Source organism: Phenylobacterium zucineum HLK1, from assembly GCF_000017265.1.
Lineage (GTDB): Bacteria > Pseudomonadota > Alphaproteobacteria > Caulobacterales > Caulobacteraceae > Phenylobacterium > Phenylobacterium zucineum.
Window position 1 is genome coordinate 1,206,251 of record NC_011144.1, and the last position, 56,516, is coordinate 1,262,766.

General features: G+C 71.9%; 44 protein-coding genes (1 of these 44 cut by a window edge). 24 read left to right on the forward strand and 20 right to left on the reverse strand.

The window, feature by feature from the left end; all coding sequences use genetic code 11:
- The 3 genes from PHZ_RS05865 to map form a co-directional block, all read right to left on the reverse strand.
- Positions 1-390, reverse strand: the beginning of a protein-coding gene (locus PHZ_RS05865; RefSeq protein WP_012521628.1) for an ABC transporter ATP-binding protein. 489 nt of this gene lie to the left of the window's left edge; the window shows 390 of its 879 coding nt (coding positions 1-390); it begins with the start codon at positions 388-390; its stop codon lies off the left edge, out of view.
- 89 nt (positions 391-479) lie between these two features.
- On the reverse strand, positions 480-803 hold the full coding sequence (locus PHZ_RS05870; RefSeq protein WP_012521629.1) for a hypothetical protein: 324 nt from the start codon (positions 801-803) through the stop codon (positions 480-482).
- A gap of 6 nt (positions 804-809) precedes the next feature.
- Positions 810-1,628, reverse strand: a complete 819-nt coding sequence (map, locus tag PHZ_RS05875; RefSeq protein ID WP_012521630.1) for a type I methionyl aminopeptidase — start codon at positions 1,626-1,628, stop codon at positions 810-812.
- A gap of 123 nt (positions 1,629-1,751) precedes the next feature.
- On the opposite strand from map, the gene PHZ_RS05880 reads away from it, so the two are divergent.
- A complete protein-coding gene (locus PHZ_RS05880; RefSeq protein ID WP_012521631.1) occupies positions 1,752-3,875 on the forward strand; it encodes a S9 family peptidase in 2,124 nt (707 codons plus the stop codon).
- A 4-nt stretch (positions 3,876-3,879) separates the two neighbouring features.
- Here the strand turns inward: PHZ_RS05880 and sfsA are convergent, their stop codons facing one another.
- Positions 3,880-4,602, reverse strand: coding sequence for a DNA/RNA nuclease SfsA (sfsA, locus tag PHZ_RS05885; RefSeq protein WP_012521632.1), 723 nt, complete (start codon positions 4,600-4,602; stop codon positions 3,880-3,882).
- 49 nt (positions 4,603-4,651) lie between these two features.
- Here sfsA and PHZ_RS05890 point away from each other — a divergent pair, with 49 nt between their 5' ends.
- From PHZ_RS05890 to PHZ_RS05900, 3 genes are all read left to right on the forward strand, one after another.
- Positions 4,652-5,413, forward strand: coding sequence for a competence/damage-inducible protein A (locus tag PHZ_RS05890; RefSeq protein WP_012521633.1), 762 nt, complete (start codon positions 4,652-4,654; stop codon positions 5,411-5,413).
- Positions 5,414-5,510: 97 nt separating this feature from the next.
- A complete protein-coding gene (locus tag PHZ_RS05895; protein ID WP_041373276.1) occupies positions 5,511-5,762 on the forward strand; it encodes a hypothetical protein in 252 nt (83 codons plus the stop codon).
- 131 nt (positions 5,763-5,893) lie between these two features.
- Complete coding sequence (locus PHZ_RS05900) at positions 5,894-6,625, forward strand: ParA family protein (RefSeq protein WP_012521634.1); 732 nt, start codon at positions 5,894-5,896, stop codon at positions 6,623-6,625.
- Positions 6,626-6,650: 25 nt separating this feature from the next.
- Here the strand turns inward: PHZ_RS05900 and PHZ_RS05905 are convergent, their stop codons facing one another.
- A complete protein-coding gene (locus PHZ_RS05905) occupies positions 6,651-7,685 on the reverse strand; it encodes a methyltransferase (RefSeq protein ID WP_012521635.1) in 1,035 nt (344 codons plus the stop codon).
- A 134-nt stretch (positions 7,686-7,819) separates the two neighbouring features.
- Between PHZ_RS05905 and PHZ_RS05910 the strand changes: the two genes are divergently transcribed.
- The 5 genes from PHZ_RS05910 to PHZ_RS05930 all read left to right on the forward strand — a co-directional run bounded on the left by PHZ_RS05910 (position 7,820) and on the right by PHZ_RS05930 (position 15,571).
- Positions 7,820-9,400, forward strand: coding sequence for an alpha/beta fold hydrolase (locus PHZ_RS05910; RefSeq protein WP_012521636.1), 1,581 nt, complete (start codon positions 7,820-7,822; stop codon positions 9,398-9,400).
- Positions 9,401-9,625: 225 nt separating this feature from the next.
- Positions 9,626-10,756: an efflux RND transporter periplasmic adaptor subunit gene (locus PHZ_RS05915; RefSeq protein WP_201765269.1), complete on the forward strand. Its 1,131-nt coding sequence runs from the start codon at positions 9,626-9,628 to the stop codon at positions 10,754-10,756.
- 4 nt (positions 10,757-10,760) lie between these two features.
- Positions 10,761-13,943, forward strand: coding sequence for an efflux RND transporter permease subunit (locus PHZ_RS05920; RefSeq protein ID WP_012521638.1), 3,183 nt, complete (start codon positions 10,761-10,763; stop codon positions 13,941-13,943).
- 64 nt (positions 13,944-14,007) lie between these two features.
- Complete coding sequence (locus PHZ_RS05925) at positions 14,008-14,787, forward strand: SDR family NAD(P)-dependent oxidoreductase (RefSeq protein ID WP_012521639.1); 780 nt, start codon at positions 14,008-14,010, stop codon at positions 14,785-14,787.
- 31 nt (positions 14,788-14,818) lie between these two features.
- Positions 14,819-15,571 (forward strand): sulfite exporter TauE/SafE family protein, encoded by a 753-nt coding sequence (locus PHZ_RS05930; protein ID WP_012521640.1) that lies wholly within the window; start codon positions 14,819-14,821, stop codon positions 15,569-15,571.
- A 55-nt stretch (positions 15,572-15,626) separates the two neighbouring features.
- On the opposite strand, the gene purU is transcribed toward PHZ_RS05930, so the two are convergent.
- Positions 15,627-16,469 carry a formyltetrahydrofolate deformylase gene (gene purU / locus PHZ_RS05935; RefSeq protein ID WP_012521641.1) on the reverse strand — a complete coding sequence of 281 codons (843 nt, stop codon included), beginning with the start codon at positions 16,467-16,469 and terminating at the stop codon, positions 15,627-15,629.
- Positions 16,470-16,566: 97 nt separating this feature from the next.
- Between purU and PHZ_RS22605 the strand changes: the two genes are divergently transcribed.
- Positions 16,567-17,031, forward strand: a complete 465-nt coding sequence (locus PHZ_RS22605; RefSeq protein ID WP_049758153.1) for a hypothetical protein — start codon at positions 16,567-16,569, stop codon at positions 17,029-17,031.
- A gap of 411 nt (positions 17,032-17,442) precedes the next feature.
- Here PHZ_RS22605 and PHZ_RS21540 read toward each other — a convergent pair whose 3' ends face one another.
- The 4 genes from PHZ_RS21540 to PHZ_RS05960 are packed head-to-tail and all read right to left on the reverse strand — an operon-like array spanning position 17,443 to position 23,099.
- A complete protein-coding gene (locus tag PHZ_RS21540) occupies positions 17,443-18,096 on the reverse strand; it encodes a DUF1353 domain-containing protein (protein ID WP_049758154.1) in 654 nt (217 codons plus the stop codon).
- A complete protein-coding gene (locus tag PHZ_RS05950; protein ID WP_012521644.1) occupies positions 18,086-20,188 on the reverse strand; it encodes a S8 family serine peptidase in 2,103 nt (700 codons plus the stop codon). The genes PHZ_RS21540 and PHZ_RS05950 overlap by 11 nt, the downstream gene beginning before the upstream one ends.
- The gene (locus PHZ_RS05955) at positions 20,176-21,207 is read right to left on the reverse strand and encodes a trypsin-like serine protease (RefSeq protein WP_012521645.1); all 1,032 of its coding nucleotides are present in this window, start codon (positions 21,205-21,207) and stop codon (positions 20,176-20,178) included. The genes PHZ_RS05950 and PHZ_RS05955 overlap by 13 nt, the downstream gene beginning before the upstream one ends.
- Entirely contained in the window at positions 21,204-23,099 is a 1,896-nt protein-coding gene (locus PHZ_RS05960; RefSeq protein ID WP_148216805.1) for a hypothetical protein, read from the reverse strand. Before PHZ_RS05960 ends, PHZ_RS05955 begins: the two co-directional genes overlap by 4 nt.
- A gap of 184 nt (positions 23,100-23,283) precedes the next feature.
- Here PHZ_RS05960 and PHZ_RS05970 point away from each other — a divergent pair, with 184 nt between their 5' ends.
- Entirely contained in the window at positions 23,284-24,396 is a 1,113-nt protein-coding gene (locus tag PHZ_RS05970) for a S1C family serine protease (RefSeq protein ID WP_012521647.1), read from the forward strand.
- 85 nt (positions 24,397-24,481) lie between these two features.
- Here PHZ_RS05970 and PHZ_RS05975 read toward each other — a convergent pair whose 3' ends face one another.
- The gene (locus PHZ_RS05975; protein WP_012521648.1) at positions 24,482-25,003 is read right to left on the reverse strand and encodes an FKBP-type peptidyl-prolyl cis-trans isomerase; all 522 of its coding nucleotides are present in this window, start codon (positions 25,001-25,003) and stop codon (positions 24,482-24,484) included.
- Positions 25,004-25,107: 104 nt separating this feature from the next.
- Here PHZ_RS05975 and PHZ_RS05980 point away from each other — a divergent pair, with 104 nt between their 5' ends.
- Complete coding sequence (locus tag PHZ_RS05980) at positions 25,108-28,431, forward strand: amidohydrolase family protein (RefSeq protein WP_012521649.1); 3,324 nt, start codon at positions 25,108-25,110, stop codon at positions 28,429-28,431.
- A 3-nt stretch (positions 28,432-28,434) separates the two neighbouring features.
- Here PHZ_RS05980 and PHZ_RS05985 read toward each other — a convergent pair whose 3' ends face one another.
- Entirely contained in the window at positions 28,435-30,333 is a 1,899-nt protein-coding gene (locus PHZ_RS05985; protein WP_012521650.1) for a TonB-dependent receptor domain-containing protein, read from the reverse strand.
- Between the two features lie 104 nt (positions 30,334-30,437).
- Between PHZ_RS05985 and PHZ_RS05990 the strand changes: the two genes are divergently transcribed.
- The gene (locus PHZ_RS05990; RefSeq protein ID WP_012521651.1) at positions 30,438-32,531 is read left to right on the forward strand and encodes a winged helix-turn-helix domain-containing protein; all 2,094 of its coding nucleotides are present in this window, start codon (positions 30,438-30,440) and stop codon (positions 32,529-32,531) included.
- On the opposite strand, the gene PHZ_RS05995 is transcribed toward PHZ_RS05990, so the two are convergent.
- Positions 32,528-33,160 (reverse strand): superoxide dismutase, encoded by a 633-nt coding sequence (locus tag PHZ_RS05995; protein ID WP_012521652.1) that lies wholly within the window; start codon positions 33,158-33,160, stop codon positions 32,528-32,530. The genes PHZ_RS05990 and PHZ_RS05995 overlap by 4 nt on opposite strands.
- A 168-nt stretch (positions 33,161-33,328) precedes the next feature.
- On the opposite strand from PHZ_RS05995, the gene PHZ_RS06000 reads away from it, so the two are divergent.
- Positions 33,329-35,458, forward strand: a complete 2,130-nt coding sequence (locus tag PHZ_RS06000; RefSeq protein WP_012521653.1) for a TonB-dependent receptor — start codon at positions 33,329-33,331, stop codon at positions 35,456-35,458.
- The gene (locus PHZ_RS06005; RefSeq protein ID WP_012521654.1) at positions 35,458-36,534 is read left to right on the forward strand and encodes a PepSY-associated TM helix domain-containing protein; all 1,077 of its coding nucleotides are present in this window, start codon (positions 35,458-35,460) and stop codon (positions 36,532-36,534) included. The genes PHZ_RS06000 and PHZ_RS06005 overlap by 1 nt, the downstream gene beginning before the upstream one ends.
- A gap of 4 nt (positions 36,535-36,538) precedes the next feature.
- On the opposite strand, the gene scpA is transcribed toward PHZ_RS06005, so the two are convergent.
- Both scpA and PHZ_RS06015 read right to left on the reverse strand, forming a co-directional pair.
- Positions 36,539-38,695, reverse strand: coding sequence for a methylmalonyl-CoA mutase (gene scpA / locus PHZ_RS06010; protein WP_012521655.1), 2,157 nt, complete (start codon positions 38,693-38,695; stop codon positions 36,539-36,541).
- A gap of 127 nt (positions 38,696-38,822) precedes the next feature.
- Entirely contained in the window at positions 38,823-40,244 is a 1,422-nt protein-coding gene (locus tag PHZ_RS06015; protein WP_012521656.1) for a methylmalonyl-CoA mutase family protein, read from the reverse strand.
- A gap of 104 nt (positions 40,245-40,348) precedes the next feature.
- On the opposite strand from PHZ_RS06015, the gene PHZ_RS06020 reads away from it, so the two are divergent.
- Entirely contained in the window at positions 40,349-41,575 is a 1,227-nt protein-coding gene (locus PHZ_RS06020; RefSeq protein WP_012521657.1) for a mechanosensitive ion channel, read from the forward strand.
- A 35-nt stretch (positions 41,576-41,610) separates the two neighbouring features.
- Here PHZ_RS06020 and PHZ_RS06025 read toward each other — a convergent pair whose 3' ends face one another.
- Positions 41,611-42,861, reverse strand: a complete 1,251-nt coding sequence (locus tag PHZ_RS06025; RefSeq protein WP_012521658.1) for an acetyl-CoA C-acetyltransferase — start codon at positions 42,859-42,861, stop codon at positions 41,611-41,613.
- Positions 42,862-42,997: 136 nt separating this feature from the next.
- Here PHZ_RS06025 and PHZ_RS06030 point away from each other — a divergent pair, with 136 nt between their 5' ends.
- The 6 genes from PHZ_RS06030 to PHZ_RS06055 all read left to right on the forward strand — a co-directional run bounded on the left by PHZ_RS06030 (position 42,998) and on the right by PHZ_RS06055 (position 49,546).
- The gene (locus tag PHZ_RS06030) at positions 42,998-44,002 is read left to right on the forward strand and encodes an NAD(P)H-dependent flavin oxidoreductase (RefSeq protein WP_012521659.1); all 1,005 of its coding nucleotides are present in this window, start codon (positions 42,998-43,000) and stop codon (positions 44,000-44,002) included.
- Positions 44,003-44,113: 111 nt separating this feature from the next.
- Entirely contained in the window at positions 44,114-45,694 is a 1,581-nt protein-coding gene (locus tag PHZ_RS06035) for a porin (protein WP_012521660.1), read from the forward strand.
- 41 nt (positions 45,695-45,735) lie between these two features.
- A complete protein-coding gene (locus PHZ_RS06040; RefSeq protein ID WP_012521661.1) occupies positions 45,736-46,800 on the forward strand; it encodes a sulfate ABC transporter substrate-binding protein in 1,065 nt (354 codons plus the stop codon).
- 1 nt (position 46,801) lies between these two features.
- The gene (gene cysT / locus PHZ_RS06045) at positions 46,802-47,668 is read left to right on the forward strand and encodes a sulfate ABC transporter permease subunit CysT (protein ID WP_012521662.1); all 867 of its coding nucleotides are present in this window, start codon (positions 46,802-46,804) and stop codon (positions 47,666-47,668) included.
- Positions 47,665-48,504, forward strand: coding sequence for a sulfate ABC transporter permease subunit CysW (gene cysW, locus PHZ_RS06050; RefSeq protein WP_012521663.1), 840 nt, complete (start codon positions 47,665-47,667; stop codon positions 48,502-48,504). The genes cysT and cysW overlap by 4 nt, the downstream gene beginning before the upstream one ends.
- Positions 48,470-49,546: a sulfate/molybdate ABC transporter ATP-binding protein gene (locus tag PHZ_RS06055; RefSeq protein WP_049758156.1), complete on the forward strand. Its 1,077-nt coding sequence runs from the start codon at positions 48,470-48,472 to the stop codon at positions 49,544-49,546. Before cysW ends, PHZ_RS06055 begins: the two co-directional genes overlap by 35 nt.
- Here PHZ_RS06055 and PHZ_RS21545 read toward each other — a convergent pair whose 3' ends face one another.
- From PHZ_RS21545 to PHZ_RS06070, 3 genes are all read right to left on the reverse strand, one after another.
- Positions 49,547-53,713, reverse strand: coding sequence for a type I secretion C-terminal target domain-containing protein (locus tag PHZ_RS21545; protein WP_012521665.1), 4,167 nt, complete (start codon positions 53,711-53,713; stop codon positions 49,547-49,549). It abuts the gene before it with no gap.
- Between the two features lie 185 nt (positions 53,714-53,898).
- Positions 53,899-54,084: a hypothetical protein gene (locus PHZ_RS06065; RefSeq protein ID WP_041373279.1), complete on the reverse strand. Its 186-nt coding sequence runs from the start codon at positions 54,082-54,084 to the stop codon at positions 53,899-53,901.
- A gap of 101 nt (positions 54,085-54,185) precedes the next feature.
- On the reverse strand, positions 54,186-54,401 hold the full coding sequence (locus PHZ_RS06070; protein ID WP_041373280.1) for a hypothetical protein: 216 nt from the start codon (positions 54,399-54,401) through the stop codon (positions 54,186-54,188).
- A gap of 204 nt (positions 54,402-54,605) precedes the next feature.
- Here PHZ_RS06070 and PHZ_RS06075 point away from each other — a divergent pair, with 204 nt between their 5' ends.
- The gene (locus PHZ_RS06075) at positions 54,606-54,851 is read left to right on the forward strand and encodes a DUF5961 family protein (RefSeq protein WP_049758157.1); all 246 of its coding nucleotides are present in this window, start codon (positions 54,606-54,608) and stop codon (positions 54,849-54,851) included.
- A 31-nt stretch (positions 54,852-54,882) separates the two neighbouring features.
- On the opposite strand, the gene PHZ_RS06080 is transcribed toward PHZ_RS06075, so the two are convergent.
- Positions 54,883-55,647 carry a PhoH family protein gene (locus PHZ_RS06080; RefSeq protein WP_012521666.1) on the reverse strand — a complete coding sequence of 255 codons (765 nt, stop codon included), beginning with the start codon at positions 55,645-55,647 and terminating at the stop codon, positions 54,883-54,885.
- 314 nt (positions 55,648-55,961) lie between these two features.
- On the opposite strand from PHZ_RS06080, the gene PHZ_RS06085 reads away from it, so the two are divergent.
- On the forward strand, positions 55,962-56,492 hold the full coding sequence (locus PHZ_RS06085) for a gamma carbonic anhydrase family protein (protein WP_012521667.1): 531 nt from the start codon (positions 55,962-55,964) through the stop codon (positions 56,490-56,492).
- Positions 56,493-56,516: the final 24 nt, after the last annotated feature.

Consider the following 56,516-nt stretch of genomic DNA (forward strand, 5'->3'; position numbering starts at 1 on the left):
GGCCTTCTTGCGCACGTCCCAGAGGTTCACCTGGTGCAGCAGGGCCTCGACGGTCTGCTTGCGTTCGCCCTTGCCGGCGATCCCCTTCAGCACGGCCATGTGGTCGAGGAGGTCGTAGGCCGAGACCCGCGGATAGACGCCGAAGTCCTGCGGCAGGTAGCCCAGGGTGCGGCGCAGCTGCTCGGGCTGGCGGATGACGTCGATGTCGCCGAACCGGATCTCGCCCGAGGTGGGGGTCTGGAGCGTCGCGATCGAGCGCATCAGGGTGGATTTGCCGGCCCCGTTCGGGCCCAGCAGGCCGAACATCCCCTTGCCGATCTCGAGATCGACGCCGTCCAAGGCGCGCGTCCCGTTGGCGTAGACGTGCGCGAGATTCCTGATCGAAAGCATGTTCTTGCCACTCCCCGTCGGAGGGCGAAGCTGCCTTGTTCCCCGCCGGAGTGGCAAGTGAGGAGGTTGTAACTTTTGCGACCGGCCCCTCAGCCGCCCGTCGGCAGGGCGCCGGCGACGACCCGGTGGTGGCGGACCTGCGGGGGCCGGTCCAGCAGGAATCGGTCGTCCTCGGGATAGTAGACGGCGCGCTCGGGCTCCGGCCCGGCGAATCCGTGGATGGCGTCCATGCCGGTCCACCAGGAGAGGGTGGAGACCTCGGAGGTCCCGTCGCCCAGGTCGCGGAAGATCATCTGCCAGCCGAGGCAGCCGGGGGTGGCCAGGTACTCGCGCCCGCCGGTCGCCTCGATGTAGGCGGCGTACTCCGCCTCGTCCGCGGTCCGGATCCGGCCGGTCCACGCCCTGAGGATCATGGGGCCCTAGGCGCCCTGGATCGGCGGCTTGAAGATGCCCGCCGGCGAGAGGGTGAAGATCTCGACGCCGTCCTCGGTGACGCCCACCGAATGCTCGCACTGGGCCGACAGCGACTTGTCGCGGGTGACCGCGGTCCAGCCGTCGGAGAGCAGCTTCACCGGATGCTTGCCGAGGTTCACCATCGGCTCGATCGTGAAGAACATGCCGGGCTTCAGCACCGCGCCTTCGCCCGGGCGGCCGAAGTGCAGGATGTTGGGCGCGTCGTGGAACACGCGGCCCAGGCCGTGGCCGCAGAAGTCGCGCACGACCGAGCAGCGCATGCTCTCGACGTAGGACTGGATGGCGTGGCCGATGTCGCCGGTCGTGGCGCCGGGCTTCACGGCCGCCAGGCCGCGCTCGAGCGCCTCGTAGGTGACGTCCACCAGCCGCTTGGCCCGCGGGGCCACCTCGCCGACGCCGTACATGCGCGAGGTGTCGCCGTGCCAGCCGTCCACAATGACGGTGACGTCGATGTTGGCGATGTCGCCCTCGCGCAGCACCCGCTCGCCCGGGATGCCGTGGCAGACGATGTGGTTGGGGCTGATGCAGGTGGTCCGCGTGTAGCCGCGGTAGCCGAGGCAGGCCGGGATCGCGCCGTGGTCGAGGATGAACTCGCGGGCCAGGTCGTCCAGCGTCTCGGTGAGCACGCCGGGGACCACGTGGGGCGTCAGCATGTCGAGGCACTCGGCGGCCAGCCGGCCGGCCTTGCGCATGCCCTCGAAGTCTTCGGGCTTGTGCAGCTTGATCTGGCCGGTGCGGTGCTCGGCGTCGAGGATGTCGGTCATCATGAACTCCGCGGCCTATGTCGCAATCGTAGCACGGGAATTCAACCGGCGCGGCGGCTTGCGGGACGAAGGAACGCATGCCAGCGTCCGCCGCCTCTCGGTCGTGGGGAATTTCGGAACACCATGCGCATCGCAACCTTCGCCGCCGCGGCGGCCGTCCTGCTGGCCGGCGCGGCCCAGGCCCAGGCCCAGACTCAGCCCACGACGCCGGAGCCGCCGCGGGCGGCCAAGCGCCCCCACGAGGTGAAGGCGCCGGGCGGGACCCGGACGGACGAATACTACTGGCTGCGCGACGACACCCGGAAGAACCCGGAGATGCTGGCCCACCTGGCCGCCGAGAACGCCTACGCCGACGCGGTGCTGGCGGCGAACAAGCCGCTGAAGGAAGCGCTCTACAAGGAGATCGTCGGGCGGGTGAAGCAGGACGATGCGTCCGTGCCGTACCGCGAGCGGGGCTACTGGTACTACACGCGCTTCGAGGCCGGGAAGGACTACCCGATCCTCGCGCGCCGGAAGGGCGAGATGACCGCGCCCGAGGAAATCCTCCTCGAGCAGAACGCAATGGCGCAGGGCAAGGGCTACTTCAACGTCGGCGAGGCGGTGGTGAGCCAGGACAACCGCCTGCTGGCCTGGGCCGAGGACACGGTGGGCCGGCGCCAGTACGTGCTGAAGGTGAAGGACCTCGCCACCGGCCAGGTGCTGAGCGACACGGTGGAGAACATCGAGCCCAACATCGTCTGGGCCGACGACAACCGGACGATCTTCTACATCGAGAAGGACCCGGTGACCCTGCTGTCGAAGCGGGTGAAGGCGCACGTGCTGGGCACGCCGGCCAGCGCCGACAGGCTGGTCTACGAGGAGGCGGACGACAGCTTCTACATGGGGCTCGGCCGCACGCGGTCGGACAAGTACCTGTGCGTCCTGCTGCAGAGCACCACGGCCACCGAGCAGCGCTGCACCCCGGCCGCCGCGCCCGGCGCGCTGCAGGTGGTGGCGCCGCGCGAGCGGGACCACCTCTACCAGGCCGACCACCTGGCCGGGCGCTGGGTGATCCGCACGAACTGGGACGCGCCGAACTACCGGCTGATGCAGGCGCCCGACGGCGCCTGGGGCGAGAAGGCGCGCTGGACCGACTTCGTGCCGCACCGGGCCGACGTGTTCATCCAGGACTTCCGGCTGTTCGACACCTTCACCGCGATCGAGGAGCGTTCGGGCGGACTGAAGCGGCTGCGGCTGCTGAAGCCCGATGGGGGCTCGGAGTTCGTGGCGGCGGACGAGCCGGCCTACACCATGGGCTTCGGGACCAACGCCGAGGCCGACTCCACGGCGCTGCGCTACACCTACACCTCGCTGACCACGCCGCTGTCGACCTATGACCTGGACCTGGCCACCGGCAAGCGCACCCTGCTGAAGCAGACCCCGGTGATCGGCTACGATCCCTCGCAGTACGTGACCGAGCGCGTCTGGGCCCCGGCCCGCGACGGGACGAAGATCCCGGTCTCGCTGGTCTACCGGAAGGGCTTCAAGCGCGACGGGACCGCGCCGCTGTTCCAGTACGCCTACGGCAGCTACGGCATCTCGATGGACCCGGCGTTCAACCTGCCGGCGGTGAGCCTGCTGGACCGCGGGGTCGTCTACGCCATCGCCCACATCCGCGGCGGCCAGGAGATGGGCCGCAAGTGGTACGACGACGGCAAGCTGCTGAAGAAGCAGAACACCTTCAACGACTTCGTGGACGTCACCCGCCACCTCGTCGCCAAGAAGTACGCGGCCAGGGAGCGGGTGGGCGCCATGGGCGGCTCGGCCGGCGGCCTGCTGATGGGGGCGGTGGCCAACCAGGCGCCGCAGGACTACCGGGTGATCGTCACCCAGGTGCCGTTCGTGGACGTGGTCACGACCATGCTCGACGAGTCGATCCCGCTGACCACCAACGAGTTCGACGAGTGGGGCAACCCGAAGGACCCGGCCTACTACCGCTACATGCTGGGCTACTCGCCGTACGACAACATCAAGGCCCAGGCCTATCCGGCGATCTTCGTGGGCACCGGCCTGTGGGACAGCCAGGTGCAGTACTACGAGCCGGCCAAGTACGTGGCGCGGCTGCGCGAGACCAAGACCGACGACAATCCGCTGGTCTTCCGGGTGAACATGGAGGCCGGCCACGGCGGCAAGTCGGGCCGCTTCCGCCGCTACGAGGAGATGGCGGAGTACTACGCCTTCGTGCTGGACCAGCTCGGGGGGAAGTAGGGCGTCAGGCCGGCCGCCCCGTCCCGGATGTGTCCCAGGGAAGCGGCCGGCCGAGGCGCACGCGGGCCGCGTCGATCTCGCAGCCGTAGACCAGCACCTCGACCCCGGCGGACGCCACCTCGGCGAGGGCGGCGGCGAACTTCGGGTCGCAGTCGGCGGCGGGGCTGAAGCGGTCGCAGTCGGTGCGCTGGACGACGAACAGGACGACGGCCCGGTCGCCCTGGGCGGCCATGGCGGCGAGCTCGCGCAGGTGCCTGGTGGAGCGCGCGGCCACGCAGTCGGGGAATTCGGCCAGGCCCGGCTGGCGCATCAGGTGGACGTTCTTCACCTCCAGCCAGCATCGCGGGCGGTCCGGCGCCTCCAGCAGGAAGTCGACGCGGGAGTTCTCGCCGTAGCGGACCTCGCGGCGGTGGGACGCGTAGCCGGCGACCTCGGGGATGGCGCCTGCCGCCAGGGCCTCGGCGACGAGGCGGTTGGGGTGCAGGGTGTTGATCCCCACGAGCCCGCCGTCGGCCTCCACCAGCTCCAGCGTGTGGGCGAGCTTGCGCTTGGGGTCGTCGGAGCGGGAGAGCCAGCAGGTCAGGCCCGGCGTGTTCAGGCCCAGCATGGCGCCGGGGTTCGGGCAGTGGGCGGTGAGCGGCGTCCCGTCGTCCAGCACCACGTCGGCGAAGAAGCGCTTGTAGCGCGAGACCAGGCGGCCGCGGATCAGGGGCGAGGGGAAGTCCATGGCGTGGGCCGATAGCAAGCCCCCGAATGACCGGCTAGAGAGTGGCCTCATGAGCCAGGCCATTCCCGACCGCGTCACGGCCGCGGTGCTGATCATCGGCGACGAGATCCTCTCGGGCCGGACCCAGGACACCAACCTGCGCGACATCGCCCGCTACCTGGGCGTCCTCGGCGTCGACGTGGCCGAGGCGCGCACCGTGCCCGACGTGCTGGAGGAGATCGTCGAGGCGCTGAACGCCCTGCGCGCGCGCCACGACTACGTGGTGACGACCGGCGGGATCGGGCCGACCCACGACGACATCACCGCCGACGCGGTGGCCGCCGCGTTCGGGGTGGAGCTGATCGAGCATCCCGAGATCATCGCCATGCTGGAGGCGCGGTTCGGCGACCAGCTGAACGCGGCGCGGCGGCGGATGGCGCGGGTGCCGGTGGGGGCGGACCTGGTGAAGAACCCGGTGCAGGGCCCGCCCGGCTTCACCATCGGCAACGTCTTCACCCTGGCCGGCGTGCCGCAGATCATGCGCGGCATGCTGGAGGACGTGGGCCCGCGCCTGCGGGGCGGGCGGCCGACCGTCTCGCGCACCGTGCGGGTCGAGGGCGCGGGCGAGGGCCAGATCGCCGCGCCGCTGGAGGGCGTGGCCAAGGCCCATCCGGACATGTCGCTGGGCAGCTATCCGTTCTTCACGCCCGAGGGCTACGGCTCGAACCTCGTCGTCCGGGCGCGCGACCCCGAGGCGCTGGCGGGCGTGGTGCAGGAGCTGATCGCGGCCCTGGCCGCGGCGGGGATCGCCCAGGCGCGCGAGGTCGAATAGGCGCGGCGGCGCGCAAGGCGCGTCGTGACAAACGGGTAATTTGATGCGCGAACGCCGTTGGCCTATCGTGGGTAGAGTTGTCTGTGGGGAAAGTACGATGATCGTCTCCATCCTGGCCGCCGCGCTGCTGCTGGCCGACGGAACGCCGGCCGCCGCCGATGCCGCCGACAAGAAGGCCAAGGTCGCCGACGCCGACCCGATGGTCTGCAAGAACGAAGCGGTCCTGGGCTCGCGCATGCCCAAGCGGGTGTGTCAGCTGAAGAGCGAATGGGAGCGGCAGAAGGCGGAAGCCCGCGCCAACCTCGACCGCAGCCAGACCCAGCGCGGCCTGAGCCACAACGGCCAGTAGCCGGGGCCGTCGGCCACCTGCGATTCGGAGGGCCCGTAAAGGGTCCTCTTTCCGCTGTGGATAAGATGTGCGCAAATGGCGGCGCTTGAGGGCGCCCGCCGAAGGAGCGCCCGGGAGATGGGGCGGTCCTGGTGAAGACGCTTGCCGTGATGTCCCGCAAGGGCGGGGCGGGAAAGACGACGGTCGCCGTCAACCTGACCCTGGCCGCCCGCGCCATGGGCGTGAAGGCGGTGCTGGCCGACGCCGACCCGATGCGCAGCGCCTGCGAGGTGCTGAAGGGCCGCGAGGAGGCGGCCTCGGTGCTGTTCGAGACCAGCGCCGCCAAGCTGTTCCCCCTGACCCAGGCCTGCGCCCGCGCGGGCGTCGAGCTGCTGATCATCGACACCCCGGCCGCGCCCGAGGCCGACGTGGCCGAGGCGGTGAAGGTGGCCGACCTGTGCCTGGCGGTGGCGCGGCCCACCTACCTGGACCTGGCGGCCGCGGTGCTGTCGGTGGCGGTGATCCAGCGCCTGGGCCGCGAGGGCCTGATCGTGCTGAACCAGTGCGCCCCGGCCCGCAACGGCGCCGAGCCGCCCGGCGTGCTGAAGGCCTTCGAGGCCCTGCGGTTCGCCAGCCTGCCGGTGGCGCCGGTCGCCCTGCGCTCGCGCGTCGTCTACCAGACCGCCTTCGCCCAGGCCCGCTCGGTGCTGGAGATCGACGCCGACGGCGCAGCCGCCAACGAGGTGCGCGAGCTGTTCGGCCATGTCTGGCGCCAGCTGAAGGGCGAGGCCCGCCCGCCCATCGGCCCGCCTTTCCCCTCGGCCAACGACGACCTGGGCGAGGATGGCGCGCGCCGCAGCCTGAACCTGCTGCCGACCGCCTGAGGCGTTCGCGCCGGCCATTCTCCGGCTACTTGTAGGCCACGGCGGCGCTGGCCGCCCCCGCCAGCGGGATCACCTCGCAGCGCGAGAAGCCCGCCTCGCGGCACCAGCCGGCGAAGTCCGCGCCGGTGAAGTCGAAGGCGTCGCCGAACTCGATCAGCATGTTGAGCGACATCATCAGGCCGTAGGCGTTCGTCCGCCGCTCGTCGTCGATGATGTTCTCGATGGCGACCAGCGCGCCGCCTTCGGGCAGCGCCCGGTAGGCCTTGGCGATCAGCATCTTCTTATGCTCGAGATTCCAGTCGTGGAGGATCATCCCCATGGTGATCACGTCGGCCTTCGGCAGCTCCTCCGCGAGGAAGTCGAGCGCGCCCGCCCGAACGCGCCCGGCGAGCCCCTCGCGGGCGATCCGGCGCTCGGCGATCGGACCGACGACGGGAAGGTCGTAGGTCGCGCAGGCCAGGTGCGGGTGGCGCCTCGCGACGATGCAGGACAGCAGGCCCGTCGCCCCGCCGATGTCGGCCAGCGAGCGGTGCGGGGCGAAGTCGAACCTCTCGGCGAAGGCCTCGAAGTTGCGGAGCGAGGCGCCGGTCATGGCGTCCATGAACTGCTCGAGGCGGGCCGGATCGGCGTAGAGCTCCTCGAACACCGGCTTGCCCGTGCGGGCGGCCTCGTTCTGCGGCCGGCCGGTGCGCAGCGCGTTCGTCAGGTCGCCCCAGAACGGATAGAGGCGCGCGTTGGCCATCTCGAGCAGCCCGCCGACGTACCTGGGGCTGGCGCGGTCCAGGAAGACCGCCGTCTCGGGCGTGTTGGCGTAGAGGGCCGAGGCGCCCGCCCCGGCGCGGTCCAGCATGCCGATGGCGACCAGGCCGTCCAGGAAATCGGCGGTGGCGCGCGGGTGCAGGCCAAGCCGGGCCTCCAGCTCGGCGGCGCTCATGGGCCGTTCGGCGAGCACGCTGAAGACGCCGAGCTCGACGGCGCTGAGCAGGGTCTTGGAGGCCCAGAAGCCCATGCCGACCTCGTAGACGCGGTCCGGTGCGACGGTCGCGACGTTGATGCCCATGTGATGGTCCTTTCAGGCGTTGGGTGCGCCGGGCGCCGGCCCGACGGCGTCGCTTCTGACGTCGCGGCGTGGACGCCGCCGTTTGAAAGAACGTTGTAATTGTAGGCGCGCGGGGGCGGCGCTAGTTTCGACGGATGGGCGAGGCCGCCAAACCCTTCGAGCTCCAGCTCCTCGGCCCGCTCACGGTCCGGCGGGACGGCGCGGCCGAACTGCTGCCGGCCTCGCGCAAGACCCGCGCCCTGCTGGCCTATCTGACGATCTCCGGGAAGCCCGAGCGGCGCGAGCGCCTGTGCGAGCTGTTCTGGGACGTGCCGGACGATCCGCGCGGCGCGCTGCGCTGGAGCCTGAGCAAGCTGCGGCCGGTCGTCGACAGCGGCGACGAGGTGCGGTTGCTGGCCGATCGCGAGTGGGTCGAGATCCGGCTCCCCGACGAGGCCGTCGACTGGCGGCGCCTGAAGTCCCTCGCCCAGCGGGGCGTCGCCCGGGCGCCGACCGAGGCGCTGCAGGCGGCGGCGGGGGGCGGCGAGCTGCTGGAGGGCCTGGAGCTTCCGCGCTGCGAGCGCTTCCGCGCCTGGAGCGTGGCGCACCGAGAGGACGTCGTGCGCTGGCGGGGGCAGGTGCTGCGCGAGCTGACCGGCCGGGCGCTGCCGCCCGAGACGGCGATCGCCCACGCGCGGGCCTGGGTGGAGCTGGACGGCGACTCGCCCGAGCCGTGGCGGCGGCTGGTGGGGTTGCTTGAATCCGCGGGCCGGACCCGCGACGCCGACGAGCACCGGGCGCTGGCCGAGCGTCGCCTGAGGGCGGCCGGCGGCCAGGCGCCCGCCGACCTGCGCGCTCGACCGGCGGCGGTGCGGGCCGCTGCAGCGCCGCCGGCGGCCGACATCCGCTTCTGCAGCGCCTCGGACGGGGTCTCGATCGCCTACACGGTGCAGGGCGGCGGGCCGCCGCTGGTGAAGACCGCCAACTGGATGACCCACCTGCAGCGCGACGCCGAGGGGCCCATCTGGCGGCACTGGATCGCCGAGTTCACGAAGGGGCGCGCCTTCGTCCGCTACGACCAGCGGGGCAACGGCCTCTCGGACTGGAACGCGCCCTTCAGCGTCGAGGCGTTCGTCGACGACCTGGAGCGGGTGGTGGACGCCGCGGGGCTCGAGCGCTTCGACCTGCTGGGCATCTCGCAAGGGGCGGGCGTGGCGGTGGCCTACGCCGTGCGCCATCCCGAACGGGTGCGCCGGATCGTGCTCCTGGGCGGCTTCGTGAAGGGGTGGGCCCTGCACGCCACGCCCGAGGAGCGCGAGCGGCGCGAGGCCATGCTGACGCTGACGCGGACGGGCTGGGACCTCGATACGCCGGCCTTCCGGCAGATGTTCACGTCGCTGTTCATCCCCGACGGCGGATCCGACGACCAGCACTGGTTCAACACCACCCAGAAGCTGTCGACCAACGGCGAGAACGCCTACGCCATCCAGCGCTGCGGGGCCGAGGCGGACGTGGAGCCCCTGCTGCCCCGCGTCGCCGCGCCGACCCTGGTCGCGCACTGCCGCGGGGACGCGGTCGTGCCGTTCGCCACGGGACGCGAGATCGCCAGCCGGATTCCCGGCGCGCGCTTCCTGCCGCTCGAGGGCCGCAACCACATCATCCTGGAGCAGGACGCCGCGTGGCGGCGGTTCGCGGACGCGGCGCGGGCGTTCCTGGACGAGGCCGACGGCGCCTGACGCGCAGGCTTCCCTTACGTTAACGGTGTTAACTTACGGCGCAGCTCTGGACAGGGCCTGGGAGCGTTCCCAGCTAGGACGACGAGCGCCGCCGCGACGGGCGTCCGACGCTCAGCCAGATCCACATTCCAGGGGGAATTCCGCATGTCGGGGACGGTCCGTTTGGCCGTTGCGGCCGCGTTGTCGCTCGTGCTGAGCGCATGCGGGGCGAGGAAGGCGGAGCCCGTGCAGGGTCCGCCGACGGTGGCCGTGTCGGCGCCGCTGCAGCGCGAGATCGTCGACTGGGACGAGTTCGTCGGCCGCTTCGAGGCGGTGGACGAGGTCGAGGTGCGCCCGCGCGTCTCGGGCTACGTCCGCTCGATCCATTTCCGCGACGGCGACCTGGTCCGGAAGGGCCAGCTGCTGTTCGTCATCGACCCCCGGCCGTACGAGGCGGCCCTGGCCCAGGCCCGCGCCGAGGTGCGGCAGGCTGAGGCCCAGGCGGCCCGGGCCAAGCTGGAGCTGGAGCGGGCGCAGAAGTTGCTGGAGACGGGCTTCGTCAGCCGGGCGGTCCACGACGCGCGGCTGGCCGAGGCGCGGTCCGCCGAGGCGGCGGTGGGCGCGGCGCGCGCCGCCGAGCAGGCGCGGGCGCTGGACGTCTCGTTCACCCGCGTGACCTCGCCGATCTCGGGCCGGGTGTCGGACCGGCGGGTGAGCGTGGGCAACCTGGTCGCCGCCGAGGGCGCCGAGCCGACCCTGCTGACCACGGTGGTCTCGCTGGACCCGATCCGCTTCGCCTTCACGGGCTCGGAGAGCGTCTACCTGAAGTACCAGCGGCAGAACCGCGACGGCTCGCGGCCCAGCTCGCGCAGCGCGGCCAATCCGGTGGAGATCCAGCTGCAGGACGAGACCGGCTACGCCTGGCGCGGGCGGATGGACTTCGTGGACAACGCCCTCGACACCGGCTCGGGCACGATCCGCGGCCGGGCGATCGTGCCCAACCCCGACCTGTTCCTGACCCCGGGCATGTACGGCCGGATGCGGCTGCTGGGCTCGGGCGCCTATCCCGCGCTGCTGGTCCCGGACGCGGCGGTGATGACCGACCAGTCGGACAAGATCGTGCTGGTGGTGGCGAGCGGGAACGTCGTCCAGCCCCGCAAGGTGGAGCTGGGCCCGCTGGTCGACGGCCTGCGGGTCGTGCGCGCCGGGCTGGAGGCGGGCGACCGGGTGGTCGTCGAGGGCCAGCAGCGGGTGCGTCCGGGAATGAAGGTCGTGCCGCAGCCGGGCCGGATCGTGGCCCAGGCGCCGACCGCGCCGCGCCCGGATGTCGTCTCTCCCCCGGCCGCCCAGGCCACCGCCGCCGCCAACGCGGAGTAGGCCCGTGCGTTTCTCCAGGTTCTTCATCGACCGGCCGATCTTCGCGGCCGTGATCTCGATCATCATCGTGCTGGTGGGGGCCTTCGCCTATCCCACCCTGCCGGTGGCGCAGTATCCCGAGATCGCCCCGCCCACCATCACGGTGACGGCGGTCTATCCGGGCGCCTCGGCCGAGGTGATCGCCGACACCGTGGCGACGCCCTTGGAGCAGGAGATCAACGGCGTCGAGGACATGCTCTACATGTCCTCCTCGTCCACCTCGGACGGGCGGCTGACGATCACCATCACCTTCAAGCTGGGGACGGACCTGAACGCCGCCCAGGTGCTGGTGCAGAACCGGGTCGCCTCGGCCGAGGCGCGCCTGCCCGAGGAGGTGCGCCGCCTGGGCGTGGTCACCCGCAAGGCCTCGCCCGACCTGCTGATGGTGATCCACCTCTATTCGCCGGACGGCTCGCGCAGCCCCGAATACATCTCGAACTACGCGACGCTGCAGCTGCGCAACCAGCTCGCCCGGCTGGAGGGCGTGGGCGACGCCCAGATCTTCGGCGCGCGCGACTACGCCATGCGGGTCTGGATCGACCCGGACAAGGCCGCCGCCCACAACCTGACCGCCGGCGAGATCGTGCAGGCCCTGCGCGGGCAGAACGTGCAGGTGGCCGCGGGCACGGTCGGCGCGCCGCCGTTCTCGGACGCGGGCGCGGCCTTCGAGCTGAACGTCAGCACCCAGGGGCGCCTCGTGGCGCCCGAGCAGTTCGAGGACGTGGTGATCCGCGCCGACGGGCCGCAGATCGTGCGGGTCCGCGACGTGGCGCGGGTCGAGCTGGGCGCCCAGGACTACAACGTCAACGCCTACCTCGACCGCGGCCAGAAGGCGGTGGTCATCGGCATCAGCCAGCGGCCGGGCTCGAACGCGCTGTCCACCGCCGACGGCGTGCTGGAGACCATGAAGACGGCGGCCGAGAGCTTCCCGCCGGGCCTGGCCTACACCGTCATCTACAACCCCACCGAATACGTCGCCGAGAGCATCAAGGAGGTCCGCAAGACCCTGCTGGAGGCGGTGGTGCTGGTGGTGCTGGTGGTGGTCGTGTTCCTGCAGACCTGGCGGGCCGCGATCATCCCGGTGCTGGCGATCCCGGTCTCGCTGATCGGGGCGTTCCTGGTGATGGCGGGTTTCGGCGCCTCGCTGAACAACCTGTCGCTGTTCGGCCTGGTGCTGGCGATCGGCATCGTCGTCGACGACGCCATCGTGGTGGTCGAGAACGTCGAGCGGAACCTGGCCGCCGGCATGACGCCCAAGGAGGCGGCCTACAAGACCATGGAGGAGGTGGGCGGGGCGCTGATCGCCATCGCCCTGGTGCTGACCGCGGTGTTCGTGCCGACGGCCTTCATCACCGGCATCTCGGGCCAGTTCTACCGCCAGTTCGCCCTGACCATCGCCAGCGCGACGCTGATCTCGTGCCTGGTGTCGCTGACGCTCTCGCCGGCCATGGCGGCGCTGCTGCTGCGGCCGCATCCAGCCCATCCGCCGCGGCCCCGCGGCTGGCGCGCGCCGTTCCAGCGGTTCGGCGCCTGGTTCAACCGCGCCTTCGAGCGGCTGAGCGCCCGCTACGGGCGGCTGACCGGCCACACGGTGCGGCGGGTGGCTCTGATGCTGGCGATCTACGCGGTGCTGCTGCTGTTCACCGTCTGGCGGTTCGCGGCCACGCCCACCGGCTTCATCCCGGCCCAGGACCAGGGCTACTTCATCGCCGTCGTGCAGCTGCCGCCGGGCTCGTCGCTGGCGCGGACCGACGCGATCGTGCGGCGGGTGGCCGACGAGGCGCTGGACACCAAGGGCGTGATCCACGCCGCGGCGTTCGCGGGGCTGGACGGGGCGACGTTCACCAACGCCCCCAACGCCGGCACCATCTTCCTGTCGCTGACCCACTTCGAGGACCGGGCGAAGGAAGGGGTGGACGACCAGGAGGTGCTGGACGCCCTGCGCGCCCGGCTGGGCGCCATCCCCGGCGCGAACGTGCTGGTCATCCAGCCGCCGCCCGTGCGCGGCATCGGCACCGGCGGCGGCTGGAAGCTGATCGTCCAGGACCGCCAGGGCATGGGCTACCGCGCCCTGGAGCAGGCCACCGTCGACCTGATGATGCAGGGCAACCAGCAGGAGGAGCTGACCAGCGTCTTCACGCTGTTCAACACCTCGACGCCCAGGCTGTGGGCGGAGATCGACCGCGACAAGGCCGAGCTGGCCGGCGTGCCGCCCGAGCGGGTGTTCGAGACGCTGTCGACCTACCTGGGCTCCAGCTTCGTCAACGACTTCAACTACCTGGGCCGGACCTACCGGGTCACCGCGCAGGCCGACGCGCCGTTCCGCGACGAGGCCTCGGACATCGTGCGCCTGCAGACCCGCTCGGACAGCGGGGCGATGGTGCCGCTGGGCTCGGTGGCGACGGTGCGCGACGATTCCGGGCCCTACCGGGTGGTGCGCTACAACCTGTTCCCGGCGGCCGAGCTGCAGGGCGACACCAAGCCCGGCTACTCGTCGGGCCAGGCGCTGGCGGCGGTCGAGCAGATGGCGGATGAGCGCCTGCCCGAGGGCTTCGGCCACGAGTGGACCGAACTCGCCTACCAGCAGAAGGAGGCCGGCAATACGGGACCGATCGCCTTCGGCCTGGCGGTGGTGTTCGTCTTCCTGCTGCTGGCGGCCCAGTACGAGAGCGTGACCCTGCCGCTGGCGATCATCCTGATCGTGCCGATGTGCCTCTTGGCCGCCATGCTGGGGGTGAACCTGCGCGGCCAGGACAACAACATCCTGACCCAGATCGGGCTCGTGGTGCTGATCGGCCTGGCGGCCAAGAACGCCATCCTGATCGTCGAGTTCGCCAAGCAGGCCGAGGACCGCGGGCTGGACCGCTGGGCCGCGGCGGTGGAGGCGGCGCGCACCCGCCTGCGGCCGATCCTGATGACCTCGTTCGCCTTCATCCTGGGCGTGCTGCCGCTGGTGACGGCGAGCGGGCCGGGCGCCGAGATGCGCCAGGCGCTGGGCACGGCGGTGTTCTTCGGCATGGCGGGGGTGACCGCCTTCGGCCTCCTGTTCACCCCGGCGTTCTACGTGCTGTGCCGCGGGATCAGCGACCGGCTGATGGCGCGGTTCAGGCGAGGCGGGGAGGCGGCCGCGCCCGCGCCGGCGGAATAGGGCCGCCTTGACCTCCCCTACGTCGCCCGCGCAAGTGGCGGGCAAGCAAAAGGGGAGAGACGAGATGGCCTTCAAACCGTTCGACCTGACCGGCAAGGTCGCGCTGGTGACCGGCGGCAACGGCGGCATCGGCCTCGGCATGGCCGAGGGCCTGGCCGCGGCCGGGGCCAAGGTGGCGATCTGGGGCCAGAACCCGGAGAAGAACGCCAAGGCCGAGGCGACGCTGAAGGGCTACGGCGTCGAGGTGCTGGTCCAGAAGGTGGACGTGGCCGACGAGCAGGCGGTGGTGGCCGGCGTCGCCGAGGCGCTGAAGACGTTCGGGCGACTGGACTTCGTGGCCGCCAACGCCGGCGTCGGCGGCGGCGCGCCGTTCCACGAGATGACCACCGAGAAGTGGCGGCGGGTCACGACGGTGAACCTGGACGCGGTGTTCTGGACCTTCCGCGAGGCGGCCAAGCACATGATCGAACGGGCCGAGGCGGGCGACCCCGGCGGCTCGATGGTGGTGACCTCGTCCACCTCGGCGATCCACGGCGCGCCGCGCAACCAGGCCTACGCCTCGACCAAGGCCGGGGTGATCGCCATGATCCGCGGGCTGGCGGTGGAGTACGCCCGCTACGGCATCCGGGCCAACGCCATCCTGCCGGGCTGGATCGCCACCGACATGACCGCCGGCCTGCAGGCGTGGGACACCTTCAACGAGAAGGCCATCGGCCGGGTGCCGATGCGCCGCTGGGGCGAGGGCGAGGACTTCTCGGGCATCGCGGTGTACCTGGCCTCGGACGCCTCGAAGTTCCACACCGGCGACAGCTTCGTCATCGACGGCGGCTACACGATCTTCTGAGGCCGGACTCGCCCAAGGCCGCCGCGCGCCCATGCTGACCGATCCCCTCTTCTACGTCCTCGCCGTGCCGGCGGTGACGATGATGGGGCTGGCCAAGGGCGGCTTCGCCGGCGTCGGCGCCGTGGCCATGCCGCTGCTGGCCCTGGCCATCTCGCCGGTGCAGGCGGCGGCGATCCTGCTGCCGATCCTGATCGTGCAGGACGTGGTCGGGGTCTGGGCGTTCCGGAAGACCTGGGACCGGGGCGTGCTGGCCCTGATGCTGCCGAGCGCGGCGGCGGGCATCTTCCTGGGCTACCTGCTGGCCGCGCAGGTCTCGGCGGTGGCCGTGCTGGCGACGCTGGGGGCGATCTCGATCCTGTTCGCCGCGCAGCGGCTGTGGAGCCAGCGGGGCGGCCGGGTCGCCGCGCCCTCGAACGCGCCGTGGCCGGTCGGCGCCCTGCTGGGGGTGGCCTCGGGCTTCACCAGCCAGATCGCCCACGCCGGCCAGCCGCCGTTCCAGATGTGGGTGCTGCCGAAGAACCTCTCGCCCGCCAGCCTGGTGGGCACGACCGCGATCTTCTTCGCGGTGGTGAACTGGGTGAAGGTCCCGGCCTACGTCGCCCTCGGCCAGTTCACGCGGGAGAACCTGGCCACCTCGGCGGTGCTGGCGCCGGTGGCGATCGCCTCCACCTTCGCCGGCGTCTGGCTGGTGCGGCGGGTGAAGGCCGAGCGGTTCTACACGATCATCTACGTGCTGATGATCCTGGTGGGCGCGCAGCTGCTGTGGGAGGCCTGGGGTTCTTAGTGGTCGCGCGTCGGACGGCGAAACCGGCCTCCACTTTCGCCTGACGCGCTCGGGCCTAGTCCGTGAAGACCACCGTCTTGCGGCCGTTGAGGAGCACGCGGTCCTCCAGGCGCCAGCGGACGGCGCGGGCCAGCACGCGGCGCTCGATGTCGCGGCCCTTGCGGATCAGGGCGGCCGGCGTGTCGCGGTGGCTGATGCGCTCGACGTCCTGCTCGATGATCGGGCCCTCGTCGAGGTCGCCGGTGACGTAGTGGGCCGTGGCGCCGATCACCTTCACCCCGCGGGCGTGGGCCTGGTGGTAGGGGCGGGCGCCCTTGAAGCCCGGCAGGAACGAGTGGTGGATGTTGATGCAGCGGCCCTCGAGCTTGCCGGCGAGGTCGTCGGAGAGCACCTGCATGTAGCGGGCGAGGACCACGAGTTCGGTCCGGGTCTCCTCGATCAGCGACCAGAGGCGGGCCTCCTGCTGGGGCTTGGTCTCGGGCGTGATCGGCAGGTGGTGGAAGGCGATCCCCTGCAGGTCGGTGTGGGGGAAGGTGGAGGCCGGATGGTTGGAGACCACGGCGGTCAGATCCATCTGCAGCTCGCCCTGCCGCCAGCGCCAGATCAGATCGGAGAGGCAGTGGTCCTGCTGCGAGGCGAGGATCATCACCCGGCGGCGCTCCTTGCGGCCGCGCAGGGTCCAGGTCATGGCGTACTGCTCGGCGAGGGGCGCGAAGGCGGCGCGCCAGGCCTCGGCGCCGGCGTCGCCCGGATCGAACACCACGCGCATGAAGAACCGGCCGGTCTCCTCGTCGTCGAACTGCTGGGCGTCGAGGATGTTGGCGCCGCGCTCGAAGAGCAGGGCGGACACGCGGGCAACGATGCCGGGCTGGTCGGGGCAGGAGAGGGTCAGGATCATCGCCCGGCGCACGTCGCAAGCCCGGGCGGCACGGTCAAGCCCGCGGTGGCCCGCGGTGGATGGTTGCGGCCGGGCGCGGCGGCCGTAAGGTGGCGCCATGAGCTATGTGGACGGGACGTTCGCCGGCCGGACGGCGAAGCGCAGGGCCCTGGCGGCGCTGGCGGTCGTGAGCGTGGCGGCCTTCGTGCACGGCATGTTCCGCGACGTGGAGTTGCGGGCGCCGGAATGGGGCGGAACGGCGACGCCCGCCGCGCCCCCGCCGGCGCCCACCGTGGAGACGCCGCCGGAGAGCGCGCCCGCGGCCCCCGCGGCCGAGGACGCCGCCGAGGATGCGGCCGCCAAGGCCGAGCCTGCCGAGGCCGCCGACACGTCCGAAGCGGCCGAGGCCGAGCCTGCGGACCGCCCGCCCGTGGTGGAGGTTCCTCCGCCGCCGGCCGCCGGACAGCCTGCTCAGGCCGCCCAGCCTGCGCCCGCCCCGGCGCCGGCCGAGACCGAGGCGCCGACGGCCGCGCCTGCGCCCGCCGCGGCTCCCGCCCCGGCCGCCGAAGACCCGCCGACCTGAGCGCACCAGTCTCGCCCGAGCCGCCTTGGCGAACGCCGCGGACGAGGGATAGATACGGCGCGCCGTGCGGGCGTGGCGAAATTGGTAGACGCAACGGACTTGAACTGACGCTTGAGTGCGCCGGGGGAAACCCCGGACGTAGAACCGCTCAAATTCGGGGAACCCTGTCAGATGGCGATCCCGAGCCAAGCCCTGCGCGGCCACGCCGCGTTGGGAAGGTGTAGAGACTAGACGGGCGGCGCCTACGGCCAGCTGGCCAGGGCGAAGGGATAGTCCAGACCACGAACGCCGACGCACCGTCGGCGGCGGCGAAAGCCGAAGTGGTACGAAAATCCGTAGGGCCGCAAGGCTCGTGCCGGTTCGACCCCGGCCGCCCGCACCACCCGTCTCCGTTCCCGCCCGCCGCCGCGGCTAGCGGACCGCGCGGGGCCATTGCGAGGACCCGAACCGGCTCTGGAGGCGGCCGAGCTCGGCGATGGACTCCATCCTCCGGCAGTCCGAAAGCCGCGTCACGACCGCGCTCGTCCGGCGCTTGAAGGGGGAGCGGGCAAGCGGCTTGCCTGTCAGCGGATCGCCGAAGCGGCGGTCCCATTCGCCCGCGCGTCCGTAGGCGCCGCCGCCGCCGAGCTTCACCGCGGCATGCATGGCGTTCCGGGTCACGAGCCCGACGCCCTGTTCCTTGAGCGCGTAGCGGAATAGGTCGTCGGCGGCTTCGCGGCGGCCGGGCTGGCCCACGGCGTAGAGCCAGTCGTGCACCACGGCGGCCTCCACGTTGTCGCCGAACACGTCGATCAGCCGGTCGGCGAGAGGCGGTATCGACGCGAAGTCGGTCATGTAGCCCTTCGGAACGAGGATCACGTCGCCGGTCGGCGGGTAGCAGTAGAGCCAGTCCTGCATGACGATCGCCGCGCGCCGCTTCTCGATGCGATGGTCGCGCACGATCCGGACCTGGATGCCCGTCATGTCGCCCTGCGCAGCGTATTGAGACCACGCCGGCGGCGTGAGCAGGGCGAGCGCGGCGAGGGCGCCGGCCGCCAGTCCCCGGATCCTGCGGTCAGCCGGCATCCTTCATCCTCATGGTCACGTCGATGACATCCCGCATCGGGATGGTGATGTACCGGCCGGGGGCGCCCGGCAGGCTCTCGGGCGAGGCGGGGTGGTCGCCCGTCGCCTCGACCGACGGCTCCACCACCAGCACATCGGCGGCGCCCGGCGTGGCGACGGCGCACACGGCGAGGCGGTTCTGGGCGGACGGTCGGCGGAAGGCGTAGGCCTGGGCCGGATCCTGCTTGAAGGCCCGAAGCTCGGCGAGGTCGACCTTGAGGTCGTCGTCCCGGCAGACGAGGCCCGAGGCCTTCACCACGCGCCCCAGCACCGCGCGCTCGCCGGCGCCGGCCTTCCAGCGCACATAGTCGTCGAAGACGTAGAGCGAGCGCGGGATGTCGATCCGCGTATGCCCCGACACCTTCCGCGCGTCGTCGGGGTGCAGGAGGTCGCCGCTGGAGACGATGCGGATCTTCAGGTCCGCAGGGTCCGCGCCGGTCAGCGAGCGGATGAGGCTGGCCTGGAACGTGACGAGCGGCGCAGCCTGGGAGGTGCCGCTCAGGGCGACCGCGGGCCCTGCGTCCGAGGTCCAGGACTCCAGGTTGCAGCCGGGGGCCGCGACGTCGACGTTCGTGGAGCCGATGTTGGTGAAGCTGGTGAGCCGTCCGGCCGGGTCCGTGGCCGCGACGGTGATCACCGAGGCCGCGACGCCGATCCCGCCCCTGGCGGCCGGCTGGTAGTCGGCCGCGTTGCCGCGCCGGTCGTTGCCGGCGGCGACCACGAAGAGGTGCCGGCCCACCCCCTTCATGTCGGAGGCCTCGTCCAGGAACGTGAAGCTGGCGGGAATGCCGCTCGCCCGGCCGTCGTAGGTGAGGCTCAGGTTCACGATCCGGGAGCCCTGGAGCAGCAGCAGCTGGGAGCTCAGTTCCCGCTGTGAGCCGGCCATCAGCGTGGCCGAACCGCGGCCGACGTTGAGCTGGGTGAGCTTCAGCCACCCGACGCCCGGGCCGTACACCCTGGACCGGTGCGGGAGAAATTCCGTCCCGCCCAGCACCAGGCCGGTGACGTGGGTGCCGTGGCCGCTGAGCGGACCCGCCGGGCTGAGCCCGTTCTGATAGTTGACGGGATAGGTCTGCTGGCCCTGGGGGTCCTCGAGCACCGGGCCGAGGCGCCGGCCGTAGGTCGCCGTGTCGAAGTGCCGGCCGTCGAACTCCGGCGTGCGGAAGTCATAGCCGCCGGCCGGCCTGGGCCGGGCCCCGAAGAAGCCGTTGTCGGCGACCATAACGTCGACGGGATGCTCGACCCGCTGGTTCAGCGCCGCCGCCCGCTTCACGGCGAACTCGTAGGCGGCGACGACCGCGGCGGCGTCGAAGGGCCTGACGGGATCGGGGCCGCACTCGGCCGGCTTCTCGGGGACCGCGTCGACCCCGGAGTCGCCGACGTAGGTGACGATGCGGCCGGTGGTCGACGGCCCGAACTGGACATAGTTGGCCACGAGGCGGCCCGAGGCCGGCTTGAGATTCTCGGAGAGCGCCGACGCCTCGTCGGCGGGCAGGATCGAGGCCGCGGTGGCGTAGGGGATCCGAAGCTCGTCGCCGGGCCTCAGGCGCCCCGAGCGGATCACGCCCTCGGGGACGCCGAAGAATTTCGCGTTGGAGGCGGGCGTGCCCTGCACCCCGGTGAAGGCTTCCCGGATCTGCGCATAGGTGTCGCCGCTTTCCGCGACATAGACCTTCGGCGTTTCGAATTTCGCCACATAGGGGCAGTGGATGAAGTCGATCTGGTAGGCCCGCTCGCCGGCGGGCCGCCTGAGGTCGGCGTCGCTGAGGCCGTTCCTCTGCTTGAGCAGCGCCAGATAGTCGGGCGACGCGCGGCCGCAGAGGACCTCGACGATCTCCTGAGGGGTGAAGCGCCCGGCCTCGGGATAGCGGTCGGGACTGAGCCTGGTGGGGGGGACGAAGCCCGCGAAGGTCTCCAGCATCTCGCGGGTCAGATGCGGCCCTGTCGGCCGTACGGCGACGGCCGGCTCCGCCGCGGCCAGGCCCGGCCCGAGACCGAGCCAGAGCGCCGGGGCGAGGGCGAGCCAGGCCCCACCGCGCCTCAGGCGCGACACGGGAACTCCCCCGGCCGCTTGTTCACGCCGCACACGGTGGGCCGCCCGGAGTCCGCGATCCAGCGGTCGGACCAGGTCCGGAAGTCGGACGTCGCGAGGGCCGAATAGCGGCTGGTCAACCCGACCGCGCTGCAGCGTGGGACGGCGATCGAGGAATTCACGGCGACGATCCGCCGGCTCGCCGTCTGGTCCTGCAGCGTCGCGCCGGTCAGCAGCGGCCCGCCCGAGTCGCCGGGGCACAGGGCGGCGTCGCTGGACGTCGCCGATCGCGTCTGCAGATAGTTGCGTTCCGGCCCCGGCGAGGGCCGCCGCGAGATGGCGGCGTTGCCGGCGAGCAGGCTGGCCTTCGCGGGCCCGAACACCGGCTCGCACTGCTCGTTGAACGCCACCTCGGTGCAGCCGTAACCCGTCACCAGCACCCAGTTGAGGCGATCGGGGGAGGTGTCCCGGTCGATGCTCTCGAACTCCAGGGTGCGGTAGGCGTCGAGGGCCTGGAGGTCGAGGCCCAGCAGGCAAAGCGCGTAGTCGGCGCTGTCGCGCGGCGTCCTGGTCGCAGGCTTCGGCGCCGCGGCGTAGGCCGCGTGCATCCGGCACCTGGCGTCGACCGCGGCCCCGTCGAGCTCGATCCTGACGGGCAGTTCGGGCTTGTCCTTGCCGCCGTCCACGCAATGGGCGGCGGTCAGCATCACCCGCGGTCCGACGAGGGTTCCGGTGCAGATGCTGCGTTCGACGACCCGGTCGTTCCGGTCCCGCACCTCGATGACGGCGCCGACCATGGCGGGCCAGTCGCGCGGGCGCACGGGCTCGCCGTTGATGACGCGGACCTCGCCGGGCGGGACGAGGCGCGAGAGCGGACGGAAGACCACGACGGGCGTCGCCTCGTCGGCCGGAGCGGCGGACGCCGCGACCGCCTCCGCCGCCTCCACCGCGTCGGGCGGCGGCCCGCCCGGTCCGCCGCAGGCGGCGAGGCCCCCGGCCACGAGGCCGCATGCCGCCAGCGAACGGAGCGCGCGCCTCATTCGCCTTGCTCCTCGGCGAGCGCGGCTTCCGCCTTCAGCCTGGCCAGCCTGGCCTCGGCCAGGGCGGTTTCGGTCGTGGTGCGGGCGAGTTCGGCCTTCAGGGCGTCGAGCTCACCCGGCGTGTCGGGCGTCTGCGCCTTGATCAGGTCGGCCTTCTTGTTGAGGACGTCGATCTCGAACTGAAGCTTGGCCAGAGCTTCGGCGCGCTGCGCCTTGAGGTCGTCGGCGGCCTTCGTCCGGCGGGCGTCCTCGTAGGCCTTGATCTGGCCGGCGGCGTCGCTGGCCGCCGCGGCCCCCGCCGCGCCCGCCGCCCGGGTCTTCTTGTAGCTGAAGCTGTCGAGCGTGCCGTCGTCCCGCAGGACCAGCGACAGTTCGGCGGCTTCCAGCATCTCGTTCCGGAAGGGCAGGAACCGCAGCTGCCCCAGTTGCGGGGCCGAGACGGGCTGTCCGGAATGGACCGCCTTGGCGCTCGCCGGGCAGTCTCCGGACGCGCTGCGGCAGAGCTTGAGCCGGGCCTCGGCCTGCGATCGGATGAAGATGCCGGGATCGGCGCGGTCGTCGCGGGCCAGCCGGCCCATGGGCCCGGCCGTCCGGACGATCGCGGCGGGCGCGTCCGGCCGGCCCTGCTGGGAGCGCCGGCGGCTGAAGCGCTCCTCCTGGACCTGGACGCCTTCGCGCGCGCACTCGAACCCGCGCTGCGCGCCGGGGACGCAGGCGGGCGTGGCGTGCACGCGCACGAGCTCGGCCGAGACGCCGCTGAAGGCGGCCAGGCACTTGGCGGGGGTGGCGTCCGCGCCCGTGCACTCCGGCCGGGTCCTGGGATCGTCCACGATGGCCCCGGCCGGGGTGAAGTAGGTCTTGAAGACGGGGTGCGCCTTCATGGCCTCGGCCTGATCCGGATGGGCCTTCAGCCATGCCGCGAACCGGCTGGGCCGCAGGACGGTGACCGTCTTCGTCTCGAGCAGGTCCTCGAGCTTTTTGCGGCCGCTGTCGGAGAAGGGCATCCGCCCGGCGAGCGGCGCGTCGAAGGCCTCGGGCCATTGCGTCCGGTCCGACGCCGACAAGCCGGCGAGCAGGTCGGCGCCGGCCTCCTTGGCCTTGTCCAGGTCGCGCTGGGCGTCGTCCATCGCCTGGATGGCGGAGTCCAGCTTGTCGACATGGGCGCTCGTCGCCCGGCGCTGGCCTGCGACGGTCGTGTGCCGGGCGACGTCCGCCGTCGCGACCTTGAGCGTCGTGGCCTTCGTCTTCTGCTCCTCGGCGTTGGCCTTGAACGCCGCGAGCTGGAGGGCCGCGTCGGGCTTGCACGCCACCATGGTCACGCTCTCGGCGTAGGCAGGCAGATCCGCGAACGCCGGCGGGGGCGCAAGCGTCTCGGGACCGCCGGAGACACCGAGCGCGGCCAGGTCCAGCGCCGGCGCGCCGGTGCTCATGGAGGCGACGGCGACCCCGAACTTGACCGCCTCCTTCAGGATGTCGGCCGTCTGGTCGGAGGCGGTCGCATTGATCGCCTTCAAGGTCCCGTTCGGGTGGGTCTGGAAGGCGAAGGCGGAGGTCGCGAAGGGCGCGCTGAGCGCGGGGTAGTCGATGGCGTACGCCTCGCCGCGGACGTAGGCTTCCTTCACCTCGGCCGAGACGCTGACGTCCACCGCGCCGGAGGTCAGCTGAAGCGTCCGCCCGCTCCCGACCGGGACCGGCATGGAGCTCGGGCAGCCTTCCAGCGCCCGCTTCAGCGCGATGTCGTACTTGAGCATCGGCAGGCTGTACGAGACGCCGGTCAGCGCCGACGTCGTGGCGGTGCGATCCCGCACCGGTGTGGTCGAAAGGCTGGTCGCGCAGCCGGCCAGCAAGGCCGCCGCCGACGTCACCAACGCGCAGCGCACAATCATGCCCATCCCCCCGGATACCGACGGTATCGTGACAGTTCAGCCTTGAGTTGTGAAGCGGCGTGACACGCTCGGGTCAGCTCGGCCCGGTTCGAACGGGCGGGCGTTCCGACTTGCCCGCGGCCGGGCGCTCCTGTGTAACCGGCCGGCGGGCCGGGCGTTGGAGCGGGGACCTTCGACATATGAGGTGGAGATGAGGAGAGCTGACGCGAGCGTGCTGGCGGCCGTCCTGGCGCCCGCCCTGATCCTGGGGCTCGCCGGCTGCGAGCAGCGGCAGGCCGAGCCGCCGGCCGAGCAGAGCACGGCGGTGCAGCCGCCGGTGATCGCCACCCCGGCCGGCGGAGCGCCCAGTTCCTTCGCCCCGATCGTCAAGCGGGTCTCGCCGGCGGTCGTGTCGATCGACACCTTGGCGGTGGCCGAGGGCGCGCTGCCCTGGCTGCAGGGGACGCCGCAGGGCGGGCTGCCCGGCTTCGCGGTCCCGGTGCAGCGCGGGGCCGGCTCGGGCTTCATCATCAGCGCCGACGGCTACATCGTCACCAACAACCACGTGGTGGAGGGCGCGCAGGAGATCGTCGCGACCCTGGCGGACGGCCGCCAGCTTCCGGCGCGGCTGGTGGGGCGCGACCCGCCCTCGGACCTGGCGGTGCTGAAGGTGGACGCCCGCGAGCTGCCGTTCGTCAGCTTCGCGCGCTCGGCCCTGCCGGAGGTGGGCGACTGGGTGGTGGCGGTCGGCAACCCCTTCGGCCTGGGCGGCACGGCGACGGCCGGGATCGTCTCGGCGCACGGCCGCGAGATCGGCGAGGCCTACGTCAGCTACCTGCAGATCGACGCGCCCATCAACAGCGGCAACTCGGGCGGGCCGTCCTTCGACCTGCAGGGCCGGGTGGTGGGGGTGAACACCGCGATCTTCTCGCCCAGCGGCGGCTCGGTCGGCATCGGCTTCGCGATCCCCGCGGACCTGGCCGAGAACGTCACCCAGCAGCTCATCAAGTCCGGCCGGGTGACCCGCGGCTACCTCGGCGTGGGGGTCCAGGACCTGACCCCGCCGCTGGCGGCTCGGCTGGGCGCGCGCGGCGCGCGCGGCGGGCTGATCGTCGACGTGGCGCGCGGCGGTCCTGCCGCGGGTGCGCTGCGGCCCGGCGACGTGGTGACGGCGGTGAACGGGGAGGAGATCACCGGCGCCGGCGGGTTGACCCGGGCCATCGCCGCGGCGGCGCCCGGCAGCCGGCTGCGGCTGCAGGTCCTGCGCGGCGGCCGGCGCTCGGAGGTGACGGTCACGGCGGCGCGCCGGCCGGACGACCTGTAGAAGGCCGGTCCCGAGCCGAGCATTTCGGGCCAGCCCCTCCACCATGCTGCGCATGGTCCCCCTCCCCCGGCGGGGGAGGAGGAGGTCAGCGGACGGCGTTCCCCTCGACGGCGATGAGCTCGATGTCGAAGAGGAGCGCGCTGCCGTTCGGGATCGGGTCGCGGTTGCGGTTCCCGTAGGCCAGGTCGGCGGGGATGGCGAACAGCCAGCGCTCGCCGACGCGCATCATCGGCACGCCTTCCTGCCAGCCCTTGATCAGCCGGCCGAGCGGGAAGGTCGCCGGCTCGCCGCGGTCGCGCGAGGAGTCGAACTTGCGCCCGTCGATGAACGTCCCCGTGTAGTGGATGGTCACGGTGGCGCCGGGCTCGGGCCGCGGCGCCGAGGCCGGGGCCCGCTTCAACACCTTGTACTGCAGGCCGCTGTCGGTGGTCTTCCAGCCGTGGCGGCGGGTGTTCCAGGCGAGGTACGCCGCCTGGCCGGCTTCCCAGCGCGCCTGGGGCGAGAGGTCGGCGGCCGGGGCGGACGTCGGCGCGGATGGAGCTGGCGCGCTGGCGCAGGCGGCGACGAGCAGGCCGCCAAGGGCGGCGCAGGCGGCGTGGCGGATCATTTTCTTCCCCGACTCCCCAGGATTTCGGCGAACACCGTCCTGCTTGGAGCGGTTGCGCGCAAGGCCCGACCTGGGCTCAATGGCGCCTTCGTCTGGGGGGCCTCATGAAGTCCAAGCTGTTCGCCGCGGTCGCCGCGTCCGCCATCGTTTCCGCCGCCTGGGCGCAGACGCCGCCCCCGCCGCAGCCGCCCGTCCAGGGACCGGAGGACCAGGCCGCGAGCCCGCAGAACCGCCAGGACCCGCTTCCTCCGCAGACGACCGGCGCAGCCCCGGCCCCGGCCCCGGCCGCCGATCCCGCCAAGTGGGACGTGAACAACCCGCCGACGGTGGGCCAGGTGCGCCAGGTCCCGATCAACGTGGACGAAGGCACCTGGATGGACCTGGACGTCAGCCCCGACGGCCGGACCATCGCCTTCGCCCTGCTGGGCGACATCTACGTCATGCCGATCTCGGGCGGGACGCCGACCCGGATCGCCGAGGGCATGGCCTGGGAGGTGCAGCCGCGCTTCTCGCCGGACGGCAAGCGGATCGCCTTCACCTCGGACCGCGGCGGCGGCGACAACATCTGGGTGATGAACGCCGACGGCTCGGACAAGCGGCAGGTGACCAAGGAGGAGTTCCGCCTGCTGAACCAGCCGGCCTGGAGCCCCGATGGCCGGTTCATCGCCGCCAAGAAGCACTTCACGACCGGCCGCTCGCTCGGCACCGGCGAGGTGTGGCTGTACCACGTCTCGGGCGGCGGCGGCGTGCCGCTGGTCAAGCGGCCGAACGAACAGCACCAGAAGGAGCTGGGCGAGCCGATCTTCGCCCCCGACGGCAAGTCGATCTACTTCACCCGGAACATCACACCGGGCCCGATCTTCGAGTACGCCCAGGACTCCAACACCGACCTGTTCAACATCGAGCGCTACGAGCTGGCGACCGGCGAGACCTCGACAGCGGTGGCCGGGCCGGGCGGGTCGGTGCGGCCGACGCCGTCGCCGGACGGCAAGAAGATCGCCTTCATCCGCCGCGAGCGGACGCAGTCGCGGCTCTATGTGAAGGATCTGGCCTCGGGCGTGGAGCGCAAGGTCTACGACGACCTCGACCGCGACATGCAGGAGACCTGGGCGGTCGTCGGCCTCTATCCGAACCTGGCCTGGACGCCGGATTCCAAGACCCTGGTGTTCTGGGCGGGCGGCAAGATCCGCCGCGTGGACGCCGACGGCGCGAACGCCCGGGTGATCCCCTTCCGGGTGAACGACACCCGCGCGGTGATCGAGGCGCCGCACCCGAAGGTGCAGGTGGCCCCCGACCGCTTCGCCACCAAGATGACCCGCTACGCCGCCGTCTCGCCCGACGGGCGGCAGGTGGTCTACGAGAGCCTCGGCAAGCTCTATGTGAAGCCGATGGCGGGCGGCGCGGCCCGGCGCCTGACGCGCGGCGACGACGGCGCGTTCGAGCTGTTCCCGGCCTGGTCGCGCGACGGCAGAACCATCGCCTTCGTCAGCTGGACCGACGCGGGTCTGGGCCGAATCAAGACGGTGGCCGCCTCGGGCGGGACGGCGCGCGACGTCACGAACCAGCCCGGCCACTACGCCCGGCCGCAGTTCTCGCCGGACGGCCGCACGATCGTGTTCGAGAAGGGCGAGGGCGGCTTCCTGACCGCGCGGGCCTGGTCCGAGAACCCGGGCGTCTATCGCGTGCCCGCCTCGGGCGGGACGCCGGTGCGGATCGCCCGCGACATGGGCGCGCCGCAGTTCGGGGCGGACGGCGAGCGCGTGTTCATGGTGGCCTCCGAGAAGGGCAAGCAGCAGCTCGTCTCCACCGACCTGAACGGTGAGGCCAAGCGCGTCCACGCCCAGGGCGAGCTGGTGACCGACTACAGCGTCTCGCCCGACGGGGCGCTGTTCGCCTTCCGGCAGAACTACGAGGCGCACGTCATGCCGCTGATGCCCGGCGGGCAGGAGGTGGCGGTGGACCTGAAGGGCGGGCCGATGCCGGTCACCCGCGTCAGCCACGGCGGGGCGACGTGGATCCACTGGTCCGACGGCGGCCGGCGCCTGCACTGGAGCGCGGGCCCGACGGTCTACACGGCCGAGAGCGGGAGCTTCTTCCGCAGCGCGCCGGCCGGCGAGGCCGCGGCCAAGTTCGAGCCGCCGACGAGCGGCGTCTCGCTCTCCACCGAGGTCGCCGCCGACAAGCCGACGGGCGTCACGGCCCTGACCGGCGCGCGGATCGTCACCATGGCGGGGAATGGGGCCGGGACGATCGACGACGGCGTGATCGTGATCCGCGGCGACCGCATCGCGGCGGTCGGCCGGCGCGGCGAGGTCGCCATCCCGGCGGGGGCCAGGACGGTCGACGTCACCGGCAAGACGATCATCCCGGGTCTGATCGACGCCCATGCCCACGGCCCCTACGGCGTCGACGAGATGACGCCGCAGCAGAACTGGTCGCTGCTGGTGAACCTGGCCCTGGGGACGACGACGATCCACGATCCCTCGACCCGCGCGGCCGAGGCCTTCGCCGCCCAGGAGATGCAGCGCGCCGGCAAGATCGTCGGCCCGCGGATCTTCTCGACCGGCGAGGTGGTCTACGGCGCCAAGGCCGCCCGCAGCTACGCCGAGATCAACAGCCTGGACGACGCCCTGGCGCACGTGCGGCGACTGAAGGCCCAGGGCGCCCACAGCGTGAAGAACTACAACCAGCCGCGCCGCGAGCAGCGCCAGCAGGTGGTGGAGGCGGCCCGGCGCGAGGGCATGCAGGTGGTGGCCGAGGGCGGCGCCCTGTTCGGCCAGGACATGACCCTGGTGGCCGACGGCAACTCGACCCTCGAGCACAATATCCCGCAGATGAACCTCTACGAGGACGTGCTGAGCTACTTCGGCCAGAGCTCGACCTACTACACCCCGACCCTGGTGGTGACGTTCGGCGGGCTGGACGGGGACCGCTACTGGCGGGCGCACACCGACGTGTTCGACCAGCCGATCGTCAAGGCCCACACCCCGCCCGCGCAGCTCGCCGCCGAGACCGTCCGCCGGCCGATCGCGCCCGAGGGCGACTACGTGGACGACGACAGCGCCCGCGAGGCGCACAAGCTGGCCAAGCGCGGCGTGCCGGTCTCGATCGGGGCGCACGGCCAGCAGGCGGGCATCGGCTCGCACTGGGAGCTGTGGTCTTTCGTGCGCGGCGGCATGAGCCCGGTGGAGGCGCTGCGCGCCGGCACCATCGTGCCCGCCCGCTCGCTGGGCATGGACGCGGACATCGGCTCGCTCGAGGCCGGCAAGCTGGCCGACCTCGTGGTGCTGGACGCCGACCCGACGCAGGACATCCGCAACTCGGAGAAGGTCCACCGGGTGATGCTGGGCGGGCGGCTGTACGATCCGGCCACCATGAACGAGGTGGTCACCGGCGATCGCAAGCGCGCGCCCTACTGGTGGGAATAGGGATCAGCCGCCGAAGCGGACCGACAGCAGGGCGCGGACGGTGGGGGCGCCGATCGGCCAGAGCAGGCCGGACGGCGAGGCCCAGTAGCCGTCGGCGCCGGTGACGTTGGAGGCCAGCAGCCGGAACTGGGCCGGATGGTCGCCGAGCTCGAAGCTGCGGCGGGCGCCGAGGTTGAGCTGCACCTGGGCCGGGGTCTTGAAGGTGTTGCGGCTGTCGGCCCAGCGCTCGCCCCAGTAGCTGAGCTGGGCGTCCACCGACCAGCCGCCGCCCAGCTGGCGCTCGACGCTGGCGTTGGCGACGAGGCTGGAGATGCCGGCCGCGCGGTCGCCGACCACGCCGGCCTCCACCAGCGGCCCCGAGACCTCCGGCCGGAAGGCGACGGTGCCCAGGACGATGCGGGTCTTCTCGCCCAGGCGGCCGGCGAGCGAGCCCTCGACGCCGCGGTGCGCCACCTGGCCCACATGGCCGAACGAGCCGTCGGCGCGGATCCCCATGGTGGGCTTGGAGACGTCGAACAGCGCGCCGATGAACGTCAGGTTGTCGGTGAGGGCGTGGCGGACGCCCAGCTCGAACTGCTCGGCCTCGACCGGGGGCAGAACCTCGTTGCGGTTGGTGGCCGACTGGGGCGCGACGCCGCTTTCCTCCAGGCCCGTCACCCAGCTGCCGAAGAGGGCGGTGCGGCCGGTCAGGCCGACGACGGCCGAGGCGTTGTAGAGCATGGTCTCCTCGGTCCCGCGTGTGCGCACGCCGGCGATCGTCAGCACGTCCTTCTCGTACCGGGTGCGGTGGACGCCCAGCCGCACCTGCAGCCGGTCTCCCCAGGCGAGGCCGTAGCCCAGCGAGCCGGTGACCTGTTCGACCACGTCGAGGCCGCGGCTCCCGCTCCAGGCGGGCTCCTCGGACGGCGCGACGTCGGTGGCCAGGGTGAGCGGGCCGAGCGGGACGGCGAGGCTGCTTGCCAGCTCCACCTCGCTGCGGCGGCCCCGCAGCGAGGCCGAGACGAGGTGATCCACCGGGCCGGTCCCGAAGACGCGGCTGATGCGGGCCTCGCCGGAATCCGAGACGTTCCGCTTGGGCGGCGAGAGGAACAGGGTCGCCTCGGCCGTCCCGTCGGCGCGGGTCTCCACGAGGGTGAAGTCGGTGCGCTCGGTGTCGAAGATCGAGCGGAAGGCGGCCAGGTCCACCGACCAGCCGGCGAGTTCGCCGTCGTAGAGGACGCCCATGTTGGCGTTCATCGCCTCCACCCGAGCCCAGACGGGCGAGTACTCGTGCGTCCGGCGCGCGTCGGGCGGGACGGCGCCGTCGGCCGACTTGAAGGCGTAGTCCCCGTCGTAATCGCGGACGTAGGCGCTGGCGAAGGCGCGCAGCACATGGCCCTCGGCGAGCGCCAGGCGGCCGACGAGGCCGGCGTCCACCGCATCCCCCTCGGTGCCAGCCCCCCAGCGGGCGACCGGCCGCCAGACGATCCCCCCGGCCAGGCCGAAGCGGCCGCCGGCGTCGCTCCACGAGCCGTTCGCCTCGACCGTGGGGGTGCGGTAGTCGCGGACGCCGCCGCCGAGCGTGAGGCTGTTGCGGGCGGCGGGCTCGCGCAGGCGGTAGTTCACCACCCCCGACGGGGCGGGGTAGGCCAGGGCGGCGGCGTTGACGCCCACCCGCACGCCGACGCCCGCCAGGACGGGATCGTTGATCGGCGCGGCGCGGCTGAAATAGGCGTCCTCGATGCGGTAGGCGCCGGAGTTGTTCAGGTCGAAGCCGCGCACCTGGCCTTCGTTGTAGAGCCCGAGCTGCTCGATGCCGACGCGTTCGCCGAAGGCGTCAGCGGCCGAGCGCACGGCGCTGTCCTGGGCCGCGGCGGGGGAGGCGAGGGCGGTGGTGAATAGCAGAACGGTGATACGTGACATCGGTGTAATCCCGGCGAACTGGGCTGTTCAGACCGGGCGGTTTGTCCGATGTTGCGGCCGGGGCGGCGCGGCTGCGGGCGTGATTTATTCGTGATGGTTTCGCGATGAACGAGCATGTCGCTCTCTGGCCGAAGCTGACGCTGGCGCGCGAACTGCCGTTCGTCCTGGCGGGGGCGCAGGTGCGTCCGGCCGCGCTGGAGGTCGAGATCGGCGGCCGCGTCACGACGCTGGAGCCGCGGGTGATGAAGGTGCTGGTGGCCCTGCACCGGGCCCGCGGCCATCCGGTCAGCCGGGACGAGCTGATCGACCTGTGCTGGGAAGGCCGCATCGTCACGGAGGGGGCGCTGAACCGCTGCGTGGCGCAGCTGCGCAAGGCGTTGGCGGGAGAGCCGCGCATCCACCTCGATACGATCCCGACGGTCGGCTACCGGCTGCAGGCCGGCGGCGAGCCGCGGCGGGCGGCGATGGCGGCCGGGGACGAGGCCGCGCCCGCCGCGCCAGTACAGGCGGGCGTGCGCCGCCGGTGGGCCTGGGCCGCGGCGGCGGCGGGGATCGCGGCCGCGGGCGCGGCGGCGGCGTTCGCCCTGTATCCGCGGCCGGTGGCTTGGACGGCGACCTCGTACCATCCGCTGACCGCCGAACGGGGACTGGAGACGCACCCGGCGATCTCGCCGAACGGCCAGCAGATCGTCTATTCGCAGCGGCCGGATTCCACGGTGGGCCGGGACCTCTACATCCGCGGCGTGGACCAGGGCACGCCGGTGCGGATCACCAGCCATCCGGCCGACGACCACAGCGCCGCCTGGTCGCCGGCGGGCGACCGCATCGTCTTCGTACGCACCGTGCCGAACGGGCCGTGCCAGCTGGTGGTCGCGCCCGTGCCGCTGGGGCCCGAGCGGGTGGCGGCGCAGTGCCAGTCGTCCACCTACACCCGGGTGAGCTGGCTGGATGCGAACACCCTGGCGATCGGCGACCGGCCGGCGCCCGACGCGCTCTGGCGCATCCGGGCGGTGGACCTGACCACGGGCGCGGTGCGCGACCTGACGAACCCGCCCGCGGACACCCTGGGCGACAGCGACCCGATGGTCTCGCCCGACGGGCGGCGGGTGGCCTTCCGGCGCACCCTGCTGCACGGGGCCGACGACCTGTTCGTGAAGGACCTGACGACCGGTCGCGAGCAGGCTCTGACCACCGATGGCTGGAAGGCGGCGGGCTATGTCTGGTCGGCCGACAGCCGGCATCTCTTCTATTCCTCGAACCGCGGCGGCGAGTTCGGACTGTGGACGGTGGACACGCGCCGGCCCGGCGAGCCGCGGCGGATCAGCCTGGGCTTCGGCCAGCTCACCTTCAGCCGCATGTCGATCGACCGCCGCAACCGGCTGGCGGTCGAGCTGCCGCGCGGGCGGACGAACATCGCGCTGGTCGGCCCCGACGGCGCCGTCACGCCGGTGACCAACGCGGCGGGCGCGGACTGGGAGCCCGAGGGCGCCGCCGACGGGGCGGTGGCCTATGTCTCGAACCGTTCCGGCTCGTCCGAGCTGTGGATCAGCCCGCCTGGGACGCAGCCGGTGCGGCTGACGAACATCGTGGGCTCCTACGTCCATTCGCCGGCCTGGTCGCCGGACGGGCGCAGCCTGGCCTTCGTGGCGGTGAAGGGGCGCAAGGCCGAGATCTACACGGTGGCTCGTGACGGCTCGCGGCTGCGCGCCGTCACGGACGACGGGACCGACAAGCTGGAGACCGCCTGGTCGCCCGACGGGCGCAGCCTGCGCTACCTACAGCGGACGGGAGCACGCTACCGGGTGATGGAGCTGGCCCTCGCGCCCGGCGCCTCGCCGCGGACGCTGGCCGAGCGCGCCTGGGGGCAGATGCGGCCGGGTCCGGACGGGCGGCTGTTCGGGGTTCCCGTGGGCGGCGGACCGCTGGAAGCGCTGGACGGCGGCGCGGTTCCGCAAGCGCGCCTGAGCAGCGCCGACGCCTTCGCCGTGGGTCCGGAGGGGGCCTATGTGCTGAGGGCGCGGCGGGAAGCCGCGCCCTCGCTGTGGCTGCATCCCTGGTCGGGCCCGCCGCGCCCGATCGCCGTGCTGCCCACCGGAACGGGGGAGATCGGCCTGGCGCCCGGCGGGCGGGTGCTCGTCTCGCAGAACGTGGACGAGCAGGTGGACCTGGGACTCTTCGACCTGAGCGCCGCGCGCTAGGTCGGCGCGGGGTAGCGGTAGCCTTCGCCCTGGCCCTGGGCCGCGGCGTACTGGCGCTCGACGAACTCCCAGTTCACGACCTCGTCGAACCAGCGCTCCAGGAAGCCCTTCCGGTCGTTCTTGTAGTCCAGGTAGTAGGCGTGCTCCCACACGTCGCAGACGAGGAGCGGGAAGGCGCCCTCGTGGACCAGCGGGCAGTCGGCGTCGTGGAAGGAGGTCACCTTCAGGCCGTCGGCGCCGGCGACCAGCCAGGCCCACCCCGAGGCGAAGTGGTTCACGCCCTCGGCGACGAACACCTCCTTCAGCTTGTCGAGACCGCCGAAGGCCTTGTCGATGGCCTGCGCCAGATCGCCGGACGGCGGGCGGGCGTTCGGGGTCATGCACTGCCAGAAGAAGGCGTGGTTCCAGGCCTGGCCGGCGTTGTTGAACAGCTTCTGCTCGCCCATGCGCCGGGACTCCCGGACCACGTCCTCCATCGGACGGCCGTCGAGGCCGGCCTTGGGGGCCATCTCGTTCGTCTTGTCGACGTAGGCCTTGTGGTGCTTGCCGTGGTGGGTCCGCAGGGTGTCGGCAGAGACGGCCGGCTCGAGCGCGTCATGGGCGTACGGAAGGTCTGGCAGAATATACATATCGGCATTTCCCTGGGGAGGCGGCGCGAGACGCGCCAGTCGCCTTCCAAACATAGTCAAGCCGGGCGCCGTTCCGAACCCGTCGGCGAGAATTCCGTGCTGATGAGATTGACTTGCAACTGCGTCGGCCTATGAGGCTGCGAAGCATTTGCAGACGGAGCTTTCTGGATGGGGCGGGCAGGCAGGACGTGGCTGGCCGGGGCGGCGTTTTCGGCGCTGGCCGCGGGCATGGCCCAGGCGCAGGAGCCCGCGCCCATCAACCTCGACGAGGTGGTGATCACGGCGCTGCGCGTCGAGCAGCCGCGGGCGGCGACGCCGGCCACCGTGCAGGTCATCGGCCAGGAGGAGCTGACCGCCCAGCAGGCGCTGTCGCAGAGCGCCGTCGAGGCCGTGGCGGCGCTGGCCCCCTCGTTCTCGCCCACCCGCCAGAAGCTCTCGGGATTCGGCGAGACGGTGCGCGGCCGCTCGCCGCTCTATCTGGTGGACGGGGTGCCCCAGTCGACGCCGCTGCGGGACGACAGCCGCGACGGCTTCACCATCGATCCGTTCTTCATCGATCGGGTCGAGGTGGTGTTCGGCTCGAACGCCATCCAGGGCATCGGCGCCACCGGCGGGGTGGTGAACTACGTCACCGTCTCGACGCCGGGCGAGGCCGCCGGCTGGACGGGCAAGGTGATGGGCCAGACCACCTTCGACGACAGCGGCGAGGGCGACAGCCTGGGCTACAAGCTGGCGGGGATCGCCGGCCGCGACTTCGGCGTCTGGGACTTCACCGCGGGCGCCGCCTACGAGAAGCGCGGCGCGTTCTATGACGCGGACGGCCTGCGGATCGGCCCGGACAGCACCCAGGGCGACATCCAGGATTCCGACTCCTTCTCGCTGTTCGGCAAGGCGGGCCTCGACCTGACCGACACGCGCCGCATCGAGATCATGGCCAACCACTTCCAGCTCGAGGGCGACGGCGACTATCGCGTGGTCGCGGGGAACCGGACGACCGGCCGCCCGACCAGCGGCTGGCGCGGGACGCAGGAGGGCCGCCCGCCGCGCAACAAGGTCACCTCGGTCGCCGCCACCTACCGCGACCGGGACCTCCTGGGCGGGACGTTCACCGCCCAGGCCTACGGCCACGACTACGAGGGCACCTTCGGCGGCGGCCGGGAGGGCACCTTCCAGGATCCGCGCATCGCCCCGGTGGGCACGCTGTTCGACCAGTCGGCCAACAACTCCGAGAAGCTGGGCTTCAAGCTGGACTACGAGCGCGAGGTGCAGGCGATCCCCGGCCTGAAGTACCTGGTCGGCCTCGACGGCATCCGGGACAAGACCTTCCAGGCGCTGATCCTGACCGACCGCTACTGGGTGCCCAAGACCACCTATGAGAGCCTCGCCCCGTTCCTGCAGCTGCGCCAGGCGCTGTTCGACGGGCGGGTGCACCTGTCGGCCGGCGCGCGCCAGGAGAACGCCACCCTGAAGGTGGACGACTACGTGACGGTCTTCGCGGCCGGCGGCGGGGTCGAGGTGGCCGGCGGTTCGCCGAGCTTCGAGGAAACCCTGTTCAACGTCGGCGGCACGGTCACGGTGGTGGACGGCGTCACCGCCTACGCCTCCTATGCCCAGGGCTTCACCATGCCGGACGTGGGCCGGGTGCTGCGGGCGGTGAACACCCCCGGTCGGGACGTGGACACCTATCTGGATGTCGAGCCGGTGGTCTCGGACAACGTCGAGGTGGGCGTCGAGGTGGCGCGCGAGCGCTGGCGCGCCTCGCTGGCTTATTTCGAATCCAAGTCGGACCGCGGCGCGCTGCTGGTGCTCAACGCGGGCGGCACCTTCGACGTGCAGCGGCAGAAGACCAAAATCGACGGCTTCGAGGCCACGCTGCGGGTGCAGGCGACCGACTGGCTCACCGTGGGCGGCGCCTACTCCAAGCTGGACGGGCGCACCGACGGCGACGGCGACGGGACGCTGGAGCGCGACCTGAACGGGGCGAACATCTCGCCCGACCGGCTGACGGTCTACGCCGAGGGGACGTGGGGCCCGGCCTCGCTGCGCGTCCAGGCGCAGACGTTCGAGAGCCGGAGCTTCGAGGGCGAGCCGGCGGCCAACGCCTTCGAGGGCTACACCGTGGTGGACGCCGTCGGCACGTGGCGGCTCGAGGCGGCCGACGTCAGCCTGGGCATCCAGAACCTGCTGGACGAGCAGTACATCAGCTACTTCAGCGACACCCAGAACCCCACGGACAACAACCGCTACTGGGCCGGCCGCGGGCGGACCTTCACGCTGACGGTGGCGCGGCGGTTCTGATGGGCCTGCTTAGGACCCTGCACGCCTGGGCCGGCGCGATCCTCGCGCTGATCCTCGTCGTGCTGGGGCTGAGCGGCAGCCTGCTGGTGCTGCGCGATCCGTGGGTGAAGCTGACCGTGCCCGAGGCGCGGGGCGGGGTCGCGGCCTCGCCGCGGGCGCTGGGCGCGGCGGTGCAGGCGATCCAGGCGCAGGCGCCGGGAGAAGTGCGCAACGTGACGCTGGCCGGTCCGCACCTGGGCGTCCACCGGGTCTATTTCACCGACAAGGACCAGGGCTATGCGGCGGCCGACGGCCGGCTGCTGGTCCGGTTCGCGCCGACAGAGCGGGCGGAGGGCTGGCTGTTCGAGCTGCACCACCGGCTGCTGGCGGGCGAGACGGGGGACAAGGTCGTCGGCGCCGCCGGGATCGCCGGCGCGCTGCTGGTGCTGACGGGCGCGATCGTCTGGCTGCCGGCCTGGCGCAGCTTCGGCGCGCGGGTCTGGCCGAAGACCCTGACCAAGCGGGCGGACCTGGTGGGCTCGCATCGCAACCTCGGCGTGATCACGGCCTTGCCCGTGTTCGTCCTGTGCCTGACCGGCGGTGCGATCATCTTCCACGAGACGACGCAGGGCCTGATGGCCGCCGCCGCGCCGGGCCCCGCCGCGCCGAAGCCGCCGGCCGCGGGCGAGGGCGAGGTGAACTGGCTGCGGGCGCTGTCGGCCGCGCAGGCGGCCTTCCCCGACGCCACGCTGCGGATGGCCTCCACGCCCGGCAAGCCGGGGGCGCCGGCGACGATCCGGATGAAGCAGCCCGGCGAGTGGCATCCGAACGGCCGCACCGTGGTCTGGATCGATCCGTCGGACGAGCGCGTGCTGGGGACGGTGGACGCGATGGCGCTCGGCGCCGGGATGCGCGCCTACAACAGCTTCTACCCCCTGCACGCGGGCAAGGTGGGCGGGATCGCCTACGAGGCCGTGGTGTTCCTGGGCGGCCTGGCGCTGGCGGCCCTGGGCGGCTTCGGCCTCTGGTCGTTCCTAATCAAGCAGACGCGGCGCAGGCCCGTCCCCGCGAAGGCCGCGCCGCAGGCGGCGGAGTAGCCGCCTACTGCGCCGCCTCCTGGGCGTAGCCGAGCTGTTCGTTCAGGCGGTCCAGGACCTCGATGGCGGCCTCGGGCACGACGGTGCCGGGCGGGAAGATCGCCGCCACGCCCATCTCCTCCAGCGCCTTGAAGTCCTCGGGCGGGATGACGCCGCCGACGAAGACCACGATGTCGGGCCGGCCCAGCTTGGCCAGCTCGGCCCTCAGCTCGGGAACGAGCGTCAGGTGGCCGGCGGCCAGGGAGCTCGCGCCCACCGCATGGACGCCGTCGCGCACCGCCTGGGCGGCGGTCTCGGCCGGGGTCTGGAAGAGGTCGCCGATGTCTACGTCGAAGCCGAGGTCGGCGAAGCCGGAGGCGATCACCTTCTGGCCGCGGTCGTGGCCGTCCTGGCCCATCTTGGCGATCAGGACGCGGGGCCTGCGCCCGTCGGCCTGGCGGAAGGCCTCGGCCATGGCGCGGGCGCGGTCGGCGGCCGGCGTGGCGCCCGCCTCGCGCAGGTAGACGCCCTTCACCGCGTCGGCGTGGGCCTTGTGGCGGCCGAACACCTTCTCGAGCGCGTAGGAGATCTCGCCCACGGTGGCCTTGGCGCGGGCGGCGTTCACCGACAGCTCCAGCAGGTTGCCGTCGCCGGCGGCGCCGGCCGAGAGCGCGTCGAGCGCGGCGGCCACGGCCTCGGGATCGCGCTCGGCCTTCAGCCGGTTCAGCTTGGCGATCTGGGCGGTGCGGACCGCGGTGTTGTCGACCTTCAGCACCGGGATGTCGTCGGCGACGTCGGGCTTGTAGCGGTTCACGCCGACGACGCTCTGCTGGCCCGAATCGATCCGCGCCTGGGTGCGGGCCGAGGCCTCCTCGATGCGCCGCTTGGGCAGGCCGTCCTCGATCGCCTTGGCCATGCCGCCGAGCGCCTCCACCTCGGCGATATGGGCCAGGGCGCGCTCGGCGAGCTGGGCCGTCAGGGCCTCGACGTAGTAGCTGCCGCCCCAGGGATCGATCACCCGGGTCTGGCCGCTTTCGATCTGCAGGAAGAGCTGGGTGTTGCGGCTGATGCGGGCCGAGAAGTCGGTCGGCAGGGCCAGGGCCTCGTCGAGGCTGTTGGTGTGCAGGCTCTGGGTCTGGCCGCCGGTGGCGGCCATGGCCTCGATGGCCGTCCGCGCGACGTTGTTGAACACGTCCTGGGCGGCCAGCGACCAGCCCGAGGTCTGGGTGTGGGCCCTAAGCGACAGCGAGCGAGCGTCCTTGGGGTCGAACTCCTGCTTCATGAGCTTGGCCCACAGCAGGCGCGCGGCCCGCTGCTTGGCGATCTCCATGAAGACGTTCATGCCGGCGTTCCAGAAGAACGACAGGCGCGGGGCGAACTGGTCCACGCTCATGCCGGCGGCGACGCCGGCGCGGACGTACTCGATGCCGTCGGCCAGGGTGTAGGCCAGCTCCAGGTCGAGCGTCGCCCCGGCTTCCTGCATGTGGTAGCCGCTGATCGAGATCGAGTTGAACCGCGGCATCTCCTTCGAGGTGTAGGCGAAGATGTCCGCGATGATCCGCATCGAGGGACCGGGCGGGTAGATGTAGGTGTTCCGGGTCAGGAACTCCTTGAGGATGTCGTTCTGGATGGTGCCCGACAGCTTCTCGTGCGGGACGCCCTGCTCCTCGGCCGCCACGATGTAGAGCGCCATGATCGGCAGCACGGCGCCGTTCATGGTCATCGACACGCTCATCTTGTCGAGCGGGATGCCGTCGAACAGCGTGCGCATGTCGAGGATGGAATCGATGGCCACGCCCGCCATGCCGACGTCGCCGGGCACGCGCGGATGGTCGGAATCGTAGCCGCGGTGGGTGGCCAGGTCGAAGGCGATGGACAGGCCCATCTGACCGGCCGCCAGGTTGCGGCGGTAGAAGGCGTTGGAGTCCTCGGCCGTGGAGAAGCCCGCGTACTGGCGGATGGTCCACGGATTGGTCGCGTACATCGTGGGGTAGGGGCCCCGGACGAAGGGCGCGAGGCCGGGATAGCCGGACAGCTCCGTCAGGCCGTGGGCGTCGGACGCGTCATAGGCCGGCTTGACGGGAATGCCCTCGGGCGTGGCCCAGGCCTCGCCGGTCGCGGGCGGGGCGGACGCAAGCTCGGCGTCGAACGGCAGGGCGGCGAAATCGGGGAACGAGGACATCAACGCAGATCCCAAAGTTCGTCATCGCCCGGCATGTCCGGGCGACCCATGCTGACGGCGTCGTTGTGGCGAGGCGGCTTGGGTCCCCCGGATCGCCCTGCGGACGACCGGAGGAAGACGAGGGTGTTCATGCCAGGGCCTCGTACTTTTCGGACAGCCGCATGGGCTTGAGCGGCGGGCAGCGGCCGTCGGGGCCGGGCAGGCGGGGCGAGGGCGCGTCCACCGGGACGGGCGTGGGCCGCTCGACCTGGGCGGGCGCCTCGTCGGCGGGCGGGAAGGCGTTGACGCCGAGGATCTTCAGCTCGCCGCGGGCGGCGTTCGCGGCCTCGACCTCGCGGGCGACGTCGCCCTTCTCGAGCGCGGCGACCAGGCCGCCGGCGGCCTCGATGGCCTGGAACCGGGCCCAGGCGGCGCGGGCGATCTCGTCGGTCAGCGCCTCGATGTAGCCCGAGCCGGCGGCGGGGTCGGCGACGCGGCCGACGCTGGCCTCTTCCATCAGCACGAGCTGGGTGTTGCGGCTTTCGCGGCGGGCGAAGGCGGTGGGCAGGCCCAGCGCGTCGGTGAAATGGCCGAGCTGGACCGTATCGGCGCCGCCGACCGCGCCGGCGAAGCCCGCGGCGGTGAGCCGGATCATGTTGGTGTAGACGTCCCTTGCCGCCAGCATCCGGCGCGAGGACCGGGCCTCGATCCGCGCCAGGGGATCGGCGCCGCAGGCGGTGGCGATCCGCGCCCACACCGCCCGGGCGGCGCGCAGCTTGGCGATGCCGACGAAATAGTCCGCGTCGACGCAGAGGCCGAGGGCGATGCGCGCGAACGCCTCGTTCATCGGAAGGCCCGCACGGACCAGCGCCTTGGCGTAGGCCACCGCCGCGGCCGCCGCGAAGGCGACCTCGAGGGCCTCGCCGCCGCCGGCCTCGTGGACCACCCGGCCCGAGGCCAGGAACAGCCGAGCGTGCGGGTAGGGCTGGGCGAGGCGCACGCCGACGGTGGCGGCGCTGACCAGATGGCTCTGGACCGGGCCGGGGCTCTCGCCGGCCTCGGCGAAGGCGCTCAGCGGATCGAGGTTGAACGCCAGCTTCGCGCCCGGCGAGGACTTGGCGACCGCGTGCAGCCAGTCGGCGGCCTTGGGGCCCAGGAAGCCGGCGTCGAGGCCGACCGGCGCCAGCTCGACGACCACGTCCTTGAGCGCGCGGGCGAGCCCCTCGGCCGAGCCCACGGCGACGCCGGCCTGGCCGGTCGGGTCGATCCTCACCGTCACCGAGGCCGCGCCGCCCTCCAGGTCGGCCAGCAGCTCGGCGTTGGCGCGGGCGGGATCGGGATGGGCGGTGAGCGTGCGCACGTCCCACGGCCGCTCGGCGTCGAAGGGACGGGGCGGGAAGGCCGGACCCTGCGGGGCCTGGGCGTAGAGCGGCTGGATCGGCAGGCCCTCGGCGGTCTGCTTCAGCAGGCTCTCGAAGGGCTTCTCGCCCAGGGTCTTGGCGACCAGGGCGCGCCAGGCGTCCTCGCCCGCGGGCGTGATTCCAGGGTCCAGGAGGCGTGCGTCCGACATGGGGGCAGATGGGCCGCCGCGCACGATCGCGTCAAGTTCACCCAGCGGCATCGCGGGGGCCCGATTCGGCCTTAAGCTCGCCGGCCGAGACCGGGAGGACCGCGATGCCGACCATCGACTACTACCGCGCCCAGGACATGATGATGGACTGGGGTCCGCGCATCCTGATCGCCGTCGTCATCCTGTTCGCGGCGCACGCGCTTGCGAAGGCGGCGCAATGGGGCCTCGCGCGGATCATCGACCGCATCCCGGGCGTGAAGCAGCACAACGCGGGCGCCGATCCCAAGGATACCGCCGGCTACCAGCTGGGCCAGCTCGGCTACTGGCTGGTGCTGCTGATCGGCCTGATCGCGGCGCTCTCGATGCTGGGCCTGAACAGCATCGTGGCGCCCCTGAACGGCCTGCTGCTGGAGGTGACCGCCTTCATCCCGAACCTGATCGGGGCGGTGGTGATCTTCTTCGTCGGCTTCATCGTGGCGACCCTTGCCCGGCGCGTCGTCGAGGCGGGGCTGGCCGCGGCGCGGATGGACGCCTGGCTGGAGCGGGCGGGCCTGTCGCGGGTGACCGGCGCCTCGGGCCTGTCGAAGACTGTCGGCACGCTGGTGTTCGTGCTGATCATCATCCCCGTGACGATCGCGGCCCTGCAGCAGCTCGGCGTCAGCGCGATCTCGGACCCGGCCGTGGCGGTCCTGGCCACGGTGCTGGACGCCCTGCCGCGGATCCTGGCGGCGGCCATCGTGCTGGCCATCGCCTTCGTGATCGGCCGCTGGGTGGCGAGCCTGCTGGAGCAGCTGCTGCCCTCGCTGGGCTTCGACCGCAGCCTGCAGGGACTGGGCGTCGGCCAGGCCGAGCCGCCGCCGGGGACGGTCGAGGTCGAAGGCGCGGCGCCGCGGCTCACCCCGTCCAAGGTCGTGGCGCGCCTGGCGCTGGTGGCGATCATGCTGTTCTCGGCGGTGGAGGCCGCGCGCCTGCTGGCCTTCGCGGCGATCGCCGGCATGCTGGCCGAGATCCTTGACCTGGCCGGCCACGTCCTGTTCGGCGGGGTGATCATCGCCATCGGGGTGATGGTGGCGAACTTCCTGTCCGCGCTGATCGACCGGTCGACCAACGGCGCCGACGGCTTCGCGTCCGACATCGTGAAGTGGGCGACCATCGCCCTGGCCACGGCCATGGGCCTGCGCTTCATGGGCATCGCCGACGAGATCGTGATCCTGGCGTTCGGCCTGATCCTGGGCTCGGCGGCGGTGGCGGCGGCCCTGGCCTTCGGCATCGGCGGCCGCGAGGCGGCGGCCAGGCTGCTGGAGAAGTGGACGAAGGGTGGCCCCAAGTAGAAAACCTCCCCCGCGAGCGGGGGAGGTTTGCGGGGTCAGACCCGCTCGACGATGATCGCGGGGGCCATGCCGCCGGCGGCGCACATGGTGACGAGACCGCGCTGGAGGCCGCGGCGTTCCAGCTCGTCGATGACGGTGCCGATCAGGATCGAGCCAGTGGCGCCGATCGGGTGCCCGAGGGCCATGGCGCCGCCGTTCACATTGACCTTCTCGCGGTCGAGGTTCAGGTCGCGGATGAACTTCTCGGCGACGACCGAGAACGCCTCGTTGATCTCCCACAGGTCGATGTCGTCGGGGGTCAGGCCGGCCTTCTTCAGCACCTTCTTCGCCGCCGGGACCGGGGCGTTGAGCATCAGGGTCGGGGAATCGCCGACGTTGGCCATGGCGACCACGCGGGCGCGGGCCTTGAGGCCGTTCTTCTTGGCGTATTCGGGCGAGGCCAGGAGGACGGCCGCGGCGCCGTCCACCACGCCCGAGGAGTTCCCGGCGTGGTGGAAGTGGCGGATCTTCAGGTCCGGATAGACCTGGTTGATCAGGCCCGCGAGCGTCGTGCCCTTGTCGTCCAGCGGCACGTTGGCCATGGCCTCGAACGAGGGCTTCAGGCCCGCCAGGCCCTCGCGGGTGGTCTGCGGGCGGGGGAACTCCTCGCGGTCGAGGGCCACCGTGCCGTCGTCGCGATAGACCGGCACGAGCGAGCGGTCGAAGCGGCCCTCGCGGATGGCCACGTCGGCGCGCTGCTGGCTGACGTAGGCGAGCTCGTCCAGCGCCTCGCGGGTGATCCCTTCCATGGTCGCGATGGCGTCGGCGCAGACGCCCTGGTGCGACTGCGGGTGCCGGGCGCGAAGGCGGGTGTTGCCGGAATCGATCAGAGCCGGGCCGCCGTCGGGACCCTGCATCGAGGCGGTGGCGGCGGTGTAGGACATCATCTCGGTCCCGCCGGCGATGACGAGGTCCTCCATGCCCGACATGATCTGGGCCGCGGCCATGTTCACGGCGGTGATGCCCGAGCCGCAGAAGCGGTCGAGGGTGACGCCGCTGGCCCGGACGTCGTAGCCGGCGTCGAGGGCCGCCATCCGGCCGAGGTCGCCGCCCTGCTTGCCGCGCTGGGACGAGGTGCCCCACACGATGTCGTCGACTTCCTCGGTCTTCAGGCCGTTGCGCTCGGCCAGGGCCTTCAGGACCGTGGCGGCCAGGTGCTGCGGGTGGAAGTCGGCCAGCGCTCCCTTGCCGACCTTGCCGATGCCGCGCGGCGTGCGGCAGGCGTCGATGATCAGAGCTTCGGGCATGTCTCGTCCTCCCCGGGAATGCGATGGCGCCAATCAGCTTGCCGGACGTGGCGTCAGTCCAGAGGAAATGCGTTTCGCCCCTGCGGCATGATGTTGTACGTTGTAAATCCAACAACCGTTCGAGGACCTAGCGCCCATGGCCCTGCCGCCCGTTCTCCGTGACCGCCTCCGCCTGCCGGTGATCGCCAGCCCGCTGTTCATCATCTCGGGGCCGGAGCTGGTGATCGCCCAGTGCAAGGCCGGCGTGGTGGGCTCGTTCCCGGCGCTGAACGCCCGCCCGGCGAGCCTGCTGGACGAGTGGCTGCACCAGATCACCGAGGAGCTGGCCGCCTGGGACCGGGACCATCCCGACACGCCCTCGGCTCCGTTCGCGGTGAACCACATCGTCCACAAGACCAACGACCGCCTGGAGCACGACCTTGAGGCCTCGACCAAGTGGAAGGCGCCGATCGTCATCACCTCGCTGGGCGCGCGGGAGGACGTGAACGCGGCGGTCCATTCCTACGGCGGGGTGGTGCTGCACGACGTCATCAACAACCGCTTCGCCAAGAAGGCCGTGGAGAAGGGCGCCGACGGACTCATCGCGGTGGCGGCCGGGGCCGGCGGCCACGCGGGCCAGCTCTCGCCGTTCGCCCTGGTCCAGGAGATCCGCGAGTGGTTCGAGGGTCCCGTCGCGCTGTCGGGCTCGATCGCCAATGGGCGGGCCATCCTGGGCGCCCAGGCGATGGGCGCGGACCTGGCCTACATCGGCTCGGCGTTCATCGCGACGCAGGAGGCCAACGCCGACGCCGCCTACAAGGAGATGATCGTCGCCTCCAGCGCCGACGACATCGTCTATTCGAACCTCTTCACCGGCGTGCATGGCAACTATCTGGCGCCGTCGATCCGCGCGGCCGGCATGGACCCCGAGAACCTGCCCGAGAGCGATCCGTCGAAGATGAACTTCGGCTCGGGCGGCAACCAGAAGTCCAAGGCCTGGCGCGACATCTGGGGCTGCGGCCAGGGCATCGGAGCGGTGAAGGACATCCCGAGCGCCGCCGAGCGCATCGCCCAGCTCGCCGCCGAGTACGAGGCGGCCAAGGCCGAGCTGGCTGAGAAGACCTCGTTCACCGCAGGCCGCACGCTGCTGGCGGCGGAATAGCCGGCCGCTCGCCCGGGTTCAGGAAAACTGAGCCCGCTTGCAGTGTAATCCTATTTGATACATAGGAATTATTGGGCTTAGTTCGTTCCCATCGAACGAGGGGGACGCTTCATGGCCGCACCGATCCGCACCACCGCCCGGCGCCTGGCGCTGGCGGTCCTGCTCTCCAGCGCCGCGCCGGCGGTCCTGGCCCAGGCGATCCCGACCGCAGGCGCGCCGCCCACGGGGATCAGCCAGGAGCAACTCCTGGCGCTGATCGGGCGGCTGGACGCGGTGGAGCGCCGCAACGACGAGCTCGAGCAGCAGATCCTGGACCTGAAGGCCCAGGGCGCCGCCGCGGACCAGGCGATCCGCGACCAGGTGGACGCAACCACCGTCTCGCTGGCCAACGGCCGGCCGACGATCGCCAGTGGGGACGGGCGGTTCACCGCCTCGCTGCGGGGAATCGTCCAGCTCGACGCGACTCGCTACGACCAGCGCGGGCCCGGCCCCGCGGCCTCGGATTTCCGGCGCGGCTCGCTGGGCGACGCGACCGAGGCCGAGCGGGCCCGCGACCTGGCCGACGGCGCCAACTTCCGGCGGGTGCGCCTCGGGGCCGAGGGCAAGGCCTTCGGCGACTGGGCGTACAACCTGATGTTCGACTTCGGCGGCTCGGGCGCCGAGGAAGCCGGGAAGATCACCAACGCCTACGTCGAGTACGCGGGGCTGAGGCTGGTGCGCCTGCGTCTCGGCGCCTTCGCGCCGGTCACGGGCTTTGAGGACGCCACCTCGAACACCGCCTCGCTGTTCCCCGAGCGGGCCGCGCCGGCCGAGCTGGTCCGCGGGCTGGCAGGGGGCGACGGGCGGACGGGGGCTGCGATCCTGGCCGGCGGCGAGCGCTGGACCCTGGCCGGCTACGTGACCGGCAACACCATCGGGGTCTCCAGCTACGACGAGCAGCTCGGGGCGATCGGGCGGGCGACCTACGTCCCCTACAGGACGCCGGACAGCCTGGTTCACCTGGGCGCGAACGCGAACCTGATCCTCAACCCGGCGGCCACGGGGCCCGACGTCCCGCCCGGCGGAGCGGCGACGCCCGTGCGCCTGCGCGAACGGCCCGAGCTGCGGGTCGACGGGACCCGGCTGGTGGACACCGGATCGATCGATGCGGACGGCCTTTCGGCCTACGGCGTCGAGCTGGGGCTGCAGCAAAAGGCCTTCAGCCTGCAGGCCGAGCACTTCTGGATCGACGTGGACCGCAGGACCGCCGGCCTGGACGATCCGGCGTTCGCCGGCTGGTACGTGCAGGGCGCCTGGACGCTGACCGGCCAGCCGAGGCGGTACAACGCCGCCAGCGGCGGCTTCGACGCCCCGCGGGTCGAGACGCCCTTCGACCTCGGCTCCGGCGCCTGGGGCGTGTGGGAGCTGGCCGCGCGCTACTCGGACCTCGACCTCGACTTCCGGCCGGGCGCACCGGGCTGGGCTCCGGTCGCCGGCGCCGTCCGCGGCGGGCGGCAGAAGATCCTGACCCTGGGCCTCAACTGGTATCCGAACGCCAACGTCCGCTTCCTCGCCGACTACCAGCGCGTGGAGGTGGACCGGCTCTCGCCCGGCGGGACGGCCTTCGGCGCCGGGGCCCTGACGCCCCCCGACGGCGCCCAGGTGGGCCAGGACCTGAACATCTGGTCCCTCCGCACCCAGTACGCCTTCTGACCCAAACCCCAGACCCAATCCTTCAGACCGGATCACCGATCATGACCCAGACGGAATTCTCTCGTCGCCGCCTGCTCAAGGTGGGAGCCGCAGGCGCTGCGGCGGCTGGGACTGCGCCGCTCCTCCTCCCCGGGGCGGCGCAGGCCCAGTCAAGAGCGAGTACGGCAAGGGCCAGCCAGCTCACCCTGCTGAACGTCAGCTACGATCCGACGCGTGAGCTCTACAAGGACATCAACGCCGCCTTCGCCGCCTACTGGAAGGGGCGGACGGGCCAGACGCTGACGATCAACCAGAGCCACGGCGGCTCGGGCCGGCAGGCCCGGGCGGTGATCGACGGGCTGCAGGCCGACGTGGTGACGCTGGCGCTCGCCTACGACATCGACGAGATCGCCGCGCGGGCCAAGCTGCTGCCGGCCAACTGGCAGAGCCGCCTGCCGCAGAACTCCGCGCCCTACACCTCGACCATCGTGTTCCTGGTGCGGAAGGGGAACCCGTGGAAGATCCGCGACTGGGGCGACCTCGCCAGGCCCGGCGTGGCGGTGATCACGCCCAATCCGAAGACCTCGGGCGGCGCGCGCTGGAACCACCTGGCGGCCTACGCCTGGGCGCTGAAGCAGCCGGGGGGCACGCCGCAGACGGCGCAGGCCTTCCTGGCGCGGCTCTACAAGAACGTGCCGGTGCTGGACACCGGGGCGCGGGGCTCGACCACGACCTTCGCCGAGCGCGGCATCGGCGACGTCCTGCTGGCCTGGGAGAACGAGGCCTTCCTGTCGCAGGCCGAGTTCGGGAACAGGTTCGACATCGTCTATCCGAGCCTGTCGATCCTGGCTGAGCCCACGGTGGCGCTGGTGGACCGCAACGTCGACCGGCGGAAGACCCGCATCCAGGCCGAGGGCTATCTGAACTTCCTCTACAGCCCGCTGGCGCAGGACCTGATCGGCAAGAACCACTACCGGCCCCGCAACGCCGAGGCGCTCGCCAAGTACCGCTCGAAGTTCAAGGACATCCCCCTCGTCACCATCGACGGCCAGTTCGGCGGCTGGCGGAAGGCGCAGGCCGAGCATTTCGCCGACGGCGGGATCTTCGACCGGATCTACCGGCGCTGACATGACGGCCGCCGCGGCGATCGCCGCCCCCAAGCCCCGCCGGCGCTGGAAGGAGCCCAGCATCCTGCCGGGGTTCCCGCTCGCCATGGGCTGGACGCTGACCTACCTCGGCCTGCTGGTGGTGCTGCCGCTCGCCGCCCTCGTCCTGCGACCCTGGGAGCTGGGCGCGGGCGGGGTGTGGGCGGCGCTGACCGAGCCGCGGGTGCTGGCCGCGCTGCGCCTCAGCTTCACGACGGCGGCGCTGGCGGGGCTGGCCAACGTGCCGATCGGCCTGCTGATCGCCTGGACGCTGACCCGCTACGCCTTCCCGGGCCGCCGGATCGTGGACGCCCTGGTGGACCTTCCCTTCGCCCTGCCGACGGCGGTGGCGGGGATCGCGCTGACCGCCATCTACGCCCCGACGGGGGTGCTCGGCGAGCCGCTGGCCCGGCTCGGCGTCAAGGTCGCCTACACGCCGCTCGGCGTGTTCCTCGCCCTCGTCTTCATCGGCCTGCCGTTCGTGGTGCGCAGCGTCCAGCCTGTGCTGCAGGAGCTGGACGCCGAGGTGGAGGAGGCGGCGCTGACGCTGGGGGCGACGCCGCTCCAGCGGTTCTGGCGGGTGACCCTGCCGGTGCTCACCCCGGCGCTGCTGTCGGGCCTGAGCCTGGCCTTCGCCCGCGGCGTGGGCGAGTACGGCAGCGTGATCTTCATCGCCGGCAACATGCCGATGACCTCCGAGATCGCCCCCCTGCTGATCGTCATCAAGCTGGAGCAGTACGACTACGCCGGCGCGGCGGCCATCGGCCTGGCCATGCTGGTCATCTCGTTCGGGGCCCTCCTGGCGGTGAACGCCGCCCAGATGGCGACGGCGGGGCGGGGGCGCGCATGACGGGGTCGCGAATCCGACTGCCGGGCCTTGCGCCCCTGTTCCTCGCGCTCGCCCTGGCCGTCCTCGGGGTGCTGATCGTCCTGCCGCTGGGCGTGGTGTTCCAGCAGGCGCTCTCCAAGGGACTGGGCGCCTACATCGAGCCGCTCCGGCAGCCCGACGCCCTGGCGGCGATCCGGCTGACGCTGACGGTGGCCGCCATCTCGGTCCCGCTGAACGCGGTGTTCGGCGTGGCCGCCGCCTGGGCGATCGCCCGCTTCGAGTTCCGGGGCAAGAGCCTGCTCGTCACCTTCATCGACCTGCCGTTCTCGATGTCGCCGGTGGTCTCGGGCCTGGTCTGGGTGCTGCTGTTCGGGGCCCAGGGCTGGTTCGGCGAGATCCTGCTGCAACACGACGTCAGGATCATCTTCGCGACGTCGGGCCTCGTCCTGGCCACGGTGCTGGTCACGCTGCCGTTCGTCGCCCGCGAGCTCATCCCGCTGATGCAGGGGCAGGGCTCGGACGAGGAGGCGGCGGCGCTGACCCTGGGGGCCGGCGGCTGGACCACGTTCTGGCGGGTCACCCTGCCCAACATCCGCTGGGCGCTGCTGTACGGCGTCCTGCTCTGCAACGCCCGCGCGATGGGCGAGTTCGGCGCGGTCTCGGTGGTCTCGGGCAGCATCCGGGGCCTGACCACCACTTTGCCGCTCCACGTCGAGGTGCTCTACAATGACTACGAATTCGTCGGCGCTTTCGCGGCGGCCTCCATCCTCGCGGGCCTCGGGCTCGTCACCCTCGTCCTCAAGACGGTCCTCGAATGGCGACATGCCGGTGAACTTGCCGCAAGCTGCAAACACTGACGGGGCCGCGCTGGAGATCCGCGGGGTCTCCAAGACGTTCGGCCGCTTCCCGGCGCTGCGGGACGTCTCGCTGCGGGCGCGGGACAAGGAGTTCCTGGCGCTGCTGGGCCCGTCGGGCTCGGGCAAGACGACCCTGCTGCGGGTGCTCGCGGGCCTGGAGACGCCCGACGCGGGCGAGGTGCGGTTCGGCGGCGAGGACTTCCTGGCCCTGCCGGTGCGCCGCCGCCGGGTGGGGATGGTGTTCCAGCACTACGCGCTCTTCCGGCACATGACCGTGGCGCAGAACATCGCCTTCGGCCTGTCGGTGCGGCGCGGGGCCGAGCGGCCCTCCCGGGACGAGATCGCCGAACGCGTGCGCCGCCTGCTGGGGCTGGTGCAGCTCGAGGGCTACGAGGGCCGGTATCCGTCCCAGCTCTCGGGCGGGCAGCGGCAGCGGGTCGCGCTGGCCCGGGCTCTGGCCATCGAGCCCAGGATGCTGCTGCTGGACGAGCCGTTCGGCGCCCTCGACGCCCAGGTCCGGCGGGGCCTGCGCCGCTGGCTGCGCGAGCTGCACGACCGCGCCGGTGTCACCACCGTCTTCGTCACTCACGACCAGGAGGAGGCCCTCGATCTCGCCGACCGGGTGGCGATCCTGCGCGACGGCGAGCTGGTGCAGCTCGGGACGCCGAACGAGGTCTACGAGCATCCGGCCGATCCGTTCGTCTTCGACTTCCTGGGCGCGGCCTGCCGCATGGCGGGCGTGGTCGAGAAGGACCGGCTGCGGGTCGCGGACTGGGAATCGGCCGCCCCGGCGGGCGCGCCGCAGGGGCCCGTGGAGGTGCTCTTCCGGCCCGACGAGGTCGCCTTCGCCCCGGCCGACGGGGCAGGCCTGGCCGCCGAGGTCCGGGCCGTGGCGGCGCGCGGCCCGGACGTGCGCATCGAGTGCCTGATCGAGGGCCGCGCCGTCGAGCTGAGGGCCCACGGCGCGGCCCTGCCGGCCGGGGTCGCCCCCGGCCTGGCCGTGCGGGTCAAGCCGCTGCGGCCGCAGGTCTACGCCGGCTAGCTACTGGAAGATCCAGTCGCCGGCCGAGAGCTGGGCGGGCGCCACGTTCTCGATCTGCAGGATGTAGTTCGGCCACTCCGGGGTCGGCCCCCCGGCGTCGCTGTCGAACAGCACCTTCGTCCCGCCAGCCCCGTCGTCGATCAGGCGCAGGTAGCCCGCGGCGAACGGATCCGAGCCCGTGTAGCCGGCGGTGTCGAACAGGCCGGACAGGTCGATCTTGTCCACGCCCGCCTCGAAGTCGGTGATGCGGGCCGGCGACCAGGGCTCGCTTGCGAACACGAAATGATCCGCCCCGCCGGCGCCGGTCAGGACGTCCGAGCCCTGGCTGGCGTTGAGCGTGTCGTCGCCTGAGCCTCCCGTCAGGGTCGAGCCGGGGCCGGCCGAGTCGATCACGCGGCCCTCGCCGTCGTCCTCTTCCGGCGGCGGGGGAGGCGGTGGAGGCGGAGGCGGGGGCGGGGGCTCGCCCGCGCCGCCGCCCGAGAGCTGGGCCCAGGTCAGGCCGGCGGCGGGCACGCCCTCAAGCTGCAGGACGTAGTTGGGCCACTGCTGACCCGTCTCGGCCCCGTCGCGGTCGAACAGCACCTTCGTGCCGCCTGCGCCGTCGTCGAGGAACCAGACGTAGCCGTCGGCCACCGGGTCGGCGCCCGAGTAGCCCGAGGCCTGGAAGAGCTTCGAGAAGTCCAGGGCGTCGGACCCGACGGCGAAGTCGGTGATCCGCGCCGGCGCCCAGGGCTCTGCCGCCCAGGCGAAGACGTCGTCCCCGGCCCCGCCGGTGATCACGTCGGCGCCCTGGCTGGCGTTGATGGTGTCGTTCCCGGCCGTGCCCGATAGCGTGGAGCCCGGACCGGGCGAATTGATCACCTGGCCCGCGCCGGTGTCGCCGCCGCCGGTGTCGCCGCCGTCATCGCCGCCATCATCGCCGCCGCCGTCATCCGGGGGCGGCTCGGCCGAGCCCTCGCCCGAGAGCTGGCCCCAGGTGAGGCCGCCGGCGGCCACGCCCTCGAGCTGCAGGACGTAGTTGGGCCACTCCTGGCCCGTGGCCGGGCCGTCGCGGTCGAACAGCACCTTCGTGCCGCCGGCCCCATCGTCGAACAGCCAGACGTAGCCGTCGGCCACCGGGTCGGCGCCAGCGTAGCCGGCGGCCTGGAAGAGCTTCGAGAAGTCCAGGGTGTCGGAGCCGACGGCGAAGTCGGTGACCCGCGCAGGCGCCCAGGGCTCGGCGGCCCAGGCGAAGACGTCGTTCCCCTCGCCGCCGGTGATGACGTCGGCGCCCTGGCTGGCGTTGATCGTGTCGTCGCCCGCCCCGCCGGTGAGGGTGGAGCCCGGGCCGGGCGAATTGATCACGCGGCCTTCGCCGTCGTCCGGCGGCGGCGGCGCGGATTCGTCGTCGTTGGTGATGGTCCCGGTCGCCGTGGCGGTTCCGAGCGTCGCGCCGTCCGCTCCCGAAAGGGTGACGGTGAAGGTCTCATCGGCCTCCGCCGTGGTGTCGCCGGCCACTTCGATGGTGATCGTTCGCAGGGTCTCGCCGGGGGCGAAGGTGAGCGTGCCGGAGGGCAGCGCGCCGCCCGCGAAGTCGTCGGCGTCGACGCCGCCGCTCACCGCCCAGTTGACCGTCGAAACCTCGCCGTTCGGGCCCGAGCGGGCGACGGTGAAGCTGAACGCCGTCGAGCCGGTGTTCCCCTCGGCCAGGGCGACGCTGCTGGTGGCGAAGCTGATCTGCGGCTCGGTAGGCGGCGGCGGGGGCTCGCCGCCGGTGTCGTCGTTGGTGATGAAGCCGGTGGCCGTGGCCTGGCCGAGCTTGGCGCCGACCGGGTTGACCAGGGTCACCAGGAACTCCTCGTCGGCCTCCTGGTAGGCGTCGCCGTTCACCCAGACCTGGATGTAGGCGGTCGTCTGGTTGATCTCGAAGGTGACCGTGCCCGAGGGCAGGGCGTCCCCCAGGAAGTCGAGGGCGTCGGCCGGGTTCGCGCCCTGGCCGCGGACCTGCCAGCCGACGGTGACCTTCTCGCTCTGGTCCCAGTCGCGGGTGACCGTGAAGGTGTAGAGCGTCATGCCCGACGTGCCCTCGGCATGGGCGACGCCCGCCATGGGGCCGATGGACACCACGGCGTCGACGCCGCGGGGCGGGTTGATCATGTCGTAGAGCTGCTGGCCGGCGCCGCTCTCGGCGATCAGCTCGCCGCCGGCGGTCACGCCGACAAGGTCGCCGGTGAGCTGGCGGGCGGGGCCGAACCAGCCCTCGCCGTCGTAGGCGAAGGCGTCGAAGCCGCGGCCCATGACCGTGCCGTCGGGCGCGTCCCAGCTCGCCGCAAACCCGCCGTTCTTCGTGGCGACGATGTCGATGTCGCCGGTGGCCGGGCCCAGCTCGTGGCGGATGAAGGTGTTCTTGGACGGGTCGAACACCATCACCCAGGCCGCCTGGCCGTCGCCGTCGGGCTGCATGTAGGCGAGGGCCACCCGGCCATCGGTCAGCCAGGTGCCCGAGCCGGTGAACACGCGGGAATCGCCGGCCATCAGGGGCGTGGCCTCGCCGATCGTCCCGCCGCCGGCGACCGCGCCGAACACGGCGCCGGCGTCCTCCCAGATGACGAAGGTCTTCTCCTCGGGGAAGGTCGTGGGCCGGTCGTCATGGACGGCGATCGCCGCCGTGGTGACGGGCTCTCCGCTGCCGTCGAAGGTGACGGGGGCGCTCACCTGGCCACTGGTCGTCCCGCCGTCGGTGCGCAGGGTGGCGGCGGGCGGCTCGGGCTCGCCGACCTCGATCTCGGTCTCGCCCGAGGCCAGGGCGTAGGCGCGGACGTAGTCCACCTTCAGCTCGGCCGGGTACATCCGCTCGTCGGGCTCGCCGCCCCAGCCGCCGACCGCCAGGTTGACGATCATGGCCATGGGATATTGCCAGTTGGCCGGCGTGGGGGCCGACAGCACGGCCACGTCGTCGAAGTAGAAGGTGACGGTCGTCGGCGTCCACAGCATGCCGTAGGTGTGGAAGCCCGACGGATCGATCTTGTAGGCATTGTCGTACATGTTGGCGTCGCCGCCCCAGGCGCGCCGGTAGTCGACGTTCGGCGTGGCCGCCAGGCCCTCCATGATGTCGGCCTCGACCTGGGCGACATAGGGCGTCGGCATCATCCAGAAGGCCGGCCAGGCGCCGAGGGCGGCGGGCAGCTCGGCGCGCATCTCGAAGTAGCCGTACTTCTGCTCGAACACCCCCATGGTGTTGAGCATCCCGGAGGAATATTCGCGGCCCCAGGCGGCCTCGCGCTGGTCCTGTTCCAGGCGCTCGGCCCGGATCGTGAGAATGCCGTCGTCCACCGAGTGGGGGGCGTAGTCGAGATCCTTCTCGCCCTGGCCGTAGAAGCCGGGCTTCATGTAGATCTGGCGCTCGCCGTTGGACGTGATGGTGTAGGCCCATTCGTCCTTCAGGTTGCCGCCGAAGTCGGCCCGCCAGACCCCCGTCTGCAGCGACGGGTCGTAGATCTGCAGGCTGTCGAACTCGTCCGCGAAGGTGATCTCGCCGAGCTGCGAGCGGTCGAGCTCGACCAGGAACTGGCGATCCTGGAAGCCGGCCAGGGTCTGGTCGCGGAAGGTCAGGCTCTCGCCGTTGTCGAACCGCAGGACGACGTCCGAGCCCTCCTGGGTCATGGCGCTGCGGATCTCGCCGGCGGTCTCGAGGCCGTAGCCCCAGAGCTGCAGCTGGCTGTTGCCGTTCCAGTTGTAGATGACGTCCGAGCCCTCGCCGGCGCGGACCACGAAGGTGACCTTTTCGGTCGTCGCTCCCACCAGCACGTCGTCGCCGCCGGCGCCGTAAATCCAGTGGGTGCTGTTGTCGACGATGATCAGGTTCCCGAGGTCGTTGCCCACCGCGTAGTTGAAGGGGTTGTTGACCTGCAGGTTCTCGACGTTCGGGGCGAGCTTGATCGACGTCCAGCCGATCTGGGTGTCGATGCCACCGCCGGGCGCCTCCTGGACGCGGTCGTTGGGGTGGGTGATCCAGTGGCGGTTGTCGCCGGACGATCCGATCAGGAGGTCGCCGCCGCCTTCGCCCGAAACCGACGAGTTCCCGGCCGGCGCCTGGATCGTCTCATTGCCTGCCGAGGTGCCGGCGATGCGACCATCTTCGGTCGCGGACTCCGGCATCGCTTCGCCGTGCGCGTTGTAATAGACCATTCAACCCAGCTCCGAGATTTAGCCGGGCCACAACTCGCAAAGCGAAGCCTGGGTTCGTTGAAGTCTCCGTGAGCAGACCGTTCTTTCGGAGCGGTGCAAATAAGCAACATATGGCCAAGCTTTCGCCGGAAGCTGCGCCGTAAGGGCGGAAAAGCTTCGGCTCTACAGGCAGGCGTCAGGTCGGGTCAGGCGTCTTCGGAGCTGCGCGCGAAGGTGCGGACGAAGCGATCCCGGCTCCAGAGCTCCATCTTGCGACCGTCGGCATGGCGCCTGGCCTGCTCCGCCGCGGCCTCGTCGCCGTCGCAGTCGAACTCGACCACGCCGCGGATGTGGTTCGCTTCGTCGAGGAAATAGAGCCGATAGTCGGTCATGGCGCCCCTCTGGCCGTCCCGCCGCTCGGCCGACCATACCACACCTGAGGGTTGTTAAAAGCGGGGCGATTCTACCCTGTCGGGCGAGTTCGGGCGGACGCTCAATCCTGTGGATCGCGGAGCGCGCGCTGGCGTTCGGCCTGCTTCTGGAGGGCCTCGCGGGCCTCGCGGATGCGGCGCCTCACCGCCTCGATCTGGTCCTTGAGCCCCTCGGCGGCCCGCGCGGCCTCGGCGTCGAGATCCACAGCGCCGAGATCCTCGGCTTCCAGATCCGCCGCCTGGGGCGGCTTGGCCGCGCCGGCTTCAGGGCTGCTCATCCACTCGCACTCCGGGCGCTGCTTTCCCGAACCGTGGCCGGTCGCGCGGGACGGAGGCTGCCCGCGAAGGCCGCGGAGCGCCGCCGAAGCTGCGGAAGGCGCGGCCAATCGGCGCGCTCCAAGTACCGGCGGGGGCGGGGCCATGCAAGCTTGGCCATGGCGCCTTTGGCCGTCTGGGGCGTTGGAGGGGGCGAAGGAGCGCCCATGACGACCGACCTGCCGACCCTGCAACGCCGCTTCTCGGTGCATCCCGTAGCCGAGGCCCCGGCCTGCGGGCATCTGGTCGAGGGGGTGAGCTTCGAGGACGCGGCCTTGCACTTCCTGGAAACCGCGCACCCGGCCGCCGACGCCGACGACGAGGTGCGCCTGTTCGTGGAGGACTGCGACACCGGCGAGCGCCAGTGCTTCCGGATCGACCTGGGCTCGGGAGAGACGGCGCCCTGCGACTAGAGCGTCGGCTGGGGCGCCGTCCCGGCCCCGATCAGAGGACGCCCAGCATCTCGGCCACCAGCGGGTGGCGGACGATGTCGCGCTCGGCCAGCCGGACCACCGCGACATTGCCCAGCTCCTCCAGGCGGTCGGCGACGCCGCCGAGGCCGGACAGCTCGGGCAGCAGGTCGGACTGGTTGGGATCGCCCGTCACGACCATCGTCGAATGCCAGCCGAGGCGGGTGAGCAGCATCTTGAGCTGCACGTAGGTGCAGTTCTGCGCCTCGTCGATCACCACGAAGGCGTTGTTCAGCGTGCGGCCGCGCATGAAGCCGACGGGGGCGATCTCGATGGCGCCCTCGGCCATCAGGGCCCGGACCCGCTTCATCGACAGCCGGTCGGACAGGGCGTCGTAGAGCGGCCGCAGGTAGGGGGCGAGCTTGTCCTCGGCGTCGCCGGGCAGGAAGCCGATGGACTCGCCGGCCTCGACCGCGGGGCGCGAGAGCACGATGCGGCCGACGCGGCCGCTCTCCAGCGCCTCCACCGCCTTGGCGATGGCGAGGTAGGTCTTGCCGGTGCCGGCGGGACCGAGCGCCATGACGAGGTTCTTGGAATCGATGGCCTCGATCAGCTGCTGCTGGCCCGGCGACTTGGCCTTGATGGTCTTGAGGTAGGCCTGGTCGCGGTCGTCGTTGTGGTGGGCGAGCGGCGACCAGCCCCGGTCGAGCGGCAGCCGGCGGATCTTATCGTCCCCCTCGAACTGACCGGCGTCGAACGCGCCTTCGCGCAGCTGTCGCTTCAGGGCTCGCTTGCTCATCAAGGCCTCCGTTGGGGGCAAGAAAAAAGGGCGTCCCGGATGCGGGAGCGCCCTTCGGTGATCAGGTGACGGCGGGAGCGGCGGCGTGCGGAGCCCGGGGGCTCGCCGGCTTGGTCCGGTCCGGGCGGAAAGGCCCGGGAGAGCAACGAACTCGGCGCCATCCAACTCCGTCCAGCGCGAGACGCGGAGGCGAGGGGCCCCCGCGGCGGCTACCGGGAGGACTTCCGTCCTCTCGAATCGCCCGACTAGAATGATCGTAACGCCCTTTCCGAGTCGTTAAACGCCCCATCGGCGGCAAGAAATAAGGCAGCGAGATGAGTGTCTACAACTTAGGCAATGTGACGCCGCAATTACCAAACGATGACGAATACTGGATTGCGCCGACGGCCGCCGTGATGGGCAATGTGATTCTCAAGAAGAACGCGTCCGTCTGGTGGGGTGCAACCCTGCGTGGCGACAACGACCCGATCATCATCGGCGAGAACTCGAACGTGCAGGACGGCAGCGTCCTGCACACCGACCTGGGCTCGCCGCTCACCATCGGGGCGAACGTCACCGTGGGCCACATGGTGATGCTCCACGGCTGCTCGATCGGGGACAACACCCTGGTGGGCATCGGCTCGATCGTCCTGAACGGAGCGAAGATCGGGAAGAACTGCCTGATCGGCGCCAACTGCCTGATCACCGAGGGCAAGGAGATCCCCGACAACTCGCTGGTCATGGGCGCGCCGGGCAAGGTGGTGCGGGAGGTGAGCGAGCAGCAGGCGATGGTCATGGCCGCCGGCGCCCACCACTACGTCGAGAACTGGAAGCGCTACCGGCGGGAGCTGACGGAATTCCGGTGACGCGGCTGGTCGCCGCCCTCCAGG

What these genes read in the sequence shown, in the direction of transcription:
- PHZ_RS06070 (WP_041373280.1), bottom strand. Translation starts at nt 54,401, where the DNA reads ATGAGCAGCCCTGAAGCCGGCGCGGCCAAGCCGCCCCAGGCGGCGGAT.
- PHZ_RS06035 (WP_012521660.1), top strand. Translation starts at nt 44,114, where the DNA reads ATGGCCGCACCGATCCGCACCACCGCCCGGCGCCTGGCGCTGGCGGTC.
- PHZ_RS06065 (WP_041373279.1), bottom strand. Translation starts at nt 54,084, where the DNA reads ATGACCGACTATCGGCTCTATTTCCTCGACGAAGCGAACCACATCCGC.
- PHZ_RS06085 (WP_012521667.1), top strand. Translation starts at nt 55,962, where the DNA reads ATGAGTGTCTACAACTTAGGCAATGTGACGCCGCAATTACCAAACGAT.
- PHZ_RS06005 (WP_012521654.1), top strand. Translation starts at nt 35,458, where the DNA reads ATGGGCCTGCTTAGGACCCTGCACGCCTGGGCCGGCGCGATCCTCGCG.
- PHZ_RS06055 (WP_049758156.1), top strand. Translation starts at nt 48,470, where the DNA reads ATGCCGGTGAACTTGCCGCAAGCTGCAAACACTGACGGGGCCGCGCTG.
- PHZ_RS06080 (WP_012521666.1), bottom strand. Translation starts at nt 55,647, where the DNA reads ATGAGCAAGCGAGCCCTGAAGCGACAGCTGCGCGAAGGCGCGTTCGAC.
- purU (WP_012521641.1), bottom strand. Translation starts at nt 16,469, where the DNA reads ATGATCCTGACCCTCTCCTGCCCCGACCAGCCCGGCATCGTTGCCCGC.
- PHZ_RS06000 (WP_012521653.1), top strand. Translation starts at nt 33,329, where the DNA reads ATGGGGCGGGCAGGCAGGACGTGGCTGGCCGGGGCGGCGTTTTCGGCG.
- PHZ_RS05975 (WP_012521648.1), bottom strand. Translation starts at nt 25,003, where the DNA reads ATGATCCGCCACGCCGCCTGCGCCGCCCTTGGCGGCCTGCTCGTCGCC.
- PHZ_RS05910 (WP_012521636.1), top strand. Translation starts at nt 7,820, where the DNA reads ATGGGCGAGGCCGCCAAACCCTTCGAGCTCCAGCTCCTCGGCCCGCTC.
- PHZ_RS05990 (WP_012521651.1), top strand. Translation starts at nt 30,438, where the DNA reads ATGAACGAGCATGTCGCTCTCTGGCCGAAGCTGACGCTGGCGCGCGAA.
- PHZ_RS06015 (WP_012521656.1), bottom strand. Translation starts at nt 40,244, where the DNA reads ATGTCGGACGCACGCCTCCTGGACCCTGGAATCACGCCCGCGGGCGAG.
- PHZ_RS05970 (WP_012521647.1), top strand. Translation starts at nt 23,284, where the DNA reads ATGAGGAGAGCTGACGCGAGCGTGCTGGCGGCCGTCCTGGCGCCCGCC.
- PHZ_RS22605 (WP_049758153.1), top strand. Translation starts at nt 16,567, where the DNA reads ATGAGCTATGTGGACGGGACGTTCGCCGGCCGGACGGCGAAGCGCAGG.
- PHZ_RS05960 (WP_148216805.1), bottom strand. Translation starts at nt 23,099, where the DNA reads ATGGGCATGATTGTGCGCTGCGCGTTGGTGACGTCGGCGGCGGCCTTG.
- PHZ_RS05930 (WP_012521640.1), top strand. Translation starts at nt 14,819, where the DNA reads ATGCTGACCGATCCCCTCTTCTACGTCCTCGCCGTGCCGGCGGTGACG.
- cysT (WP_012521662.1), top strand. Translation starts at nt 46,802, where the DNA reads ATGACGGCCGCCGCGGCGATCGCCGCCCCCAAGCCCCGCCGGCGCTGG.
- PHZ_RS05925 (WP_012521639.1), top strand. Translation starts at nt 14,008, where the DNA reads ATGGCCTTCAAACCGTTCGACCTGACCGGCAAGGTCGCGCTGGTGACC.
- PHZ_RS05955 (WP_012521645.1), bottom strand. Translation starts at nt 21,207, where the DNA reads ATGAGGCGCGCGCTCCGTTCGCTGGCGGCATGCGGCCTCGTGGCCGGG.
- PHZ_RS05980 (WP_012521649.1), top strand. Translation starts at nt 25,108, where the DNA reads ATGAAGTCCAAGCTGTTCGCCGCGGTCGCCGCGTCCGCCATCGTTTCC.
- PHZ_RS05870 (WP_012521629.1), bottom strand. Translation starts at nt 803, where the DNA reads ATGATCCTCAGGGCGTGGACCGGCCGGATCCGGACCGCGGACGAGGCG.
- PHZ_RS21545 (WP_012521665.1), bottom strand. Translation starts at nt 53,713, where the DNA reads ATGGTCTATTACAACGCGCACGGCGAAGCGATGCCGGAGTCCGCGACC.
- PHZ_RS06040 (WP_012521661.1), top strand. Translation starts at nt 45,736, where the DNA reads ATGACCCAGACGGAATTCTCTCGTCGCCGCCTGCTCAAGGTGGGAGCC.
- map (WP_012521630.1), bottom strand. Translation starts at nt 1,628, where the DNA reads ATGACCGACATCCTCGACGCCGAGCACCGCACCGGCCAGATCAAGCTG.
- PHZ_RS06075 (WP_049758157.1), top strand. Translation starts at nt 54,606, where the DNA reads ATGACGACCGACCTGCCGACCCTGCAACGCCGCTTCTCGGTGCATCCC.
- PHZ_RS05985 (WP_012521650.1), bottom strand. Translation starts at nt 30,333, where the DNA reads ATGTCACGTATCACCGTTCTGCTATTCACCACCGCCCTCGCCTCCCCC.
- PHZ_RS06020 (WP_012521657.1), top strand. Translation starts at nt 40,349, where the DNA reads ATGCCGACCATCGACTACTACCGCGCCCAGGACATGATGATGGACTGG.
- PHZ_RS05890 (WP_012521633.1), top strand. Translation starts at nt 4,652, where the DNA reads ATGAGCCAGGCCATTCCCGACCGCGTCACGGCCGCGGTGCTGATCATC.
- scpA (WP_012521655.1), bottom strand. Translation starts at nt 38,695, where the DNA reads ATGTCCTCGTTCCCCGATTTCGCCGCCCTGCCGTTCGACGCCGAGCTT.
- PHZ_RS05905 (WP_012521635.1), bottom strand. Translation starts at nt 7,685, where the DNA reads ATGGGCATCAACGTCGCGACCGTCGCACCGGACCGCGTCTACGAGGTC.
- PHZ_RS05995 (WP_012521652.1), bottom strand. Translation starts at nt 33,160, where the DNA reads ATGTATATTCTGCCAGACCTTCCGTACGCCCATGACGCGCTCGAGCCG.
- cysW (WP_012521663.1), top strand. Translation starts at nt 47,665, where the DNA reads ATGACGGGGTCGCGAATCCGACTGCCGGGCCTTGCGCCCCTGTTCCTC.
- PHZ_RS06030 (WP_012521659.1), top strand. Translation starts at nt 42,998, where the DNA reads ATGGCCCTGCCGCCCGTTCTCCGTGACCGCCTCCGCCTGCCGGTGATC.
- PHZ_RS05880 (WP_012521631.1), top strand. Translation starts at nt 1,752, where the DNA reads ATGCGCATCGCAACCTTCGCCGCCGCGGCGGCCGTCCTGCTGGCCGGC.
- sfsA (WP_012521632.1), bottom strand. Translation starts at nt 4,602, where the DNA reads ATGGACTTCCCCTCGCCCCTGATCCGCGGCCGCCTGGTCTCGCGCTAC.
- PHZ_RS05895 (WP_041373276.1), top strand. Translation starts at nt 5,511, where the DNA reads ATGATCGTCTCCATCCTGGCCGCCGCGCTGCTGCTGGCCGACGGAACG.
- PHZ_RS06025 (WP_012521658.1), bottom strand. Translation starts at nt 42,861, where the DNA reads ATGCCCGAAGCTCTGATCATCGACGCCTGCCGCACGCCGCGCGGCATC.
- PHZ_RS21540 (WP_049758154.1), bottom strand. Translation starts at nt 18,096, where the DNA reads ATGCCGGCTGACCGCAGGATCCGGGGACTGGCGGCCGGCGCCCTCGCC.